We start from the raw sequence: 54816 nt of genomic DNA, 5'->3' as shown, positions 1-54816 counted from the left end.
AGACGCACATGGGCTGGGCCGCGCGCGGTCTGGGCATCCAGATCGACGAGGCGCTGCAGGACTACCGTCGCTCGGGCGACCTGACCCCGGTCAAGGAAGCCATGCGGCTCGCCTATGGCGACGAGACCTATGAAGGGGCCTTCGCCGACCGCGATGACGAGGATCTGGTGGAGATGGCCAGCCGCGTCACCAAGGGCGTGCCGATCGCGACCCCGGTCTTCGACGGTGCGAAGGAGCCGGACGTCAACGACGCCCTGCGCCGCGCGGGCTTCGACCAGAGCGGGCAGTCCATCGTCTTTGACGGCCGGACGGGCGAGCAGTTCGCGCGTCCCGTCACCGTGGGCGTCAAGTACATGCTGAAGCTGCACCACCTGGTCGATGACAAGCTGCACGCGCGCTCGACGGGTCCGTACTCGCTCGTCACCCAGCAGCCGCTGGGCGGCAAGGCGCAGTTCGGTGGCCAGCGTCTGGGCGAGATGGAGGTCTGGGCGCTCGAAGCCTACGGCGCCGCCTACACCCTGCAGGAGATGCTGACGGTGAAGTCGGACGACGTGGCGGGCCGCACCAAGATGTACGAGTCGATCGTCAAGGGCGAGGACAACTTCGAGGCGGGCGTCCCGGAGTCGTTCAACGTGCTCGTCAAGGAAGTGCGGGGCCTCGGCCTCAACATGGAACTCCTGGATGCGGACGAGGAATAAGCCGCGCGGGCGGCCCGGGGCTCAGGCCCCGGGGACCGCCGCGATGGCCCTCGACCGCAACCTCATCTTTGGGATCAGGACATGAACCAGGAACTCTCGACCAACCCGTTCAACCCGGTTGCGCCGGTCAAGACCTTCGACGAGATCAAGATCTCGCTCGCCTCGCCGGAACGGATCCTCTCGTGGTCCTACGGCGAGATCAAGAAGCCCGAGACCATCAACTACCGGACCTTCAAGCCGGAGCGGGACGGCCTGTTCTGCGCGCGGATCTTCGGGCCGATCAAGGACTACGAGTGCCTCTGCGGCAAGTACAAGCGCATGAAGTATCGCGGCGTCGTCTGCGAGAAATGCGGCGTGGAAGTGACGCTCCAGAAGGTGCGGCGCGAGCGGATGGGCCATATCGAGCTCGCCGCCCCGGTCGCGCATATCTGGTTCCTGAAATCGCTGCCGTCGCGCATCGGTCTCATGCTGGACATGACGCTGCGTGACCTCGAGCGGATCCTGTATTTCGAGAACTACGTCGTCATCGAACCGGGCCTGACCGACCTCACTTACGGCCAGCTGATGACCGAGGAAGAGTTCCTCGACGCGCAGGACCAGTACGGCGCCGACGCCTTCACCGCCAACATCGGCGCCGAGGCGATCCGCGAGATGCTGTCGGCCATCGACCTCGAGCAGACCGCCGAGACGCTCCGCGAGGAGTTGAAGGAGGCGACGGGGGAACTCAAGCCGAAGAAGATCATCAAGCGGCTGAAGATCGTTGAATCCTTCCTCGAGTCGGGCAACCGGCCGGAGTGGATGATCCTGACCGTGCTGCCGGTGATCCCGCCGGAACTGCGCCCGCTGGTCCCGCTGGACGGCGGCCGGTTTGCCACGTCCGACCTCAACGACCTCTACCGCCGCGTGATCAACCGGAACAACCGCCTCAAGCGGCTGATCGAGCTGCGCGCGCCGGACATCATCGTGCGCAACGAAAAGCGGATGCTGCAAGAGGCGGTTGACGCGCTGTTCGACAACGGTCGCCGCGGCCGCGTCATCACGGGCACCAACAAGCGCCCGCTGAAGTCGCTGTCGGACATGCTGAAGGGCAAGCAGGGCCGATTCCGCCAGAACCTGCTCGGCAAGCGCGTGGACTTCTCGGGCCGTTCGGTCATCGTGACCGGCCCGGAACTCAAGCTGCACCAGTGCGGCCTGCCGAAGAAGATGGCGCTCGAACTGTTCAAGCCGTTCATCTACTCGCGGCTGGAGGCCAAGGGCCTCAGCAGCACGGTGAAGCAGGCGAAGAAGCTGGTCGAGAAGGAGCGGCCGGAGGTCTGGGACATCCTCGACGAGGTGATCCGCGAACACCCGGTGCTGCTGAACCGCGCGCCGACGCTGCACCGTCTGGGCATTCAGGCGTTCGAGCCGATCCTGATCGAGGGCAAGGCGATCCAGCTTCACCCGCTGGTCTGCTCGGCCTTCAACGCCGACTTCGACGGTGACCAGATGGCCGTCCACGTTCCGCTTTCGCTGGAAGCCCAGCTGGAAGCGCGCGTGCTGATGATGTCCACGAACAACGTGCTGTCGCCCGCCAACGGCGCGCCGATCATCGTGCCGTCGCAGGACATGGTGCTCGGGCTCTATTACACCACGATGGAGCGCCGCGGCATGAAGGGCGAGGGCATGGCCTTCTCGTCCGTCGAAGAGGTCGAGCATGCCCTTGCCGCCGGCGAGGTGCACCTGCACGCGACCATCACCGCCCGGATCAAGCAGATCGACGACGAGGGCAACGAGGTCGTCAAGCGCTACCAGACCACTCCCGGCCGCCTGCGGCTGGGCAACCTGCTGCCGCTCAACGCCAAGGCCCCGTTCGAGCTGGTGAACCGGCTCCTGCGGAAGAAGGACGTGCAGAACGTCATCGACACCGTCTACCGCTACTGCGGCCAGAAGGAGTCGGTGATCTTCTGCGACCAGATCATGGGCATGGGCTTCCGCGAGGCGTTCAAGGCCGGCATCTCGTTCGGCAAGGACGACATGCTGATCCCGGACACCAAGTGGCCGATCGTGAACGAGGTTCGCGATCAGGTGAAGGAGTTCGAGCAACAGTACATGGACGGCCTGATCACCCAGGGCGAGAAGTACAACAAGGTGGTCGATGCCTGGTCCAAATGCTCGGACAAGGTGGCGGGCGAGATGATGGCCGAAATCTCGGCGGTGCGCTACGACGACGCCGGTGCCGAGAAGGAGCCGAACTCGGTCTACATGATGTCCCACTCCGGCGCGCGGGGTTCGCCGGCGCAGATGAAGCAGCTCGGCGGGATGCGCGGCCTGATGGCCAAGCCGAACGGCGAAATCATCGAGACGCCGATCATCTCGAACTTCAAGGAAGGCCTGACCGTTCTTGAATACTTCAACTCGACCCACGGCGCCCGGAAGGGTTTGGCCGACACCGCGCTCAAGACGGCGAACTCGGGCTACCTGACCCGCCGTCTGGTGGACGTGGCGCAGGACTGCATCGTGCGCAGCCACGACTGCGGCACCGAGAACGCGATCACCGCCTCGGCCGCGGTGAATGATGGCGAAGTGGTCAGCCCGCTCTCCGAGCGCGTGCTGGGCCGTGTCGCGGCCGAGGACATCCTGGTCCCCGGCACTGACGAGGTCGTGGTCGCCCGCGGCGAGCTGATCGACGAGCGTCGCGCCGACCTGATCGATCAGGCGAACGTGGCGCTGGTGCGCATCCGCAGCCCGCTGACCTGCGAGGCCGAGGAAGGCGTCTGCGCCATGTGCTACGGGCGCGACCTTGCCCGCGGCACGCTGGTCAACATCGGCGAGGCGGTGGGCATCATCGCCGCGCAGTCGATCGGTGAACCGGGCACGCAGCTGACGATGCGGACCTTCCACATCGGCGGCATCGCGCAGGGTGGCCAGCAGTCGTTCCTCGAAGCGAGCCAGGAGGGCCGGATCGAGTTCCGCAACCCGAACCTGCTCGAGAACGCCAACGGCGAACAGATCGTCATGGGCCGCAACATGCAGCTCGCGATCATCGACGAGGCGGGGCAGGAGCGGGCGACGCACAAGCTGACCTACGGCGCCAAGGTCCATGTGAAGGACGGCCAGTCGGTGAAGCGCGGCACGCGGCTCTTCGAATGGGACCCCTACACCCTGCCGATCATCGCCGAAAAGGGCGGTGTGGCGCGGTTCGTGGATCTCGTCTCGGGGATCTCGGTGCGCGAGGATACCGACGAAGCCACCGGCATGACCCAGAAGATCGTCTCGGACTGGCGCTCGACCCCGAAGGGCGGCGACCTGAAGCCCGAGATCATCATCATGGACCCCGATACGGGCAATCCGATGCGGAACGAGGCGGGCAACCCGATCTCGTACCCGATGTCGGTGGAGGCCATCCTCTCGGTTGAGGACGGCCAGACCGTGCGGGCCGGCGACGTGGTGGCGCGTATCCCGCGCGAAGGTGCCCGGACCAAGGACATCACCGGGGGTCTTCCCCGCGTGGCGGAACTGTTCGAGGCCCGTCGCCCGAAGGATCACGCGATCATCGCCGAGAACGACGGCTATGTGCGCTTCGGCAAGGACTACAAGAACAAGCGCCGCATCACGATCGAGCCGGTGGACGAGACGCTGAACTCGGTCGAGTACATGGTGCCCAAGGGCAAGCACATCCCGGTGCAGGAAGGCGACTTCGTGCAGAAGGGTGACTACATCATGGACGGCAACCCGGCTCCGCACGACATCCTGCGGATCATGGGGGTCGAGGCGCTGGCGAACTACATGATCGACGAGGTGCAGGAGGTCTACCGACTGCAGGGCGTGAAGATCAACGACAAGCACATCGAGGTGATCGTGCGGCAGATGCTGCAGAAATACGAGATCCTTGATTCGGGCGAGACCACGCTGCTCAAGGGCGAGCATGTGGACAAGGCCGAGCTTGACGAGACCAACGAGAAGGCGATCCAGCACGGCATGCGTCCGGCTCATGCCGAACCGATCCTGCTCGGGATCACCAAGGCGTCGCTGCAGACCCGCAGCTTCATCTCGGCGGCCTCGTTCCAGGAGACGACGCGCGTGCTCACCGAAGCCTCGGTGCAGGGCAAGCGCGACAAGCTTGTCGGTCTGAAGGAGAACGTGATCGTCGGCCGGCTGATCCCGGCCGGGACGGGCGGGGCGACCTCGCGCGTCAAGAAGATCGCGCACGATCGCGACCAGACCGTGATCGACGCTCGCCGCGCCGAAGCCGAGTCCGCTGCGGCGCTCGCCGCGCCGACAGACGAGGTGATCGACCTCGGCCCCGAGGATTCGGGTCTGGTGGAAACGGTGGAGAGCCGCAAGGAGTGATCCCGGCGCCCTACGCCTGAGATGAAGCCCGCGCCGTCTGGCGCGGGCTTTTTCATTGGCAGGACCGGGCCCTCTCCCGGGAGTTGCCCGGTCGGCACCGCGCCCCGAATTTCCGCAGGCCGGCTTCCCCCGGCCAGGGTCGCGGGCTACTGTCCCTCGTGGGACGGAGGTCGCGTTGCAACTCTCGGAAAATCTGCGTGGCGCCTTGGCCATGTCGGTCGCCATGGCCGCCTTCACCGTCAATGACGCGCTGATGAAGGCCGTCACCCAGACCATGCCGCTCTTTCAGGCCATCGCCCTGCGAGGGCTGGTGACCCTGCCGATGCTGCTGGCCTGCGGATGGGCCTCGGGCGGGCTGCGCTGGCGCATCCCCCGGCCCGACAGATTTCTGCTTGCCCTTCGGGCGGGCGCGGATGTGCTGGCAACGGTCATGTACCTCACGGCCCTGATGATGCTGCCGCTCGCGAACCTCGTCGCGATCCTCCAGTCGGTTCCGCTGGCGGTCACGCTTGCGGCGGCCCTGTGGCTGAAGGAGCCCCTGGGCTGGCGGCGGCTCACCGCGATCCTGATCGGCTTCGGGGGCGTGCTCCTCATCGTGCGTCCGGGTGCCGAGGGCTTCAACCTGTGGTCGCTCCTCGGTCTGGCCTCGGTCGGCTGCGTCGTGGCGCGCGATCTGTCAACCCGCAGGCTCGGGGGGAGGCTTCCGGCCACCACCGTCGCCTTCTGGACGTCGGCGGCCGTGACCGCCATGGGGCTCGTGGGCTTGACCCGGTCCGGGGTTGCCCCGGTCGCGATGGCCGAGATGATGCAGATCCTGGGCGCCGCAGTCGCGCTGATCGTGGGCTATCTCGCGATCGTTCTTGCCATGAGGGGAGGGGACATTGGCGTGGTCTCTCCCTTCCGCTATACGGCGCTGGTCTGGGCGATCGGCCTCGGCTGGCTGCTCTTTGGAAACCTGCCGGACGGGCTCACGCTGGCCGGCTCGGCGATCGTGACCGCCACCGGGATCTTCACGCTCTGGCGCGAGTCGCGGCTTCGCCGGCGCCTGCGGGAAGCATCTGTTGACATCACTCGCGACTCCCCCTATACGCCGCCTACCTGAGCTGCGGGCTCCTCGGCCTGCGGCCAGCCTCAGTTAACTGTAGTGGTCATGATCCGGGCCAAAAACCCCGATCCTCTGGAATTCCACCGCGTCGTCCCCGCCAAAGGGACGTCCGCGGTTTTGGTGTTTGTGCAAGCAGGCACCACGAACGGCGCCCCCCGACCGGATCCGGGCAGGCGTGAATGAAACGGGTTGCAACACGGGGAACGTGAATGCCAACGATCCAACAGCTCATCCGCAAGCCGCGGGAGCCGAAACGAGTACGCTCCAAGTCGCAGCACCTGGAGTCCTGCCCGCAGAAGCGTGGCGTCTGCACGCGCGTCTACACCACGACGCCGAAGAAGCCGAACTCCGCTATGCGTAAGGTCGCCAAGGTCCGCCTGACCAACGGCTTCGAGGTGATCTCCTACATCCCCGGCGAAAAGCACAACCTGCAAGAGCACTCCGTCGTGCTCATCCGCGGTGGCCGCGTGAAGGACCTTCCCGGCGTGCGTTACCACATCCTGCGCGGTGTCCTCGATACCCAGGGTGTCAAAGATCGTCGTCAACGCCGTTCGAAATACGGCGCGAAGCGTCCGAAATAAGGAGATCCGGGTATGTCCCGTCGTCACGCAGCCGAGAAGCGCGAAATCCTGCCCGACGCCAAGTTCGGCGATACGGTGCTGACCAAGTTCATGAACAACCTGATGATCGACGGCAAGAAGTCGGTCGCGGAATCCATCGTCTACAACGCGCTCGACCGGGTTCAGACCCGTCTGAAGCGCGAGCCGCTGGAAGCCTTCCACGAGGCGCTCGACAACGTGAAGCCCTCGGTCGAAGTGCGCTCGCGCCGCGTCGGCGGTGCCACCTACCAGGTGCCGGTCGAAGTCCGCACCGAGCGTCGTGAGGCGCTGGCGATCCGCTGGCTGATCACCGCCGCGCGCAAGCGCAACGAGAACACCATGGAAGAGCGCCTTGCCGCCGAGCTGGCCGATGCCTGCAACAACCGCGGCACCGCGGTGAAGAAGCGGGAAGACACTCACAAGATGGCCGACGCGAACAAGGCGTTCAGCCATTACCGCTGGTAACCTTTCAGCCTGAGGACCACCCCAGATGGCACGCGAATACCCCCTCGAGCTGTACCGTAACTTCGGGATCATGGCTCACATCGACGCCGGCAAGACGACGACGACCGAGCGGATTCTTTTCTACACCGGCAAGTCCCACAAACTCGGCGAGGTGCATGATGGCGCCGCGACGATGGACTGGATGGAGCAGGAGCAGGAGCGGGGTATCACCATCACCTCGGCCGCGACCACGACCTTCTGGGAGCGCACCGAGGACGGCAAGACTCCGCAGACCCCGAAGCACCGCTTCAACATCATCGACACCCCCGGACACGTGGACTTCACCATCGAGGTCGAGCGTTCGCTGGCGGTGCTCGACGGGGCCGTGTGCCTTCTGGACGCCAACGCCGGCGTCGAACCGCAGACCGAGACCGTCTGGCGTCAGGCTGACCGCTACAAGGTTCCGCGGATCGTGTTCGTCAACAAGATGGACAAGATCGGCGCGGACTTCTTCAACTGCGTGAAGATGATCAAGGACCGCACCGGCGCGACCCCCGCCCCGATCGCCCTGCCGATCGGTGCCGAGGACAAGCTGGAAGGCATCATCGACCTGGTGACCATGAAAGAGTGGGTCTATCAGGGCGAAGATCTGGGCGCGTCCTGGATCATCAAGGACATCCGCGACGAACTCCAGGCGGAAGCCGAAGAGTGGCGCGGCAAGCTGATCGAACTCGCCGTCGAGCAGGACGACGAGGCGATGGAAGCCTATCTCGAGGGCAACGAGCCCGACGTTCCGACCCTGCGGGCCCTGATCCGCAAGGGCTGCCTCTCCATGTCCTTCGTTCCGGTGACCGCGGGTTCCGCGTTCAAGAACAAGGGCGTGCAAATGGTCCTGAACTCGGTGATCGACTACCTGCCGTCGCCGCTCGACGTGCCGGCCTACATGGGCTTCGCCCCGGGCGACGAGACCGAAACGCGGAACATCCCGCGCTCGGCCGATGACGCGCAGCCTTTCGCCGCGCTGGCGTTCAAGATCATGAACGACCCCTTCGTGGGCTCGCTCACCTTCACCCGGCTCTACTCGGGCGTGCTCAAGAAGGGTGACCAGATGGTCAACTCGACGAAGGGCAAGCGCGAGCGCGTGGGCCGGATGATGATGATGCACGCCATCAACCGGGAAGAGATCGACGAAGCCTTTGCGGGCGACATCATCGCGCTGGCCGGTCTGAAAGAGACCACCACCGGCGACACGCTCTGCGACCCGGCGAACCAGGTCGTCCTGGAAACCATGACCTTCCCCGAGCCGGTGATCGAGATCGCCGTCGAGCCGAAGACCAAGGCCGACCAGGAGAAGATGGGTCTGGCGCTCGCGCGTCTGGCTGCCGAGGATCCGTCCTTCCGCGTCGAGACCGACTTCGAGTCGGGGCAGACGATCATGAAGGGCATGGGCGAACTTCACCTCGACATCCTCGTGGACCGCATGAAGCGCGAGTTCAAGGTCGAGGCGAACATCGGTGCGCCGCAGGTGGCCTACCGCGAGACCATCTCGCGCGCGGCCGAGATCGACTACACCCACAAGAAGCAGACCGGCGGCACGGGCCAGTTCGCCCGCGTCAAGCTGCAGATCGACCCGACGGAACCCGGCCAGGGCTACTCGTTCGAGTCGAAGATCGTGGGCGGTGCGGTGCCGAAGGAGTACATTCCTGGCGTCGAGAAGGGCATCAAGTCGGTCATGGACTCGGGTCCGCTCGCGGGCTTCCCGGTGATCGACTTCAAGGTCGCGCTGATCGACGGTGCGTTCCACGATGTCGACTCGTCGGTTCTGGCGTTCGAGATCGCGGCCCGCGCCGCGATGCGCGAGGGCCTGAAGAAGGCCGGCGCGAAGCTGCTCGAGCCGATCATGAAGGTCGAGGTGGTGACCCCGGAGGAATATACCGGCGGCATCATCGGCGACCTGACCTCGCGGCGGGGCATGGTGCAGGGGCAGGACACGCGCGGCAACGCGAACGTGATCAACGCCTTCGTGCCGCTCGCCAACATGTTCGGCTACATCAACACGCTGCGCTCGATGTCCTCGGGCCGGGCGGTGTTCTCGATGCACTTCGATCACTACGACGCAGTGCCGCAGAACATCTCCGACGAGATCCAGAAGAAATACGCCTAAGCGCGGTGGGCGTTCAGCCCACCCTACCCACCCCGTAGGGTGCACCCCACCCGCGAAAGTCTCAGGAGGCCATCATGGCAAAGGCAAAGTTTGAACGTAACAAACCGCACGTCAACATCGGCACGATCGGCCACGTTGACCACGGCAAGACGACGCTGACGGCCGCGATCACGAAGTATTTCGGCGAGTTCCGGGCCTATGACCAGATCGACGGCGCGCCGGAAGAGCGGGCCCGCGGCATCACGATCTCGACCGCGCACGTGGAATACGAGTCGGAGTCGCGTCACTATGCGCACGTCGACTGCCCCGGCCACGCCGACTATGTGAAGAACATGATCACCGGCGCCGCGCAGATGGACGGCGCGATCCTCGTGGTGAACGCGGCCGACGGCCCGATGCCGCAGACGCGCGAGCACATCCTGCTCGGCCGTCAGGTGGGCATCCCCTACATGGTCGTCTACATGAACAAGGTCGACCAGGTGGACGATCCGGAACTTCTCGAACTGGTCGAGATGGAGATCCGTGAACTTCTGTCGTCCTACGACTACCCCGGCGACGACATTCCGATCATCAAGGGCTCGGCTCTGGCCGCGATGAACGGCACCGACAAGGAAATCGGCGAGGATTCGATCCGCGCGCTGATCGCGGCGGTGGACGAATACATCCCGACCCCGGCGCGCGCCGTGGACCAGCCGTTCCTGATGCCGGTCGAGGACGTGTTCTCGATCTCGGGCCGCGGCACCGTGGCCACCGGCCGGATCGAGCGTGGCGTGGTGAAGGTGGGTGAGGAACTCGAGATCGTCGGCATCCGCCCGTCGAAGAAGACGGTCTGCACCGGCGTCGAGATGTTCCGCAAGCTTCTGGACCAGGGCGAGGCGGGCGACAACGTGGGCCTTCTGCTGCGTGGCGTGGACCGCGACGGGATCGAGCGCGGCCAGGTGCTGTGCAAGCCCGGCTCGGTGAAGCCGCACACGAAGTTCGAGGCCGAGGCCTACATCCTGACGAAAGAGGAAGGCGGCCGTCACACGCCGTTCTTCGCGAACTACCGTCCGCAGTTCTACTTCCGCACGACCGACGTGACGGGCACGGTGGAACTGCCGGAAGGCACCGAGATGGTGATGCCGGGCGACAACCTGAAGTTCAACGTCGAACTGATCGCGCCGATCGCCATGGAAGAGAAGCTCCGCTTCGCCATCCGTGAAGGCGGCCGCACCGTCGGCGCCGGCGTCGTCTCGAAAATCATCGCGTAAACCGCAATTGGCAGAGGGGCGGGGGGACGACACCACGCCCCCCCGTTTCCCGCCAAGCCCGAGGGCATTGAAATGCAAGGTCAGACTATCCGCATCAGGCTGAAAGCCTTCGATTACCGGGTGCTGGACGCCAGCACCCAGGAAATCGTGAACACCGCCAAGCGGACCGGCGCGCAGGTGCGCGGCCCGATCCCGCTGCCGAACAAGATCGAGAAGTTCACCGTTCTCCGCGGTCCGCACATCGACAAGAAGTCGCGCGACCAGTGGGAGATCCGGACGCACAAGCGTCTTCTCGACATCGTCGATCCGACCCCGCAGACCGTGGACGCGCTGATGAAGCTCGACCTCGCGGCCGGCGTGGACATTCAGATCAAGGTTTGAGGGGTCCACGAAGATGCGCTCTGGTGTTATCGCCAAGAAGCTGGGCATGACCCGGCTGTTCCTCGAGGACGGGAAGCAGGTTCCCGTGACCGTCCTCCAACTCGATTCGCTTCAGGTCGTGGCGCAGCGCACGGCCGAGAAGGATGGCTACACCGCCGTCCAGCTCGGCGCGGGTGCGGCCAAGGCCAAGCGGACCTCGGCCGGCATGCGCGGCCACTTCGCGAAAGCGAACGTGGAGCCCAAGCGCAAGATCGCCGAATTCCGCGTCACGCCGGACTGCCTGATCGACGTGGGTGCCGAGATCACCGCTGACCACTACTTTGCGGGTCAGTTCGTGGACATCGCCGGCACCTCGATCGGTAAAGGTTTTGCCGGTGCGATGAAGCGGCACAACTTCGGCGGTCTGCGCGCCTCGCACGGCGTGTCGATCAGCCACCGTTCGCACGGGTCGACCGGCCAGTGCCAGGACCCCGGCAAGGTGTTCAAGGGCAAGAAGATGGCCGGCCACATGGGCGCTGCCCGTGTGACCACGCAGAACCTGCAGGTGGTGCGCACCGACAGCGACCGCGGCCTGATCATGGTGAAGGGCGCCGTTCCCGGTTCCAAGGGCGGCTGGGTCACCATCAAGGACGCCGTGAAGAAGCCGGTCCCGGAACAGGCGGTGCGCCCGGCGGCGATCCGCACGGCGGCCGTTGAGGAAACCTCCGTTGGAGGCGAAAGCAATGAAGGCTGAAGTCATCAAGCTGGACGCGAGCTCCGCGGGCTCGATTGAACTGGACGACGCGATCTTTGGCCTCGAGCCGCGCGCCGACATCCTGCACCGCGTGGTGCGCTGGCAGCGGGCGAAGGCCCAGGCCGGCACGCACTCGGTGCTCGGCAAGTCGGACGTGAGCTACTCGACCAAGAAGATCTATCGCCAGAAGGGCACCGGCGGCGCTCGCCACGGCTCCAAGAAGGCGCCGATCTTCCGTCACGGTGGCGTCTACAAGGGCCCGACCCCGCGCAGCCACGCCCACGACCTGAACAAGAAGTTCCGGGCGCTGGGTCTGAAGCACGCGCTCTCGTCGAAGGCCACGACCGGCAACCTGATCGTGATCGAGGACATCGCCATGTCCGAGGCCAAGACCGCCCTGCTCGCCAAGGCGGTGAAGGAACTCGGCTGGAAGCGCGTGCTCGTCATCGACGGCGCCGACATCAACGAGAACTTCGCCAAGGCCGCGCGCAACCTCGAGGGTATCGATGTGCTGCCGTCGATCGGGGCGAACGTCTATGACATCCTGAAGCGTGACACGCTCGTGATCACGAAGGCGGGTGTCGAAGCTCTGGAGGCTCGTCTGAAATGACCGCCAAACCCGAACACTACGATGTGATCCGCAAGCCCGTGATCACCGAGAAGGCGACCATGACCTCCGAGGCCAATGGCGTCGTCTTCGCGGTGGCGATGGACGCGACCAAGCCGCAGATCAAGGAAGCGGTCGAGTCGATCTTCAACGTCAAGGTGAAGGCGGTGAACACCACCATCACCAAGGGCAAGACGAAGAAGTTCAAGGGCCGCCCCGGCGTGCGCTCGGACCGCAAGAAGGCCTATGTGACGCTCGAGGAAGGAAACACCATCGACGTCTCGACCGGCCTCTGATAGAAGGCCTGCGAATCTCGCGGCCCCGGGTTTCCGGGGCCGTGATTTTTATCATCTGGGGATCTTCGGAGCCCTGTACCGGCCCCCGCAAGGGGGTCTCTAGCTGACGGAAGACAGGAAGCATGGCACTCAAGTCGTACAAACCGACGACGCCTGGCCAGCGTGGGCTGGTTCTGATCGACCGTTCGGAGCTGTGGAAAGGCCGTCCGGTCAAGACCCTCGTCGAGGGCCTGATCAAGACCGGTGGCCGGAACAACACCGGACGCGTCACGATGTGGCACAAGGGCGGCGGGGCGAAGCGTCTCTACCGCATCGTCGATTTCAAGCGTCGCAAGTTCGATGTTCCGGCCGTGGTCGAGCGCATCGAATATGACCCGAACCGGACCGCCTTCATTGCGCTGGTGCGCTACGAGGATGGCGAGCTTGCCTATATCCTCGCGCCGCAGCGACTCGCCGTGGGTGACAGCGTCATTGCCGGCGCCAAGACCGACGTGAAGCCGGGCAACGCGATGCCCTTCTCGGGCATGCCGATCGGCACGATCGTGCACAACGTCGAGCTGAAGCCGGGCAAGGGCGGGCAGCTGGCGCGCGCCGCCGGCACCTACGCGCAATTCGTGGGCCGCGATGGCGGCTATGCCCAGATCCGCCTCTCGTCGGGCGAACTGCGCATGGTGCGCCAGGAGTGCATGGCTACGGTTGGCGCGGTCTCGAACCCCGACAACTCGAACCAGAACTTCGGCAAGGCCGGCCGCATGCGGCACAAGGGCGTGCGCCCGACCGTCCGCGGCGTTGCGATGAACCCGATCGACCACCCGCACGGCGGCGGCGAAGGCCGGACCTCGGGCGGCCGTCACCCGGTCACCCCGTGGGGCAAGGGCACCAAGGGCAACCGCACGCGCAAGAGCAAGGCGTCGGACAAGCTGATTGTCCGCTCGCGGCACGCGAAGAAGAAAGGGCGCTAAGCCATGGCACGTTCTACCTGGAAAGGCCCCTTCGTCGACGGGTACCTGCTGAAGAAGGCAGAGAAGTCGCGCGAGTCGGGCAAGAACGAAGTGATCAAGATCTGGTCGCGTCGCTCCACCATCCTGCCGCAGTTCGTGGGCCTGACCTTCGGCGTCTACAACGGCAAGAAGCATGTCCCGGTCAATGTCACCGAGGAAATGATCGGCCAGAAGTTCGGTGAATATTCGCCGACCCGGACCTATTACGGTCACGCGGCCGACAAGAAAGCGAAGAGGAAGTAATCCATGGGCAAGGACAAGAACCCGCGCCGCGTGGGCGAAAACGAGGCTTTTGCCAAGGCGAAGATGCTGCGCACCTCGCCGCAGAAGCTGAACCTCGTCGCGGCCCTCATCCGTGGCAAGAAGGTCGAGAAGGCGATCGCCGACCTCACCTTCTCGAAGAAGCGCATCAGCCAGGACGTGCTGAAGTGCCTTCAGTCGGCCATCGCCAACGCCGAGAACAACCACGGCCTCGACGTGGACGAGCTCGTGGTCTCGGAAGCCTATTGCGGCAAGAACCTCGTGATGAAGCGCGGCCGTCCGCGTGCCCGCGGCCGGTTCGGCAAGATCATGAAACCGTTCAGCGAGCTCACGATCAAGGTGAAGCAAGTCGGGGAGACTGCGTAATGGGTCAGAAGGTCAATCCGATCGGCATGCGCCTCCAGGTCAACCGCACCTGGGACAGCCGCTGGTTCGCCGAGTCGAAGGACTACGGCAACCTGCTGCTGGAAGACCTCAAGATGCGCGAGTTCATCCACGACTACGCCAAGCAGGCCGGCGTGTCGAAGGTGATCATCGAGCGTCCGCACCGCAAGTGCCGCGTGACGATCCACACCGCGCGTCCCGGCGTGATCATCGGCAAGAAGGGCGCGGACATCGAGACGCTGCGCAAGAAGCTGGCGGCCTTCACCAAGTCCGAGCTTCACCTGAACATCGTCGAGATCCGCAAGCCGGAGCTTGATGCCCAGCTGGTGGCCGAGTCGATCGCCCAGCAGATGGAGCGTCGGGTGTCCTTCCGTCGCGCGATGAAGCGCGGCGTGCAGAACGCCATGCGCATCGGTGCGCTGGGGATCCGGGTCAATGTCGCGGGCCGTCTCGGCGGCGCCGAGATCGCCCGGACCGAATGGTATCGCGAAGGCCGCGTGCCGCTGCACACCCTTCGGGCCGATATCGACTATGCGACGTCGGAAGCCTCGACCCCCTACGGGATCATCGGGGTGAAGGTCTGGATCTTCAAGGGCGAGATCCTCGAGCACGATCCGCAGGCGCACGACCGCCGGCATTCGGAAGCTCAGGAAGGTGCCGCGCCGCGGCCGCCGCGTCGCGATCGCGAACGCGCGTAAGGGAGCAATAAGATGCTGCAACCGAAACGGACGAAGTTCCGCAAACAGCACAAGGGCCGTATCCACGGCGAGGCGAAGGGCGGGTTCCTCCTGAACTTCGGCGGCTTCGGCCTCAAGGCCACCGAGCCCGAGCGTGTGACCGCACGGCAGATCGAGGCGGCCCGCCGCGCGATCACCCGCCACATGAAGCGTCAGGGTCGGGTCTGGATCCGCATCTTCCCGGACACTCCGGTCACGTCGAAACCCACTGAAGTCCGGATGGGTAAGGGCAAGGGCTCGGTCGATTTCTGGGCGGCCAAGGTGAAGCCGGGCCGGATCATGTTCGAGATCGACGGTGTGTCCGAGACGATCGCCCGTGAGGCGCTGCGCCTCGGCGCGATGAAGCTGCCGATCACCACCCGGATCGTGGTGCGCGAGGACTGGTAAGTCCCCGCACCCCGGCAAGGAAGACGGGCCCCCGGATGCACGTGCATCCGGGGGCCTTTTCATGAGGATTGGTCGGCTGCGAATCTTTTGCTTGCCCTTCGGGCCGCGCTCCTGTAGCAGGCTGCATCCTGCGGATTCCGGGCGACCGGATTCGCGGATTTGTCATTGATCCACCAGGCTCAAGGTGACCCTGCACAACGGTCGGGGGCCCTCTGGTGAGTGAAGAAAGGAACCGGCGATGAACGCCCAGGAACTGCGGTCCAAGACCCCGGACCAGCTCCGCGACCAGCTCGTGGCGCTGAAGAAGGAAGCCTTCAACCTCCGCTTCCAGCAGGCCACCGGCCAGCTCGAGAACACCGCCCGCATGCGCGCCGTCCGCCGTGACGTCGCCCGCATCAAGACGGTCCTGAACGAGATGGCCGCTTCGGCCGCTGCGAACTGAGAGGGAGGATTCCATGCCCAAACGCATCCTGCAAGGCACCGTGACCAGCGACAAGAACGAGCAGACCGTGACGGTCCTCGTCGAGCGTCGCTTCAAGCACCCGCTGCTGAAAAAGACGGTCCGCCTGTCGAAGAAATACCGGGCGCATGACCCGGAGAACCAGTTCAAGGTCGGCGACGTCGTCCGCATCGAGGAATGCGCGCCCATCTCGAAGACGAAGCGCTGGAAGGTCGTGACCGAAGCCGTAACGGCCTGAGGTTGACCTGCCTGCCTGAACGAAACCCTGGGGCCGTGGGATCTGACGGTCCCCAAAGGTCGGGAGAAACCAAATGATCCAGATGCAGACCAATCTGGATGTCGCTGACAACTCGGGCGCTCGCCGGGTTCAGTGCATCAAGGTTCTGGGTGGTTCCCACCGCCGCTACGCCAGCGTCGGCGACATCATCGTGGTGTCGGTCAAGGAAGCCATCCCGCGCGGTCGCGTGAAGAAGGGCGATGTCCGCAAGGCCGTCGTCGTGCGCACCGCCAAGGAAGTCCGTCGTGAGGATGGCACCACCATCCGCTTCGACCGCAACGCCGCCGTCATCCTGAACAACCAGGGCGAACCGGTCGGCACCCGTATCTTCGGGCCGGTCGTGCGTGAGCTGCGTGCCAAGAACTTCATGAAAATCATCTCGCTGGCGCCGGAGGTGCTCTGATGGCTGCGAAGCTGAAAAAGGGTGACCGCGTCGTCGTGCTGGCCGGCAAGGACAAGGGCAAGCAGGGCGAGATCACTTCGGTGATGCCGAAGGACAACAAGGCCGTGGTCGAAGGCGTGAACATCGCCATCCGTCACGCCAAGCAGACGCCGACCTCGCAGGGCGGCCGGATCGCCAAGGCGATGCCGATCGACCTCTCGAACCTCGCGCTTCTCGATGCCAACGGCAAGGCGACGCGCGTCGGCTTCCGCTTCGAGGGCGAGAAGAAGGTCCGCTACGCCAAGACCACGGGGGACGTCATCTGATGCTCGACCAGACCAACTACACCCCGCGGCTGAAGTCGCTCTATGCCAGCAACGTTCGCGCGGCGCTGAAAGAGCAGTTCAGCTACAAGAACGACATGCAGATCCCGCGTCTGGACAAGATCGTCCTGAACATGGGCGTCGGCGAGGCGGTCAAGGACACCAAGAAGGTGAAGACCGCCGCGGAAGAGCTGTCGATGATCGCCGGCCAGAAGGCCGTCATCACGCACGCCAAGAAGTCGATCGCCGGCTTCCGCGTGCGCGAGCTGATGCCGCTGGGCTGCAAGGTCACGCTGCGCGGCGACCGCATGTACGAATTCCTCGACCGTCTGATCACGATCGCGCTGCCCCGCGTCCGCGACTTCCGCGGCGTCAAGGGCAACTCGTTCGACGGGCGCGGCAACTACGCGATGGGCCTGAAAGAGCAGTTCGTGTTCCCCGAGATCAACTTCGACAAGGTCGACGAGGTTCTCGGCATGGACATCATCATCTGCACCACCGCGAAGACCGACGCGGAAGCGAAGGCGCTGTTGAAGCAGTTCAACATGCCGTTCGTCAGCTGATCGCGGGAGGGAGAAGAGAATGGCGAAGAAATCCATGATCGAACGCGAGATCAAGCGCGCGAAGATGGTGCAGCAATACGCTGCCAAGCGCGCCTCGCTGAAAGAGATCACCACCAACGCGGACCTGCCGATGGAGCAGCGCTTCAAGGCGCAGCTCAAGCTGGCGGAACTTCCGCGCAACTCGTCGGCCACGCGGATCCACAACCGCTGCCAGCTGACGGGCCGTCCGCATGCGTATTATCGCAAGCTGAAACTCTCGCGGATCATGCTGCGTGAACTGGCCTCGTTCGGCCAGATCCCCGGCATGGTGAAGTCGAGCTGGTAAGGAGATCGGGATATGTCTGTGAACGATCCGCTCGGCGATATGCTGACCCGCATCCGCAACGCGCAGCTGCGCGGCAAGTCGACTGTCTCGTCGCCGGCCTCGAAGCTGCGCGCCTGGGTGCTCGACGTGCTTCAGGCCGAGGGTTACATCCGCGGCTACGAGAAGAAGGAAACCGAGAACGGCCAGGGCGAACTGGTCATCTCGCTGAAGTACTTCGAGGGCACCCCGGTGATCCGCGAACTCAAGCGCGTCTCCAAGCCCGGCCGCCGTGTCTACATGGCGACCAAGGACCTGCCGAGCGTCCGCAACGGCCTCGGTGTGTCGATCATCTCCACGCCGAAAGGCGTCATGTCCGATGCGAGCGCCCGCTCCGCCAATGTTGGCGGCGAAGTGCTCTGCACCGTGTTCTGAGGAGGGTTCAATGTCTCGTATTGGCAAGAAACCCGTCCCGCTGCCGAAGGGCGTGACGGCCTCGATCTCGGGCCAGACCGTCGAGGTGAAGGGGCCGAAGGGCACCCGTACCTTCTCGGCGACCGACGACGTGACGATCGCGCTGGAAGAGGGCACGGTAAAGGTGACGCCGCGCGGCAGCTCCAAGCGCGCCCGCCAGCAGTGGGGCATGGTTCGGTCGCAGGTCGAGAACCTGGTGACCGGCGTGACCGCCGGCTTCAAGAAAGAGCTGGAGATCACCGGCGTGGGCTACCGCGCGCAGATGGCCGGCAACGTCCTGAAACTGTCGCTGGGCTACAGCCACGACGTGAACTTCGAGGTGCCGGCGGGCGTGACCGTCACCACCCCGAAGCAGACCGAGATCACCGTCGAGGGCATCGACCAGCAGCTGGTCGGCCAGGTGGCGGCGAACATCCGCGAGTGGCGGCGTCCCGAGCCCTACAAGGGCAAGGGCATCCGCTACAAGGACGAGTTCATCTTCCGCAAGGAAGGCAAGAAGAAGTAAGGGGCGCGACAATGGCGAACACGAAAAGAGAGCTGTTCCTCAAGCGCCGCCTGCGCGTCCGGAACAAACTGAAGGCCTCGGCGAACGGGCGGCTGCGGCTGTCCGTCCACCGCTCCAGCAAGAACATCAGCGCCCAGCTGATCGACGATGCCAATGGCGTGACGCTGGCCGCCGCCTCGACCCTCGAGAAGGGCCTGGGCTTCTTTGGCAAGAACAACGTCGAGGCGTCGGCGGCCGTGGGCCGCACGATCGCCGAACGGGCGAGGGCGGCCGGGATCGAGGAATGCTACTTCGACCGCGGCGGTTTCCTCTTTCACGGGAAGATCAAGGCCCTGGCCGACGCTGCCCGTGAAGGCGGCCTGAAGTTCTGAGGAGTAAGACGATGGCAGAAAGAGAGAACCGCCGGGACCGTCGCGACGATCGTTCGCGCGAGGAGACCCCGGAATTCGCCGATCGTCTGGTGGCGATCAACCGCGTGTCCAAGACCGTGAAGGGTGGCAAGCGCTTCGGCTTTGCGGCTCTGGTCGTGGTCGGTGACCAGCGCGGCCGCGTCGGCTTCGGCAAGGGCAAGGCCAAGGAAGTGCCCGAGGCGATCCGCAAGGCGACCGAGCAGGCCAAGCGGCAGATGATCCGCGTCGCTCTGCGTGACGGCCGGACCCTGCACCATGACCAGGAAGGCCGCCACGGCGCCGGCAAGGTCGTGATGCGTGCCGCCGTTCCCGGCACCGGCATCATCGCCGGCGGTCCGATGCGCGCCGTGTTCGAGATGCTCGGCATCCAGGACGTGGTCGCGAAGTCGATGGGCTCGCAGAACCCCTACAACATGATCCGTGCCACGATGGACGGGCTCAAGCGGGAATCCAGCCCCCGTCAGGTCGCGCAGCGTCGCGGCAAGAAGGTGGCCGAGATCCTGAAGAAGCCCGAAGCCGAAGTGGCGGAAGCGTAAGGAGTCCGCACCATGGCGAAAACGATCATCGTGAAGCAGGTCCGGTCGGCCGCGCGCCGTCCGGCCGTTCAGACCGCGGTCCTGAAGGGCCTCGGGCTGAACAAGATGCACCGGACCCGGGAACTGGAGGACACGCCGTCGATCCGCGGCATGGTCGCCAAGATCCCGCATCTGGTCGAGATCATCGAAGAGCGCGGCTGAGGCCGGGGCTCGCACGATCCGAGGGCGCGCGGGCTTGCACCGGGCGCCCTTAGCCCATATCAGGCGCGCGGGGAGGCGACTCTCCGTCCAACAACAAGAAACGCCGTGTTCCCTCCATCCGTCGCTGGCGGAGGGGTTCCGGCCAGGAGATAGCGACATGAAACTGAACGAACTCCGCGACAACGAAGGCGCAGCCCGCAAGAAGAAGCGCGTGGCGCGCGGCCCGGGCTCGGGCAAGGGCAAGACCGCCGGCCGCGGGATCAAGGGCCAGAAGTCGCGTTCGGGCGTGGCTCTGAACGGCTACGAAGGCGGCCAGATGCCGCTCTACCGGCGTCTGCCGAAGCGCGGCTTCTCGAAGCCGAACCGCAAGGAATATGCGGTGGTCAACCTCGGCCTGATCCAGAAGTTCGTCGACGCCGGCAAGCTGGACGCCAGCCAGCCGATCGACGAGAATGCGATCGTGGCCGCGGGCGTGACCTCGCACAAGCGTGACGGCATCCGCGTGCTGGCCAAGGGCGAGATCACCGCGAAGCTGACGCTCACCGTCGCCGGCGCCTCGAAGTCGGCGGTGGAAGCGGTGGAGAAGGCCGGCGGCTCGATCACGCTGACCGCTCCGGCTGCGGCGGCCAGCGCAGAATAAGGTTGTGACTGCGCCTCAGGGCGCATACATCACCTGCGAGTTTTCCCGCGCCGCCGACCCGGAGAACGGATCGGCGGCGCCGTCATGAAAGAGACCGGGCATGGCATCTGCTGCAGAGCAAATGGCGGCGAACCTGAGTTGGGGCGCCCTCGGCAAGGCCACCGACCTTCGCCAACGCATCTTCTTCACCATCGGCCTGCTGATGGTGTATCGCCTCGGCACCTACATTCCCGTTCCGGGGATCGACGGCTCGGCCCTGCGCGAGTTCATGGACACCGCGACCGCCGGCATCGGCGGCATGCTGAACATGTTCACCGGCGGCGCGATCAGCCGCATGGGCATCTTCGCGCTCGGCATCATGCCCTATATCTCGGCCTCGATCATCGTGCAGCTCATGGCCTCGATGGTGCCGAAGCTCGAGCAGCTCAAGAAAGAGGGCGAGCAGGGCCGCAAGAAGATCAACCAGTACACGCGCTACGGCACCGTGTTCCTTGCCACCTTCCAGGCCTGGGGCATCGCCATCAGCCTCGAGGCCGGCGATCTGGTCACCGATCCGGGGATGTTCTTCCGCGCCGCCTGCGTCATCACGCTGGTCGGCGGCACCATGTTCCTGATGTGGCTTGGCGAGCAGATCACCGCGCGCGGCATCGGCAACGGGATCTCCCTGATCATCTTCGTGGGGATCGTGGCCGAGATTCCGGCGGCCCTCGCGCAGTTCTTCAGCCAGGGACGCTCGGGCGCCATCAGCCCCGCGGTGATCGTGGGTGTGATCGTCATGGTCGTCGCCGTGATCGCCTTTGTGGTCTTCATGGAGCGGGCGCTCCGCAAGATCCACATCCAGTATCCGCGGCGTCAGGTCGGCATGAAGATCTACGACGGCGGCTCGTCGCACCTGCCGGTCAAGGTCAACCCGGCGGGCGTCATCCCGGCGATCTTCGCCTCGTCGCTCCTGTTGCTGCCGGTGACGATCTCGACCTTCTCCGGCGCCCAGACGGGTCCGGTGATGTCCACGATCCTCGCCTATTTCGGCCCGGGCCAGCCGCTCTACCTGCTGTTCTTCGCCGGCATGATCATCTTCTTCGCCTATTTCTACACGGCGAACGTGGCCTTCAAGGTCGATGATGTGGCCGAGAACCTCAAGAACCAGAACGGTTTCATTCCCGGCATCCGGCCGGGCAAGAAGACCGAGGAATATCTCGAATATGTCGTCAACCGGGTCCTCGTGCTGGGCTCGGCCTATCTTGCCGCGGTCTGTCTGCTGCCTGAGGTGCTGCGGGACCAGTTCGGCATCCCGTTCTATTTCGGGGGCACGTCGGTCCTGATCGTGGTGTCGGTCACGATGGACACGATCAACCAGGTTCAGTCGCATCTGCTCGCCCACCAGTATGAGGGTCTGATCGAGCGGTCGCAGCTGAGGGGGAGAAAACGGAACGGAGCGAAGACTCCGACCCGTCGTTGAGGGAAGAGTGATGGTGAATGTGATACTTCTGGGGCCGCCGGGTGCGGGCAAGGGCACGCAGGCCAAGCGGCTCGAGGAGAGCCGGGGGATGGTGCAGCTCTCGACGGGCGACATGCTGCGGGAGGCCAAGACCTCGGGCTCCGAGATGGGCCGCAGGGCGGCCGAGGTGATGGACCGGGGCGAGCTTGTCACCGATGACATCGTGATCGGCCTGATTCGCGAGAAGCTGCAGTCTCCGGCCGCCGGCGGTTTCATCTTCGACGGGTTTCCGCGGACGCTGAAGCAGGCGGATGCCCTCGGCGAGTTGCTGGCCCAGATGGGGCAGGGGCTCGATGCGGTGATCGAGATGCAGGTGGACGATGCGGCCCTGGTGGCGCGCATCACCGGCCGCTACTCCTGCGGAAACTGCGGGGCGGTCTATCACGACGAGACGAAGCCGACCAAGGTCGAGGGCGTCTGCGATGTCTGCGGCTCGACGGACCTGCGGCGGCGGGCGGATGACACGGCCGAGGCGCTCTCGAAGCGGCTGATGGAATATTACAAGAAGACCTCGCCGCTCATCGGCTATTACTATGCCAAGGGTCAGCTCTCGACCGTGGACGGTCTGGCCGAGATGGACGAGGTGACGGCTGCGATCGCAAAGGTCCTTGACAAGCGCGATTGAAGTGGCTTCAGGTCTTGACGGCCGGAGCAAAACCCCATAGATCACGGCGTCCCGCAAGGGAATCGTCCGAATGCGGGGAGTCTTCCCCGCGACGAACAGTCCGGAGCGACTGCCGGCTCCGGTGGTTGTGAAAAAAGGTCCTGGAATTACGGGACCGCAACAAAAGGAAGACACGTTTGGCACGTATTGCTGGCGTCAACATCCCGACCGCGAAACGGGTTCCGATCGCGCTCACCTACATCCACGGTATCGGCAACCATGTGGCCGAGCAGATCTGCGACGCCGTGGGCATCGACCGCGCCCGTCGCGTGAACCAGCTCTCCGATGCCGAAGTGCTGGCGATCCGCGAATATATCGACGCGAACGTCACCGTCGAGGGCGACCTGCGTCGTGAGACCTCGATGAACATCAAGCGCCTGATGGACCTCGGCTGCTACCGCGGCCTGCGTCACCGTCGCGGCCTGCCCGTGCGCGGCCAGCGCACGCACACCAACGCCCGCACCCGCAAGGGCCCGGCAAAAGCCATCGCCGGCAAGAAGAAATAAGGGGGCGTTGAGACATGGCTCGTGACAAGACCCGCATGAAGCGCAAGGAACGCAAGAACATCGCCGCTGGCGTTGCTCATGTGAACTCCTCGTTCAACAACACCAAGATCCTGATCTCCGACGTGCAGGGCAACGCGATCTCGTGGTCGTCGGCCGGCACCATGGGCTTCAAGGGCTCGCGGAAATCGACCCCCTATGCGGCCCAGATGGCCGCCGAGGATGCCGCCAAGAAGGCGCAGGAGCATGGCATGAAGACCATCGAGGTCGAAGTGCAGGGCCCGGGTTCGGGGCGTGAATCGGCGCTGCGCGCGCTGGCCGCCGCCGGGCTCAACATCACCTCGATCCGCGACGTGACGCCGATGGCGCACAACGGCTGCCGTCCGCCGAAGCGTCGTCGCGTCTGACCGCGGTTCCATCGGGTCGGGCCGTGCCATCTGGCGCGGCCCGATCGACTTGTTCTGATCCTCGGGCGTCGCTGGCTAACGGACATGGGCCGGCGACAGGTATGGAGGCAAACGCATGATCCACAAGAACTGGGCCGAGCTGATCAAGCCGACGCAGCTGGTCGTAAAGCCGGGCGCCGATCCGGCACGGGTCGCCACCGTGATTGCCGAACCGCTCGAGCGCGGGTTCGGTCTGACGCTGGGCAACGCCCTGCGTCGTGTGCTGCTGTCGTCGCTGCAGGGCGCCGCCATCACCTCCGTCCAGATCGACAACGTCCTGCACGAGTTCTCGAGCGTCGCGGGGGTCCGTGAGGACGTGACGGACATCGTCCTGAACCTCAAGGGCGTCTCCATCAAGATGGACGTCGAGGGGCCGAAGCGGCTCTCGATCTCGGCCAAGGGGCCGGGCGTGGTGACCGCCGGCGACATCTCGGAATCGAACGGCATCGAGATCCTCAACAAGGACCACGTGATCTGCCACCTCGACGAGGGCGCGGACGTGTTCATGGAGCTGACCGTGAACACCGGCAAGGGCTATGTCGCGGCCGACAAGAACCGGCCCGAGGACGCGCCGATCGGCCTGATCCCGATCGACGCGATCTACTCGCCGGTCAAGAAGGTGAGCTATGAAGTCACGCCGACCCGTGAGGGCCAGGTGCTGGACTATGACAAGCTGACCATGCGCGTCGAGACCGATGGCGGCCTGACCCCGGAAGATGCGGTGGCCTATGCCGCGCGCATCCTGCAGGACCAGCTGTCGATCTTCGTGAACTTCGAGGAGCCGGAATCGGCCACCCGCCACGACGTCGAGGACGGGCTGGAGTTCAACCCGCTCCTTCTCAAGAAGGTGGACGAGCTGGAACTGTCGGTCCGTTCGGCGAACTGCCTGAAGAACGACAACATCGTCTATATCGGCGACCTGATCCAGAAGACGGAAGCCGAGATGCTGCGCACGCCGAACTTCGGCCGCAAGTCGCTGAACGAGATCAAGGAAGTCCTCTCGGGCATGGGTCTCCACCTCGGCATGGATGTCGAGGACTGGCCGCCGGAGAACATCGAGGACCTCGCCAAGCGTTTCGAAGACCAGTTCTGATCGGGCGCTTCGGCCCCCCTTCGACCCCCGGGCAATCCCGCCCCAACGAAGCCCGTCGCTACGCACGAAGGGCAAGACAAAGCATAGGAGACCATCATGCGTCACGCCCGCGGCTACCGCCGCCTGAACCGCACCCACGAACACCGCAAGGCGCTGTTCGCCAACATGGCCGGCTCGCTGATCGAGCATGAGCAGATCAAGACGACCCTGCCGAAGGCCAAGGAACTGCGCCCGATCATCGAGAAGCTGGTGACGCTCGCCAAGCGCGGCGACCTGCACGCCCGCCGTCAGGCCGCGGCCCAGCTCAAGGAAGACCGGCACGTGGAGCGGCTGTTCGCCATCCTCGGCCCGCGCTACGCCGAGCGCGCCGGCGGCTATGTCCGCGTCCTCAAGGCCGGCTTCCGCTACGGTGACATGGCCCCGATGGCAATCATCGAGTTCGTCGATCGCGATCCGAACGCCAAGGGCGCTGCCGACAAGGCCCGTGTCCTCGCGGAAGAAGCCCTGGAAGACTAAGTCCGTTTAGTTCGGTCGGACAATTCGGGCCCGTCTCTTCGGAGGCGGGCCTGTTGCTTTTTACGCCTTCGGTTTTTGCGCCACCAACGAACGGATGTAGCCTTGGCTAAAGGCAGGGCAGCGGAGCCGGATTTACCATTGCTAAAAAACGTGTTTGCTTCATGAGATGCTTGCAATAAAGCTGAGTGAGAGATTGGCGCCAAGGCCCGATCATTTTGACTCGGCTTTTCCGTCCCAACCCGGTTTTCATTGCGACTGTTTCCACAATGACGATAAATTCGAAGCTCGATCTGGAACTCAGCCAGCTGCGGCGGGTGGCCCCCGCAGGCTACTACATGGGTCTGCACATCCGTTTCGCCTCTCCTCTCGTCACTTTGCAATCATACCGCGAGGATTGGATCGAATATTACACGGAAAAAGGATATCTGTTGTATGATCCCTCGATACGATGGGGGATGGTCGAGAGTGGCACCCGCCGCTGGAGCGACTTTGCCGACAGCGATCCACGCGGCGTTGTAGCCGAGGCGGCGCAATTCGGCCTGAGATTTGGCGTGAGCTGCTCGTGGGGTGCGGTCAGCGGGCGCAGCATCGGCAGTTTCGCGCGGTCCGATCGCGAGTTTACCGATCGCGAGGTGGAACTGGTCTTTGAGCTGTTCCAGCGCGTTCACGAACTTACCCTTCCGCCCGACGAACTGACCCAGCCGCAGATCGATGCGCTGCGGTGCATCGGCAACGGCGACCGGCATGCAGCGGCGGCGCAGAAGCTCGGCATTTCCGAGAGTGCGCTGAAGGCGCGGATCGCGGGGGCACGTCAGCGGCTTGGCGCGCGGACGACGGCGGAGGCGATCCAGCGGGCCAAGGATTACGGCTTGATCTGACGCTTGCGCCGGCGATGGGGCGGCTTACATATCGCCCGTCCCGAGAGGTTCCCATGCGCCAGGCCTTGCTTGCCCTCCTTCTGACCGCCGCCCTGTTTCCCCAGCCGACTCTGGCCGAGACACGGGTCCCGGAAAGCGCGGCCGAGATCTCGCTGACCTTTGCCCCGGTTGTCCGGTCGGCGGCCCCGGCGGTGGTGAACATCTACGCCACGCGCGTTGTTGCCCAGCGGGTGAGCCCCTTTGCGGCCGACCCGTTCTTCGACCAGTTGTTCCGTGACTTCGGACGCCGCCAGCCGCGGGTTCAGAACTCGCTCGGCTCGGGCGTGATTGTAGCCGCGGACGGCATCGTGGTGTCGAACTACCATGTCGTCGGGCAGGCCGATGCGATCCGTGTCGTGCTGAACGACCGCCGCGAGTATGAGGCCGAGGTGATGCTGTCCGATCAGGACAGCGATCTTGCCGTGCTGAAGCTGAGGGATGCGCACGATCTGCCGTATCTGTCGTTGCGCGATTCGGACGGGATCGAGGTGGGCGAACTGGTGCTTGCGATCGGCAACCCGTTCGGCGTGGGCCAGACGGTGTCGCAGGGAATCGTCTCGGGGCTTGCGCGGTCGGGCCTTTCGATCGACGGCGGGCGGGGCTACTTCATCCAGACCGACGCGGCCATCAATCCCGGCAACTCGGGCGGGGCGCTGGTCGATACGGCCGGAAGGCTCGTAGGCATCAACACCGCGATCCTCACCCAGTCGGGCGGGTCGAACGGGATCGGCTTCGCCATCCCCGCCAACCTGGTGCGCAGCTTCCTGGCGCAGGCCGAGGCGGGCGAGAGCCGCTTTCAGCGCCCGTGGGCGGGGGTGAACGGGCAGGTGGTCGATGCGGCGATGGCCGAGGCGATGGGGCTCGAGCGGCCCGAGGGAGTCGTCCTGACCGAACTCGATCCTGAAAGCCCGTTCCGCGCGGCGGGCCTGCGCTCGGGTGATGTGGTGGTGGCGCTTGGCGGCCAGCGGACGGACAGTCCGCAGGAGGTGATGTTCCGCCTGTCCTCCATGGGGATCGGCTCGCGCACCACGGTCACCTATCTGCGCGACGGCCAGACGCGCGAGGCCGAGGTTGCGCTGATGGCGCCGCCCGACAGTCCCCCGCGTGAGACGCTGACGCTGCGCGAGACGGCGCTTGCGGGCCTCACGGTCGAGCGGCTGAACCCCGCCGTCCGGGCCGAGATGAACCTGCCGCTGACGCTGGAAGGTGTCGTGGTGCGGGGCGCCGAGGCGTCGGCGGCGCGGGCCGGGCTCCGGCCGGGCGATCTCCTTCTGGAGATCAACGGCCGCCGCATCGAGCGGTCGCGTGATGTGCTGGTGGCGGCGCGGGCACAGTCGCGCTGGTGGCAGATCGACGTGCTGCGCGACGGCCAGTCGCTGCGTCTCCGCTTCCGTCTGTAGCCCTTTCCCTGCCACCACGGCGCGCGTAGGCTTTGCCCATGTCCGACCTGTTCGACCGACAGCCCGCGCCCGCGCAGCCCGATGCGCCCCGACCGCTTGCCGACCGGCTGCGGCCGAAGGCGCTCGACGAGGTGATCGGGCAGGAGAAGGTGCTGTCTCCCGACGGTCCGCTGGGGGCGATGCTGGCCTCGGGCAGCCTCTCGTCGCTGATCCTCTGGGGCCCGCCCGGCGTGGGCAAGACGACGATCGCGCGGCTGCTGGCCAAGGAGACCGATCTGGCCTTCGTGCAGATTTCGGCGATCTTCACCGGCGTGCCGGACCTGCGCAAGGTGTTCGAGGCGGCAAGGCTGCGCCGGGCGAACGGGCAGGGGACGCTGCTCTTCGTCGATGAGATCCACCGCTTCAACAAGGCCCAGCAGGACGGCTTCCTGCCGCACATGGAGGACGGGACCATCCTCCTCGTGGGCGCCACGACCGAGAACCCCTCGTTCGAGCTGAACGCGGCGCTGATGTCCCGCGCGCAGGTGATCGTGCTCGAACGGCTGAGCCTCGCCGATCTGGAGCGCCTCGCCCAGCGGGCCGAGCACGAACTGGGCCGCGCCCTGCCGCTCGACGGATCGGCGCGTGAGGCGCTGCTCGAGATGGCGGACGGTGACGGGCGGGCGCTTCTGAACCTCGTCGAGCAGGTGATGGCCTGGAAGGTCAAGGGCCATCTCGACCGCGACCAGGTGGCGACGCGGCTGATGCGTCGGGCCGCGAAATACGACAAGTCGGGCGAGGAGCATTACAACCTCATCTCGGCGCTGCACAAGTCGGTGCGCGGCTCGGACCCGGATGCCGCGCTCTACTGGTTCGCGCGGATGCTCGAGGGCGGCGAGGATCCCCGCTTCCTTGCCCGCCGCATCACCCGGATGGCGGTCGAGGACATCGGGCTGGCCGATCCGCAGGCGCAGGGGATCTGCCTTGAGGCCTGGGCCACCTACGAACGCCTCGGCTCGCCCGAGGGCGAACTCGCGCTGGCGGAGGCGCTGGTCTATCTGGCGCTCAGCCCCAAATCGAACGCGGTCTACACCGCCTACAAGGCCGCGCGGGCGGCGGCGAAGCAGACCGGCTCCGAGCCGCCGCCCAGGCACATCCTGAACGCGCCCACGAAGATGATGAAGGAGATCGGTTACGGCTCGGGCTACCAGTATGACCACGACGCCGAGGACGGCTTTTCGGGCCAGAACTACTTCCCCGAGGGCATGAAGCGCCCGGTCTGGTATCTGCCGCAGGAGCGTGGCTTCGAGCGGGAACTGAAGAAGCGCACCGACTATTTCGCCAAGCTGCGTGCCAAGCGGCAGGGCGGTTGACAATGGGCACCATGGAGAACAGAGAAGCGCGATGATCAGCTCTCTTCTTCAGGTGGCGCCCGGTGGCGCCTCGGCGCGCTGCCCGACCGATGGCGCCCTGCGCCCGTCCGGCTCTGCCCCTTCCTCCGGCGGCGTCCGCTCCATGCCCGTCTCGTCCTGTGCCATCGGTGCGAACACCGCGCGTGCACTCCTTCTGCAGTTGAGGTTCCCGGCATGAAGAGCGTGCAGCTTCTGACGGTGACGGCCGATGAGGGCGAGCAGCGGCTCGACCGCTGGTTCAAGCGCCGCTTCCCGCATGTGACGCAAGGCGCGGTCGAGAAGATGTGCCGCACCGGGCAGGTGCGCGTCGATGGCGCGCGCGCCAAAGCCTCGGACCGCGTGGCCGAGGGGATGGAGATCCGCGTCCCCCCGCTGCCCGACCCCGATGCGCCGCGGCCGCAGGCATCGCGGGTCACGAAGTCCGACGAGCAGATGATCCAGGACTGCGTGATCTACAAGGACAATGACATCATCGTGCTGAACAAGCCCGCGGGCCTGCCCTCGCAGGGCGGCTCGGGGCAGGGCGAGCGGCATGTGGACGGGCTGACCGAGGCGCTGAAGTTCGGCTACAAGGAGCGGCCGAAGCTGGTGCACCGGCTCGACAAGGACACGTCGGGGGTGCTGGTTCTGGCGCGCACCGATCGGGTGGCGCGGGCGCTCTCCGAGAGTTTCCGGCACCGCAACACGCGCAAGATCTACTGGGCGCTGGTCGCGGGCGTGCCGAGCCCCAAGCAGGGCTCGATCAAGTACGCGCTGATGAAGGCGCCCGGCCACGGGCGCGGCGGCGAGGGCGAGAAGATGCTCTGCATCCACCCCGCCAAGGGGGGCGATTACCCCGAGGCCAAGCGCGCCCAGACCGATTTTTTCACCCTCTGGTTCCTCGGCACCCGCTGCGCCTGGATGGCGCTGTCCCCGATCACCGGCCGCACGCACCAGTTGCGCGCCCACATGGCCGAACTCGGCCATCCGATCGTGGGCGACGGGAAATACGGCGGCTCGAGCCAGGAGAACGCCGGCGACGGCTGGGGGGCGCAGATCGGTGGCGAGGTCAGCCGCAAGCTGCATCTCCACGCCCGCAGCCTGACCATCGAGCATCCGATCCGCAAGGAACTGGTGACCTTTACCGCGCCGCTCCCTCCGCACATGGCCAAGACCTGGAAACTCCTCGACTGGAAGGAAGGCGACGTGCCGGAAGATCCGTTCGGAGCCTTCTGATGGCGGGCTGGGTTGCGAAACGCTTCTGGAAGGGCGTCTCTGTGGCGGAAGACGCGGGGGGCTTTGCCGTCCTCCTCGACGGGCGGGCCCTGCGCACGCCCGCCAAGCGCCCGCTGATCCTGCCCACCGGTCCGCTGGCCGAGGCGGTGGCGGACGAGTGGCGGGCGCAGGAGGGCGAGGTCCGGCCCGGGACGATGCCCTTCACCCGCTCGGCCAATTCCGCGCTCGACAAGGTCGAACCCCAGTTCGACGAGGTGGCCGGGATGCTGGCGGCCTATGGCGGCACGGACCTCCTGTGCTACCGCGCCCCCGCGCCGGCCGCCCTGACCGCGCGGCAGGCCGAGGCCTGGGATCCGATCCTCGCCTGGGCGGCCGAAGCCCTCGGCGCGCCGCTCGAACCGACGGTGGGCGTCATGCACCGTCCCCAGCCCGAAGAGAGCCTCCGGCGTCTGGCCGAGAGGGTGGGCGCCCTTTCTCCCTTCCAGGTTGCGGCCTTCCACGACCTCGTGGCGATCTCCAACTCGCTCGTCCTCGCCTTCGGCGTGACCGAGGGACGTCTTCTTGCGGAGGAGGCGTGGGAGCTGTCGCGCATCGACGAGACATGGCAGGTCGAGCAGTGGGGCGAGGACGAGGAGGCGGCCGAGATCGAGGCGGCCAGACGCGCCGCCTTCCTTCAGGCCGCGCGATTCTACGCATTGTGCGGGTAACAATCCTTCGGCACTCGCGCGGACACCTTCGCGACTTTGCACAATTGATGCGCAATAGGGTGAATTTGCTGCGAAAAGCGACGCTTCTGCGGTTTGACTTGACGATCGAAACGGCTTCGGTCGACACTGACGGCCACTGTGAGGAAGCTGTCCTCCACAAGAGACGTCCCCGCTCACCGGGGATCAAAGAACCGCCCTGCAACCGGGCGGCAATCAGGAAGAGGTACGCATGAAAAAATCCGTTTTTCTCGGCACGCTGACCGTGGCGGGCCTTGCTGCCGGCCTCGGCTCGGCGGCGACGCTCGATGACGTGAAGGCGCGTGGCGAACTGAATTGCGGTGTCTCGACCGGCCTGACCGGTTTCTCGCTGCCCGATGCCAACGGCAACTGGACCGGCTTCGACGTTGCCCTCTGCCGTGCCGTGGCGGCTGCCGTTCTCGGCGATGGGACCAAGGTCAAGTTCGTGCCGACCACCGGCCAGACCCGCTTCACCGCGCTCGCCTCGGGCGAGGTGGACATGCTGGCCCGCAACTCGACCTGGACCTTCTCGCGCGACACCGATCTGAAACTCGATTTCGTCGGCGTGAACTACTATGACGGCCAGGGCTTCATGGTGCGCAAGGATCTCGGCGTCACCTCGGCCAAGGAACTTGACGGCGCCACCGTCTGCATCCAGACCGGCACCACGACCGAACTGAACCTGGCCGACTGGTTCAAGGTCAACAACCTGAGCTACACGCCGGTTGCGGTCGAGACCAACGCCGAGGGCGAGCAGCAGTATGCCGCCGGCGCCTGCGACGCCTACACCACCGACGCCTCGGGCCTTGCCGCCACCCGCGCGGCCTTCGCCGACCCGGAAAACCATGTCATCCTTCCCGAGATCATCTCGAAAGAGCCCCTCGGGCCGGCCGTGCGCCATGGCGACAACGAATGGGCCGATGTCGTCGGCTGGACGCTGAACGCGCTGATCGCGGCTGAGGAATATGGCGTCACCTCCACCAACATGGAGGAACTGGCCGCCAACTCGCCGAACCCCGAGATCCGCCGCCTGCTGGGCGTCGAGGGGGACCTCGGCCCGATGATCCGTCTGGACAAGGACTGGGCCAAGCGTGCCATCTCCGTGGGCGGCAACTATGGCGAGATCTTCGCCGCCACTATCGGCGAGGCCACCCCGATCGGTCTGGCGCGCGGCCTGAACGCGCAATGGACCCAGGGCGGCCTGCTCTACGCCCCGCCGTTCCGCTGATCTGACGAGGGGCGCCCGACCGGGCGCCCCTTTCCACAACCCGCCGCACAGGACGGGGAAACAACGATCGGACGCGAGGGGCGCAACGACGCCAACCCGCCGGACCTGCCGGCCCCGCAATCCGAGCAATGGGGAATCACCGCATGGCAAACGTCGCGGACGCGCCGAAGGACACCTTTCGGCTCAGCATGCTGCTATACGATACGCGGTATCGTTCGCTGACCATACAGGTCTTCGTCTTCTTCCTGTTCATGGCCGGCGCCGCCTGGCTGGTGGACAACACCATGCGCAACCTCGAGGCGCTGGGAAAGGATTTCAACTTCGGCTTCCTGTGGAACCGCGCGGGCTACGACATCAGCCAGCGGCTCGTGGAATACACCAACGACAGCACGCACGGCCGGGCCATGCTGGTGGGCCTGCTGAACACGCTGCTGGTGGCCCTCCTCGGCTGCATCGCCGCAACCGTGATCGGCGTGATCGTGGGGGTCCTGCGCCTGTCGAAGAACTGGCTCGTCGGGCGGCTGATGACCGTCTATGTCGAGATCTTCCGCAACGTGCCGCTGCTCCTGTGGATCCTGCTGATCTACGCCGTCTTCACCGAGGCGACGCCGGCGCCCAACGCCTTCCGCCCGAACCCCGAGACCGGCCTTGCCGACCGCTCGATGTTCCTCGATGCGATCGCCGTGACCAACCGCTACACCGCGGTGCCGAACTCCGTCTTCAGCCGCGAGCTGGGCTGGCTCGACCTCGGGCTCTTCTACATCAACATCGACGTTCTGGCGGTCCTTGCGGCGGCCGTGCTGGGCTGGTGGCTGAACCGGATGGTGAAGGCGCGCGCTACCCGGATCCAGAACGAGACCGGCGTGCGGCCCGCCACCTGGTGGTCATCGGTTCTGCTGCTTCTGGGGTTGCCGGTCGCGGTGCTGCTGGCGCTCGGCTTCCATCTCGAGTTTCCCGAACTGCGCGGCTTCAACTTCGTGGGCGGCCTGAACGTCTCGAACTCCTTCATGGCGCTCTGGCTGGCGCTCTCGCTCTACACCGGGGCCTTCATCGCCGAGATCGTGCGGGCGGGCATCCTCGCCATCTCGCGCGGCCAGTCCGAGGCGGCCTTTGCGCTCGGCCTGCGACCGGGGCGGACGATGAGCCTGGTGATCCTGCCCCAGGCGCTGCGCGTCATCATCCCGCCGCTGATCTCGCAATATCTGAACCTGACGAAGAACTCCTCGCTCGCCATTGCGGTGGGATACCTCGACCTGCGCGGCACGCTGGGGGGGATCACGCTGAACCAGACCGGGCGCGAACTGGAATGCGTGCTCCTGATGATGCTGATCTACCTTGCGATCAGCCTCGTGATCTCGGCGGTGATGAACGTCTACAACGCCGCCGTGAAGCTGAAGGAGCGCTGAGATGAGCGATACCCACGCCCAGACCGTGCCCTTCGTCCGCGAGACGATGCTGCCCCCGGCTCAGCCCCCCACGAACGAGGCGGGCGCCGTCAGCTGGCTGCGTCAGAACCTGTTTTCGGGCCCTCTCAACATCGCCCTGACGATCCTTGGCCTGCTGACGATCTACTATCTGCTGCAGGAGATCGTGCCCTGGCTCATGCGTTCGGTCTGGGAGGCGGACAACATCGCCCAATGCCGCCAGATCGTCGCCGAACGCTGGGGCGCCGGGGCCACCGGCGCCTGCTGGGCCGTGATCCGCGAGCGCTGGCCGCAGTTTCTCTATGGCTTCTACCCGCAGCATCTCTACTGGCGGCCGACGCTGGCCCTTGCGCTGCTGTTCGTGGCGCTGGCCCCGGTGCTCTTCTCGGCGCTGCCACGCAGGCTCATGTGGTTCAGCCTCGCCTATCCGTTCGTTGCCTTCTGGCTGCTCTGGGGCGGGTCGGTCTTCCTGCCGATCATGGTGGCGGCGGGCTTCGTCATCGGCTGGGCGGCCTATGCGCTGCTCCACCGCTTCGGCACCATCGCGGCCGTCGCGGGCGCCGTGCTGATCCCGATCCTCTGGTGGCTGTTCCTCGCGGGCGATCTCTCGCGCGATCTTGCGGGGCTGCTGGGCCGGTCGGCGCCGCTCTGGCTCGAGCCGGTGCGCTCCGACAAGTTCGGCGGCTTCGTCCTTGCCATCACGATCGGGGTGTCGGGGATTGCCCTGTCGCTGCCTCTTGGCATCATGCTGGCGCTGGGGCGGCGGTCGGACATGTTCCTGATCAAGGCGCTGTCGGTTTCGTTCATCGAGTTCATCCGCGGCGTGCCGTTGATCACGCTGCTCTTCACCGCCTCGCTGCTCTTGAACTATTTCCTGCCGCCGGGGACGACCTTCGACATCATCCTGCGCGTCATCATCATGGTGACGCTGTTTGCCGCGGCCTACATCGCCGAGGTGATCCGGGGCGGGCTCGCCGCGCTGCCTCGCGGACAGTACGAGGCCGCCGATGCGCTGGGGCTGGACTATTGGCGGGCGCAGCGCCTGATCATCCTGCCGCAGGCGCTGAAGATCTCGATCCCCGGGATCGTGTCGACCTTCATCGGCCTGTTCAAGGACACGACGCTGGTGGTCTTCGTGGGGCTTCTGGACCCGCTGAAGGGCATCACCGACGCCGTCCGCGCCTCGACCGACTGGAAGGGCATCTACTGGGAGCCCTACATCTTCGTGGGCCTCATCTTCTTCGCCTTCAACTTCGCCATGTCGCGCTATTCGATGTATCTCGAGCGTCGGCTGAAGACCGACCACCGCTAGGAGCCACCCATGTCCGAAGTCATCGAACGTCAGATCGACCGCAGCCACATGCAGGTGAGCGACGAGGTTGCCATCCAGATCAGCCAGATGAACAAGTGGTATGGCAGCTTCCACGTCCTGCGCGACATCAACATGACCGTCCACAAGGGCGAGCGGATCGTGATCTGCGGCCCCTCCGGCTCGGGCAAGTCCACGCTGATCCGCTGCATCAACCGGCTGGAAGAGCACCAGTCCGGCCAGATCGTCGTGGACGGGATCGAGCTGACCTCAGACCTCAAGAACATCGACAAGGTGCGCTCGGAAGTGGGCATGGTGTTCCAGCACTTCAACCTGTTCCCGCATCTGACGATCCTGGAAAACTGCACCCTCGCGCCGATCTGGGTCCGCAAGACGCCCCGGAAGGAGGCCGAGGAGGTGGCGATGCACTACCTCAAGAAGGTCAAGATCCCCGAGCAGGCGTACAAGTATCCGGGCCAGCTCTCGGGCGGCCAGCAGCAGCGGGTGGCCATCGCGCGCTCGCTCTGCATGAAGCCGCGGATCATGCTCTTTGACGAGCCGACCTCGGCGCTCGACCCCGAGATGATCAAGGAAGTGCTCGATACGATGATCGAGCTGGCCGAAGAGGGGATGACCATGCTCTGCGTCACCCACGAGATGGGCTTCGCGCAGGCGGTGGCGAACCGGGTGATCTTCATGGACCAGGGCCAGATCGTCGAGCAGAACGAGCCGGGCGAGTTCTTCCGCAACCCGAAGTCCGAGCGGACCAAGCTGTTCCTCAGCCAGATCCTCGGGCACTGACGCCGCCGCCGCGCGCGGCGTTTCTTGCCGAAAACATGGGCGCCACCCACCGGGGTGGCGCCTTTTTCGTCCCGTTGCCCGTTCCGCAGGCGGGACTCGCATGGTGCCGGCCGCGCGGATGCGACGGCTGGCAAGGTCTTACCGCTCCGCAACCTTGGCTATGGTTTTCCCACGAGACCAGCCTCGACCGTCGCGTGACGCGGTGGACGGGTGCCCAGCAAGGGACAAGCGACATGGCCAACATCACCTTTACCTCGCCGATCATGCACGGACCCAAGACGGTTTATGCCGTGGCCGGCGACACCAAGACGATTCTCGCGGTCGCCGAGGAGCACAGGATCCCGATCCCCTTCGAGTGCAAGGATGGCAACTGCGCCTCCTGCCTGATCGAGGTGACTTATGACGAGCCCTCGATGCGCAAGGGGATCACGCTGACCGAGAAGGAAAAGGCGAAGCTGCGCGAACTCGGCAAGATCTCTTCGAAGGAGATCGAGGACGCGGAGGTGCTTGACCTGCCGCCGCGCTATCGTCTGGCCTGCCAGTTCATCGCGCGCGACGAGGACGTGACGGTGGCCTTCACCGGCGAACCCGGCGGCGCCTGAGGCGCCCACGCGGAGGCTGGCCTGAGGTCCGCCGCGCACGGCGCCTGATGCGCCCGCGTTAAGGCTGGCCCGCGCCGCTTGACAGGACGACGGCGGCGCGGGATGAAACCACACGGCCCGCAGTCCCGGCAGGGCTTCGGGGCGAGAAAAGGCGCACGTGGCGATGGCGTCGCTGCGGGGAAGGCCAGGGCTTTCCAGCGCTGGCGGGGTTCGCCCCGTGACCGTCCTGTACGCCGGGACTCTTACGGGGTCCCCTGAACGCGGACCCCCTTCGATGAGGTCCGAGATGGAACGTCCCGAAAACTACCGCTTCCACAACGGCGAGAAGGCGTCGCTGCCCTTCGCGCCCGAGGAATACGAGGCCCGGCTCGAAGGTCTGCGCGACCTGATGGAGCTGCATTCGCTCGATGCGGTCGTGCTGACCTCGATGCACAACGTGGCCTACTATTCCGGCTTCCTCTACTGCTCGTTCGGGCGGCCCTATGCCTGCGTCGTCACGCCCACCGATTGCGTGACGATCAGCGCGGGCATCGACGCGGGCCAGCCCTGGCGGCGGAGCTTCGGCGACAACATCACCTACACGGACTGGCAGCGGGACAACTTCTGGCGGACGGTCTCGCAGGTCACCGGCACGGGCCGTGCCATCGGCTGCGAGGCCGACCATCTGACCATGGTGCAGGCCGAGAAACTGAACGCCTTCCTGAAACCCAAGCGGGGGATGGATATCGCCCCCGGCACGATGGCGCAGCGCATGGTGAAATCTCCGGCCGAGATCGCGCTCATCCGTCAGGGCGCGCAGGTGGCGGATGTGGGCGGCTACGCCATCCGCGACGCGATCCGCGTGGGCGCGACCGAGCTGGAGATTGCGATGGCCGGCCGCGACGCGATGGAGCGCGAAATAGCCCTGCGCTTTCCCGGGGCCGAATACCGCGACAGCTGGGTCTGGTTCCAGTCCGGCCTGAACACGGACGGCGCGCACAACCCGGTCACGAACCGGGCGCTTGAGCGCGGCGACATCCTCTCGCTGAACTGCTTTCCGATGATCTCGGGCTATTACACCGCGCTCGAGCGCACGCTCTTTCTGGGCGAGGTGGATGAGGCGAGCCTGCGGATCTGGGAGGCCAACGTCGCCGCCCATGAATATGGCATCTCGCTGCTGAAGCCCGGCGCCTCCTGTGCCGAGGTGACGGCGAAGATCAACGCCTTCCTTGAGGAGCGCGACCTGCTGCGCTACCGCACCTTCGGCTATGGCCATTCCTTCGGCATCCTGTCGCACTACTATGGCCGCGAGGCGGGGCTCGAACTGCGCGAGGATATCGAGACGGTGCTCGAGCCCGGCATGGTGATCTCGATGGAGCCGATGCTGACGCTCGGCGCAGGCCAGCCCGGCGCCGGCGGCTACCGCGAGCACGACATCCTCGTGATCACCGAGGAGGGGAACGAGAACATCACCGGCTATCCCTACGGTCCGGGGTTCAACGTGATCGCCTGACGCAGGCGCCGCGGCCGGAACGGTCGCCGGGCCTGCGATCCGCGGGCCCGGAGGGCGGAAGTGATCCTCTGGCGCCACGCCTGCGCCCTTTCCGTTCCCACACCCTTGACGCGATCCCCTGCGCCATGTCCGATCAACGGCGTTTCCTCCAGCTAGATGGGTTCACCGTGACCGGCCGCATCCTCTCTTTCGCGCTGATGGCGCTTCTGCCGTTTCTCGCTGCCTGCGCCCAGGCGCCCGCTCCGCTGGAGGGGCCGAAGGAGCATCCGCTTTATCCCGGCATCCAGGATGGCGAGTTCTTCATCGAGCCGGTGCCGATGCGCTACCTGACGCCCGACGCCATACGGCAGGAGGTGCCCTATGCCGGGCCCGACCGGCCGGGAACCATCGTCGTCGATACCTTCGCCCGGCGGCTCTATTATGTGCTCGAAGAGGGGCGGGCCATGCGCTACGCCATCGCCGTGGGACGTGCGGGCCTTGCCTTCCGCGGCTCGGCCACCGTTCAGCGCAAGCGCGAGTGGCCCTCGTGGCAGCCGACGGCCAACATGATCCGCACCCAGCCCGAGATGTATGCGCCCTACGCCGCGGGCCTTCCCGGCGGGCTGGAAAATCCGCTGGGCGCGCGCGCGCTCTACCTTTACCGCGGGGGGCGGGACACGATGTTCCGCATCCACGGCACGGTGCAGAACGCCTCGATCGGGCACGCCACATCGGCGGGCTGCATCCGGCTCTTCAATCAGGATGCGATCGACCTCTACAACCGCACGCGCATCGGCACGCCGGTCAAGGTGCGCACGCAGGCCGAGTCGCTCGAGCTGGAGGGGCCGTTCCATGATGACGCGTTCGGCCGGATCGCCGCAGGCCCCGGCGAACCCCTGACCGAGGAGGAGCGCGTCCTTCTCTCGGGCATCCCGGCCACCGCCCGCTGAGGCGCCGCCGACGGCGGTCCCGTGCCGGAAGAAGCCGCGCGTCCTCCGGCACTTGCCTTCTGGCCCTTCCGGTCTTTGGCCTTTATACCCAAGCCGATGGTTCCTCTGGGAGGAGAGCAGAGCGATGAGCGTGAACAGCCCGGTCCGTCCGGTGATGGCGGCCGACATTCTGGCGCGGAAGGGCGGTGAGCCGCTTGTCTGCCTCACCGCCTACACGACGCCGATGGCGCGTCTGGTCGATGCCCATTGCGACATCACGCTGGTGGGCGACAGCCTCGGCATGGTGGTCCACGGCCTGCCCACGACGCTCGGCGTGACGATGGAAATGATGATCCTGCACGGCAAGGCCGTCGCCCGCGGCACCTCGCGCGCGATGCTCGTGATCGACATGCCCTTCGGCAGCTACGAGGAAAGCCCCGCGCAGGCCTTCGCCAACGCCCGCCGCCTGATGGCCGAGACCGGCTGCGCGGCCGTCAAGCTCGAGGGTGGACGGCACATGGCCGGGACGATCCGCTTCCTTGTCGAGCGCGGCATTCCGGTCATGGCGCATGTCGGATTGACGCCGCAGGCGGTCAATGCGCTGGGCGGCTACAAGGTTCAGGGCCGTGGCGCCGACGCGGACCGCGTGATGGAGGATGCCATCGCCGTGGCCGAGGCCGGCGCCTTCTCGGTCGTGCTCGAGAAGGTGCCGGACGGGCTCTCGCAGCGCATCACCCAGCGGGTCGCGATCCCGACCATCGGCATCGGCGCCTCGGCCCATTGCGACGGGCAGGTGCTGGTGCTCGACGACATGCTGGGTCTCTTCACCGACTTCCGCCCCAAGTTCGTCAAGCGGTATGGCGAACTCGGAACGGCGGCCGACGAGGCCATCGCCGCCTATGCGGCCGAGGTCCGGGCGCGCCGCTTTCCGGCGTCCGAACATGTCTTTCCCGACGAGCTGAAGGGGAAGCAGCCGTGACGCCCACCGTTCTGCGGTCGGTGGCAGAGCTGCGCGCCCACGTTGCGGACTGGAAGGCCGCGGGGGCGACGGTGGGCGTGGTGCCGACGATGGGCGCGCTGCATGACGGGCACCTGAGCCTGGCCCGCCGGGCCCGCGCCGCCTGCGAACGGGTGATCGTGACGATCTTCGTCAACCCGCGCCAGTTCAACAATCCGGCCGATCTCGAGAAATATCCGCGGACCGAAGAGCAGGATGCCGCGCTTCTGGCGCAGGTGGGGGTGGATGCGATCTTCGCCCCGCCGCCCGAGGAGGTCTATCCGCGCGGCTTTGCCACCACCGTCTCGGTGACGGGCGTCAGCGAGCCTCTGGAAGGCGCGCACCGGCCGGGCCATTTCGACGGGGTGGCCACGGTGGTGGCCAAGCTCTTCGGCATGACGCGCGCCGACCGTGCCTTCTTCGGCGAGAAGGACTGGCAGCAACTGATGGTCGTGCAGCGGCTGGTGGCCGATCTCAACATTCCGATCGCGATCGAGGGCTGCCCCACGGTGCGCGAGCCCGACGGGCTGGCCATGTCCTCGCGCAACATCCGCCTGTCGGCCGAGGGGCGCGCGCGGGCGCCGGCGCTCTGCCGTGCGATGCAGGCGGCGGCGGCGGCGATGCGGGGCGGCCTGCCGGTGCCCGAGGGGCTGGCGCAGGCGCGCTCCGAGGTGCTGGCGGCGGGTTTCGACACGGTGGACTATCTCGAACTGCGCACGGCGGACCTGCTTCTTCCGATGGAGCGGCTCGAGGGCGAGGGCCGGCTGCTGGCGGCGGCGACGCTGGACGGCGTGCGGCTGATCGACAACATCCCCGTCTGAGGCGGTTGCCGGCTGTCACGGCCTGCCGAGGCCCGGCCGGACCCGTCACGGACGGTCGAGCAGGTCGGCCAGCACCAGCGCCATGACCTTGGCGCTGTCCAGCATGTCCTGGATGCCCACCCACTCGTCGGGCTGGTGCGCCAGATGCAGCAGCCCCGGCCCGTAGGCGATGCAGTTCTTCAGCTTGCCGATCCGGTCGATGTGCTTCTGATCGTAGGTGCCGGGCGAGACCACGTAATCCGCCTGCCGCGCCAGAACCCGCTCGATGGCGGCGGCGGTCGAGCGCACCACTGGGGCTTCGCGGTCGGTCATGGTGGGCTGCACCTCGAAGAGGTCCCGGATCTCGAAGGCGAAGCCGGGGCGGGTCTCGGCCAGCCGGGCGGCGAGGGCGTGCAACTCGGCCTTCACCTCGGCCAGATCCTCCTCGATCAGGAAGCGGCGGTCGATCACGATGCGGCAACGGTCGGCCACGCAGGGGGCGGGCAGGCCGGTGTATCCGGGCTCCGGCTCCGGCTCGCCGCCGTGGATCGAGTTGATGTTGAGCGTCGATTGCCGCGCGCCCTCGGGGGTCACCGGCATGGCGGTGGTGCGGCGGGCGAGCAGCGGATAGAGCCGCTCCTCGATCTCGGAGAGCAGCGCCCCCATGTGCCGGATCGCGCTCTCGCCCAGAAAGGGCATCGAGCCGTGGGCGATCCGGCCCCTGGTCTCGACCTCGGCCCACCAGACGCCGCGATGGCCGAGGCAGATCCGGTCCTTGTGCAGCGGTTCGGGGATCAGCACATGCTGGACATGGGCAAAGCGGCCCTGCCCGGCGAGGTAAGCCACGCCGCCAAAGCCGCCCGACTCCTCGTCGGCGGTGGCCGAAATCTCGATGCGGCCCGCAAAGTCCGGGCAGACGGCGAGGAAGGCCTCGGCCGCGATCACCGAGGCGGCGAGGCCGCCCTTCATGTCGCAGGCGCCACGGCCGTAAAGCCGGTCCCCCTCGACCTCGGCCCCGAACGGTTCGCGCGTCCAGCCGTGGCCCACCTCGACCACGTCATGGTGCGAGTTGAAATGCACGCAGTCGCCCGGCCGCGCCCCCGCCCGCCGCGCGATCAGGTTCCAGCGCGGATGGGCCTCGGAATCGCCCGGCGCGCCCTCGGCGCGGATCAGTTCGACGTCGAAGGCCGGTGCGAGCCGCGCGGCCAGCATCTCGCAGATCTCGCGGTAGTTGCGCCCGGGCGGGTTGAGGGTGGGGATGCGCACCAGTTCCTGCGCCAGAGCGACCAGATCGGCGCGGCGGGATTCGACTTCGGCGATCAGGCGGCTGTCCTTCATGTCCGCAGAGTGCCCCGCCCGAGGCCGAAGGGCAACAGCGCGGCCATCTGCCCGATACCGCGACTTTCCGCCCCGCGCTAGAACGGCGCAGCGGCCCCTCCGGGCCGGGAAGGAGAAAGCGATGATCCTCGGATTCCTCCGCGTCGCGCTGATCGGCGCCGTGGTGCTGACGGTGTTCTACGTCCTTTTGTCCATCTACTCGCGGTCGCTGCGCCGCGAGGCGCTGGAGAAGGAGTATGACGAGGGGTATGGCGACGGACCGCGTGAGGCCTATATCGAGGCCGGTATGAAGAAGTACGAGAAGGGTTTGCGCAAGAAGCTCATCCTGCTCGTCTATATCATTCCGGCCATAATCTTCACGGTCGTGTTCTGGACCCTGAATTACTCGTGAGGTTGTCATGCGTTATCTGAAATGGGCTCTTCTGGCGCTGGGGGCGGTCCTTGTCCTGTCCGCGCTGCACTACAACCTGCCGCGGCATGATGTGGTGCGGATCGTCGGCACCAACATCCAGCGGATCGATCCGAGCGACACGAGGGTGTTCGGCACCCTGAACTCCGGGGCGGACGCCCGTTCCGGTACGACCTTCGGCAACGTGATCTACGCGATCTTCCCGGACGGGAAGCCCATGGTCTATCGCAACGAGGACACGGAATGGGGCTGGCCGCCCTATTTCAAGTTCAACAGTTCCGACATCCAGGCCAAGGCCGAGGACCTGACCTCGACCGCGGACAGTCCGACCTGGGTCGTGGTCACGCGCTACGGCTGGCGCGTGCAGGTGTTGAGCATGTTCCCCAACGCGGTGAAGCTGCGCGAGGTCGATGGGCCGGAGGTCACGGTGATCCCCTGGTTCAACATCTTCTTCTTCATTGTGCTGGCCGGTCTGGCGATCCTCGTGCGGGGCATGTGGATGCAGTTCCGCGAGCGCACGATCGATCCTGCGCTCGAGGACATGGGGGATGCCTGGGACACCCGCTCCGACCTCGCACGGAAACGCGCCCGCACCAATGTCGGCCGGTTCAAGGCCTGGATGCGGTCTCTGAGAAGCTGATCTAGCGGCTGGCCCAAAGGCCGCGGCCAGAGATGACGGAAAAGGCGCCGGGGCAGGGACCCCGGCGCCTTTTCATGTGAGGCCACCCCTCCTCAACCGCGGAGCGTGGCGCCCGTGGCTTTCGAGACCTTCTCGACGATCTTCGCCGAGACCGCCTCGATGTCCTTGTCGTTCAGCGTCCGGTCGGTCGGCAGGAGCCGCACCGTCAGCGCGAGCGACTTCTTGCCGGGTCCCATCTGCGCCTCGGCCTTCTCCCCGGCGAACTGGTCGAACACCCGGACGCTCTCGATCAGCGCCTTGTCGGCGCCCTGCGCCGCATTCACCAGCGCCAGCGCCTCGACCGACGCATCCACCACGAAGGCGAAGTCGCGCTCGACCGCCTGCAGGTCCGAGAGCTTCAGCGCGGGCCGCGTGGGCGTCTTGACCTTCGGCAGCGGCACATTGGCCACGAGCACGGTGAAGGCCACCGCGGGCCCCTTCACGTCCATCTCGCGCAGGATGCGGGGATGGACCTCGCCGAACGTGGCCAGCACATTCGGCCCGAGGCCCACGATCCCCGAACGGCCCAGGTGCCACCAGCCCGGCACCTTGCGGCTGATCTGCATCCGGGCCGGCGCGCCCACGGCGGCCAGCACCGCCTCGGCATCGGCCTTCGCGTCATAGACATCGACAGGGCGGCGTGAGCCGAACGGATCGCGCGGGGCCACGGCCCCCACCAGAAGGCCCGTCGCCTGCAACTGCTGCTCGCCCGGCTCGCCGCCCGCAAAGACCGGCCCGATCTCGCAGAGCGCGATGTCGGCAAAGCCGCGGGCCTGATTGCGCGCCGCCGCCCGCAAGAGGCCCGGCAGTAGGTCCGGGCGCAGGTGGGTCATCTCGGACGAGATCGGGTTCTCGACCCGCACCGCCTCGGATCCGCCGCCGAAGAGCCGGGCGGCCGCCTCGTCGATGAAGCTGTAGGTGACGCATTCGTTGTAGCCGAGCGCGGCCAGCGTCCGCCGCGCCGTCTGCTCGCGCACCTGGAGCGTGGTGAGGATCGGCTTCGGCACGCCGGCCTGCGCGCGCGGCAGGGGCTTGCCTTTCAGCTTGGTCAGCGAGGCCACGCGGGCGATCTCTTCCACCAGATCGGCTTCGCCCTGCACGTCGGGCCGCCAGCTGGGCGGGGCGGCCATCTCGCCGTCGAAGGTGAAGCCGAGCGCCTCGAGCGTGGCGCGCTGCTCGGCCGCGGGGATGTCCATGCCGACGAGGCTCACCACCCGCTTCGGATCGAAGCGATAGGCGCGCGACGTGTCGGGCACCGCGCCGTCCATCACCACCTCCGAAGCCTCGCCGCCGCAGAGGTCGAGGATCATCCGGGTGGCCAACTCAAGCCCCGGCAGGGTGAAGGCCGGATCCACGCCGCGCTCGAACCGGTAGCGCGCGTCCGAGACGATCTTGAGCGCACGGCCGGTGGCCGCGATGGTGATCGGGTCCCAGTAGGCGCTTTCGAGGAAGACCTCGGTGGTCTCTTCGGTGCAGCCCGAGAGTTCGCCGCCCATGATGCCGGCCAGCGACTCCGGCTGCTCCTCGTCCGAGATCAGCATCTGGCCCGCGCGCACGGTGTAGCTCTTGCCGTCCAGCGCCAGCAGTTCCTCGCCGCCCTCTGCGGCATGGATGCGCAGGCCGCCCTTGATCCTGGCCACGTCGAAGACATGCAGCGGGCGGTTCAGCCCGATGGTGAAATAGTTGGTGATGTCCACCAGCGCCGAGATCGGGCGCAGGCCCACGGCGCGCAGCCGTGCCTGCAGCCAGTCGGGGGAGGGGCCGTTCTTCACGCCGCGGATGGTGCGGCCTGCGAAGATCGGACAACCCTTCCCCTTCAGCTCCGGCGCGATGGTCACGCTGACGGACGAGGGGAAGCGGCCGGGCACCGGCTCGATCGGAAGCGGCCGGAAGGTGCCGAGGCCCCGCGCGGCGAGGTCGCGCGCAAGGCCGCGGACGCCCAGCCCGTCGGGCCGGTTCGGGGTGATCTTCACCTCGATCACCGGATCGTTCACGCCCTTGTAGTCGATGAAGCGCACCCCCAGCGGCGCGTCCGGGGGCAGGTCGATGATGCCGTCGTGATCATCCGACAGCATCAGTTCCCGCTCGGAGCAGAGCATGCCGTTCGACTCGACGCCGCGGATCACGCCGGGCTTCAGATCGACGCCGGTGCCGGGCACATGGGTGCCGACGGGGGCGAAGACCCCCACGAGGCCGGTGCGGGCGTTCGGCGCGCCGCAGACGACCTGAACCTCCTCGGAGGGGCCGTCGGGGCCGTCGGGCCAGGTCTCGACCCGGCAGAGGCGGAGCCGGTCGGCGTTCGGATGCGGCTGCGCCTCGATCACGCGGCAGGTGCGGAAGGCGCCGAGCACCTTCGCCGGATCCTCCACCCCTTCGACCTCATGGCCGAGGTCGGTCAGGGCGGTCACGATCTCGTCGAGCGGGGCCTCGGTCTCGAGGTGATCCTTCAGCCAGGACAGGGTGAATTTCATCGGGCGCCCCTCGGAAATGATTGCGGTTCGGGCCTTAGCGCAAACGGGCGGGAAGGGGAAGGCCGGGGTTTCCGGCCGGGAAACGGGCTGTTCGGAAGACCGCGGGCCGGCGCCATTCTTTTGCCCGGAATCACGCGCAGGTTGAAGGGATGGACAAGATGCTTGCTCTTCCCGCGAACCGCCGATTTCTGATCGGGCCCTTTCGTCTCTGTCTCCTGCTCGCGCTGCTGGGGCTGCTGGGGCTGCAGTCCCTGCGGGGGCCGGACATGCAAACCCCGCCAGCACCACAGGCGCCGGCGGGGCGATGACCTTGGCCTGTCAGGCCTGTCCGGTCAGAAGCCGATCTTCGGCAGCGAGAACTCGGGCAGGCTCAGGCTCGGCAGGCTCAGCTCGGGCAGCGAGAAGCTGGGCATCGTCAGTTCGGGCAGATGGGCCCGAACGGCCGCCCAGTCGATGTAGGTCGAGAGATAGCCGACCGTCAGCATAGCCAGAACCAGCAGCATCAGGCGGAACCCCTGCGCCGAGAAGCGGAAGGCCAGCTCCTTGCGGTAGAGATCCTCGATCAGTTGATCCTGCAGGCGGCGCGCGGCTGTCGCATCATCCGTGCTGTTGGTCAGGATGCGGTGCGTCTCGATCTGATCCACCGGAGAGAGGCCGAAGGCCAGCCGCAGCACGAAGGGCAGGCAGCAGACGGCAAGGCCGATCAGCAGGAGCCGCCCCGGCTGCCAGCTCGGGATCGAGAAGGCGAAGGTCAGCTCGGCCCCCAGCAGCACGGCCCAGAGCGCGACCAGCGTGGCGCTGCGGATCTCGACCTTGCGGAGGAAGGACTGCAGCACCTCCTGCGCCTCGGGGCTGCGGTCGGTGACATTGCCCGGCGCGTTGGCCTGAAGCTGACCGTAAAGCTGGAAGCGCCTGCGCCACATCGGATAGCGCCGTGCGGCGGGATATTCGGGGTAGCGGAACTGGCGCCGCAACTCGAGATAGTAGATCGCGGCGAAATACCAGACGACGAGGGTCGCCGCGATGACGTTCTGGATGGTGACGATTTGGTGCACACTAACCATGACCGGACCCTTTACCATGATCCGGTCAGGGTATCAGCGTGAGAGGCCCCCGGCCAGATCAGGCATGTCCAGAGCGGCGAAGCCATAGTGACGCAGCCAGCGCAGGTCGCTCTCGAAGAAGGCGCGCAGGTCCGGGATGCCGTATTTGAGCATCGCGATGCGGTCGATGCCCATGCCGAAGGCGAAACCCTGCCACTCGTCGGGGTTGACGCCGCCCGCCGCCAGCACCTTGGGATGCACCATGCCGGAGCCCAGGATCTCGAGCCAGCCGTCGCCCTCGCCGATCTTCAGCTGTCCGCCCTCCCACGAGCAACGGATGTCCACCTCGGCGGACGGCTCGGTGAAGGGGAAATGCGAGGCGCGGAAGCGCAGCTCGACGCTCGGCACCTCGAAGAAGGCGCGGCAGAATTCCTCCAGCACCCACTTGAGGTTCGCCATCGAGATGTCGCGGTCGATCGCCAGCCCCTCGACCTGGTGGAACATCGGCGTGTGGGTCTGGTCCATGTCCATGCGGTAGACGCGGCCGGGCGCGATCACCCGGATCGGCGCACCCTGCGCCTGCATGGCGCGGATCTGCACCGGCGAGGTATGGGTGCGCAGGACGTGCGGCGGGCGGTCGTCGCCCTCGGCGCGCGCCATGAAGAAGGTGTCATGCTCCTGCCGGGCCGGGTGCTCGGGCGGGATGTTCAGCGCATCGAAGTTGAACCAGTCGCTTTCGACCTGCGGGCCTTCGGCCACGGCAAAGCCCATGTCGGCGAAGATCGCGGTCAGTTCCGCCATCACCTGGCTCACGGGATGGATCGTGCCCATCCGGCGCGGCCGGCCCGGCAGGGTCACGTCGAGCCATTCGGTCTTCAGCCGCGCATCCAGCGCCGCATCGGCCAGCCCCTGCTTGCGGGCGCGCAGGCTCGCGTCGATCTCGTCGCGCAGCCGGTTCAGCGCGGCGCCGGTGGTCTGGCGCTCCTCGGGCGACATCTGGCCCAGTTCGCGCATCTTCAGGCTGATCTCGCCCTTCTTGCCCAAGGCAGCCAGACGGACCTCCTCGAGCGCGGCCTCGTCGGCGGCACTGGCGATGGCCTCGATATATTTGCCTCTGAGCGTGTCGAGCGCGGTCATGTCAGCCTCCGGTGCAGGTGAGCGGGTGCTACCGGGCGAGGGGCGCTTTGTCCAGAGCGGGCAGCCCTCGCCCGCGCGGGCCATGAAAAAGCCCCGCCACCCGGAGGGTGCGGGGCCTTTCCGGCAACTTTCGCGGGCCTCAGGCCAGCGCGGCCTTCGCACGGGCGGCGATGGCGTTGAACGCCTCGGGCTCGTGCACGGCGAGGTCGGCGAGCACCTTGCGGTCCACCTCGATCCCGGCCTTCGCCAGGCCGTTGATGAAGCGCGAGTAGGTCATCTCGAGGTCGAACAGCCGGACGGCGGCGTTGATCCGCTGGATCCACAGCGCGCGGAAGTTGCGCTTGCGGGCCTTGCGGTCGCGGGTCGCGTACTGGTTGGCCTTGTCGACGGCCTGGGTCGCGGTGCGGAAGTTCGTGGAGCGGGCGGCGTAGTAGCCCTTCGCTGCCTTGATGACCTTGCGGTGGCGGGCGTGGGTGACCTTGCCGGACTTGACGCGGGACATGTGAAGCTCTCCTTACCGGTCGTAGGGCATGTATTTCTTGACGATCTTCGCGTCGGCGTCGGACAGGATCATGGTCCCGGTGACGTCGCGGATGAATTTCGTCGAGCGTTTGATCATGCCGTGGCGCTTGCCGGCGGGGCCGGCCTTCACCTTGCCGGTGGCGGTGAAGCTGAACCGCTTCTTCGCCGCGGACTTGGTCTTCATCTTGGGCATTTCCATCTCCTCTTGCGAGTGGTCAAGCACGACTCGGCATGCCTCTCCGGCCGGCCGTGCGGGTTTGAAGGCCGCTCCCTTAGCCGGGAGCGGGCCAGGGTGCAAGCGGAAAGCCTATTCCGGGTCGCCGCTGTAGATCAGACGCTCGTCGCAGGGGGCGACGCGCAGGATGTTTGTGGTGCCGCGCACGTTGAAGGGCACGCCCGCGACCACGGCGATCTGCTCGTGCTCGCGCGCGAAGCCGTCGGCGAGGGCGGTGCGGGCGGCGCAGATTACCGCGCCCTTGAACCGCTCCTGCGGCTCGGTCACGACGCAGTGGGTGCCCCAGGTCAAGGAGAGGCGACGCGCCGTCTCGACCAGCGGGGTCAGGGCGACGATCGGCACCCGCGGCCGCTCGCGCGCCACCAGCGACACGGTCGTGCCGGTCTGGGTGAAGCAGCAGATGGCCTTGATCGGCGTGTTCTCGGCGATCTCGCGGGCGGCGGCCACGATGGCATCGGCGACGCTGGTGCGGCGGGCGGTGCGGCTGGCCTCGATGATGTCGCGATAGACCGGATCGCTCTCGACCGAGATGGCGGTGTTGTTCATCGTCGTGACCGCCTCGATCGGGTAGGAGCCCGCGGCGGATTCGGCCGAGAGCATCACCGCGTCGGCCCCTTCGTAGATGGCCGTCGCCACGTCCGAGACCTCGGCGCGGGTGGGCATGGGCGAGTCGATCATCGACTCGAGCATCTGGGTCGCCACGATCACGGGCTTGGCCGCCGCGCGGGCGCCCCGCACGAGGCGCTTCTGGATCGGCGGCACCGCCTGCACCGGCAGTTCCACCCCCAGATCGCCGCGGGCGACCATGATCCCGTCCGAGACCGCGAGGATTGCGTCGAAGGCTTTCACGGCCGCGGGCTTCTCGATCTTGGACAGGATCGCCGCCCGGCCACGGGCCAAGCTGCGCGCCTCTTCCACGTCCTCGGGACGCTGCACGAAGGACAGCGCCAGCCAGTCCACGCCCAGGTTGCAGACGAACTCGAGATCGCGGCGGTCCTTGTCCGACAGCGCGGCCAGCGGCAGCACCACGTCGGGCACGTTCACGCCCTTGCGGTTCGAGATGGTGCCGCCCACGGTCACGATGCAGTTGGCGAAGTCAGGCCCGCACTCGGCGACCTCGAGCCGGATCTTGCCGTCGTTCACCAGCAGCGACGAGCCGGGCTCCAGCGCCGCGAAGATCTCGGGGTGGGGCAGGTTCACCCGCTCGGCCGTGCCCGGCGCGGGATCCAGGTCCAGCCGGAAGCGGGCGCGCTCGACCAGCTCTTCCGACCCGTTGGCAAAGGTGCCGACGCGGAGCTTCGGCCCCTGCAGGTCGGCGAGGATGCAGACGGGCGTTCCCGTGTCGGCCTCGATCTGGCGCAGCGTCTGGTGCCGTGCGCGGATGTCGTCGTGCGATCCGTGGCTCATGTTCAGCCGGAACACGTCCGCTCCGGCCTCGAACAGCGCGCGGATGGTGGCATAGTCGTTGGAGGCCGGTCCCAGTGTGGCCACGATCTTTACATTGCGAAGGCGTCTCATCCTGCCTCGTTTCCTTGTCGTTCCGTCGATGTCGTGGTGGGCCGGTCCCTCTATGGCCGAAAGCCGGGGGCGCGGCAACTGGCGCTTTCTGCCAATGCGTCCTAAACCGGGACACTGACAGGGATGTGACGGAGTGGCTGATGGACGCCTTCGAGATCGTGGGAGCGGAGCGCCCCTCGCGCTGGCTGGTGACCTGCGACCATGCCTCGAACCGCGTGCCGCCCGAGGTGGCGGGGGGCGATCTGGGCCTGCCGCCGGCCGAGATGGAGCGGCACATCGCCTATGACGTGGGCGCGGCCGGCGTGGCCAGGGCACTGGCCGGGAGGCTGGACGGGCCGTGCGTGCTTTCCACCTTCTCGCGGCTGGTGATCGACCCGAACCGGGGCGAGAAGGACCCGACGCTGGTGATGCGCCTCTATGACGGGACGATCATCCCCGCCAACCGGCATGTGGATGCGGCCGAGGTCGAGCGGCGGCTCGAAACGCTCCACCGGCCCTATCACGCGGCGCTGGCCCGGCTGGCGGCGCGGCGGGCGGATACGGTGATCGTGGCGATCCATTCCTTCACCCCGCGGCTGCAGGGCAGGGGGCCGCGGCCCTGGCATGTGGGCATCCTGCATTCGCCGCTGAACGACCGTTTCAGCCGGGCGCTGATCGAGAGGCTCAGGGGCGAACCCGGTCTCTGCGTGGGGGACAACCAACCCTACCTCGGCCATCTGCCGGGGGATTCCATCGACCGGCACGCCCTGCAACGCGACCGGCTGAACACGCTGATCGAGCTGCGCCACGACCTGATCCGGGACGAGGCCAAGCAGGTGGCCTGGGCCGAAAGGCTGGCGCCGATCCTCGAGGAGGTGCTCGCCGCCTGCCCGGAATGAGAACGGGCGGCCCTGGCCGCCCGTCCGGTTCCGCTGTTTGGTCGCCGCTCAGACGGCGGCTTTCAGGCTTTCCTCGAGGTAGAGTTCGCGCAGGCGGGCGGCCACGGGGCCCGGCGTGCCGGTGCCCACCGCTTTGCCGTCGATCTCGACCACCGGCAGCACGAACGCCGAGGCCGAGGTGAAGAAGGCCTCGTCGGCGCCCTGCGCTTCCTCGATGGTGAAGGGGCGCTCCTCGACCTCCATCTGCGCCTCGCGCGCGAAGCGGACGACGGCGGCGCGGGTGATCCCGTGCAGGATGTCGTTGGACAGGTCGCGGGTGACGATCTTGCCGCCCTTCACGATATAGACGTTGTTCGAGGTGCCTTCGGTCACGAACCCGTCCTCGACGAACCAGGCGTCATCGACATGGGCCTTCTTCGCCGCCATCTTGGCCATCGACGGATAGAGCAGCTGCACCGTCTTGATGTCGCGCCGGCCCCAGCGGATGTCCGGGATCGAGATGACCTTGATGCCGACCTGGGCGACCGGATTGGCGGCCAGGCCCGGCTTCGACTGGGTGAAGAGCACCACGGTCGGCTTCGTGTCGGCCGGCGGGAAGGCGAAGTCGCGGTCGCCGGGATTGCCGCGGGTGATCTGGAGATAGACGAGCCCCTCATCGATCCCGTTGCGCGCCACCAGTTCGCGGTGAACCTCGAGCAACTCCTCCGTGCTCATCGGCACGGCCATCTCGAGCTCGTTCAGCGACCGTTCGAGGCGCGCGGCATGGCCCGGGAAGTCGATCAGCTTGCCGCCGAGGACCGACGTGACCTCATAGACGCCGTCGGCCATCAGGAAGCCCCGGTCGAAGATCGAGACAGTGGCTTCTTCCTCGGGGAGATACTCCCCGTTCACATAGACGGTGCGGCTCATGTTCAACCCCAGAGTTCGGCGGATGGAGGATGGATGCCGGCCTCGTCGAAGACGAGCGGCTGCTCGCGGTCTTCGGCCAGAAGGAGAGGGCCGTCAAGATCGACGTAAGACGCACCCTGCGCAACAAGCGTGGCCGGCGCCATCGCAAGCGAGCTGCCCACCATGCAGCCGACCATCAGATCGAAACCCTCGGCCCGCGCCGCGTCGCGCAGCGCCAGCGCCTCGGTCAGCCCGCCGGTCTTGTCGAGCTTGATGTTGATCACGTCATACTTGCCCTTGAGGCCGGGCAGCGAGTGGCGGTCGTGGCAGGATTCGTCGGCGCAGACCGGCAGCGGGCGGGCGATCTCGGCCAGCAGCTCGTCCTGATCGGCCGGCAGCGGCTGTTCGACCAGCGCGACGCCCAGGCGCAGGAGATGCGGCGCGAGGTCGGAATAGACATCGGCGGTCCAGCCCTCGTTCGCATCCACGATGATCCGCGTCGCGGGCGCGCCTCGGCGCACCGCCTCGAGCCGGGGCATGTCGTCGGGCGTGCCGAGCTTGATCTTCAGGAGCGGCCGGTGCGCGTTTCGCGCCGCCGCGGCCTGCATCTTCTCGGGTGTGTCGAGCGAGAGGGTGAAGGCCGTGACCTGCGGCTGCGGCGCGGGCAGGCCCAGAAGCTGCCAGACGCGCTTGCCGGAATCCTTGGCCTCGAGATCCCAGAGCGCGCAATCGACCGCATTCCGCGCGGCGCCCGCGGGCAGCAGCGACTGGAGATCGGCCCGCGTCAGGTTCTCGGGCAGGGTGGCGATCTGGGCGGCGACGCTGTCCAGCGTCTCGCCGTAGCGGGAGTAGGGGACGCATTCGCCCCGCCCCTTGAGGCCCGCGCGCGTGACCGTGACGGTCAGCACATGCGCCTCGGTGCGCGAGCCGCGCGAGATGGTGAAGGTTTCCGCGAGCCGGAAGCTCTCGGGGGTGACGGTGATCATGGCGGCTCCTCCGGCCGTGCGTGTCCAGGGCTGCGGGCGGACCCGCAGGCGGGGCGGGCCGCGGACCGGCCGGGACGGGCCCGGCCGGCGCAGGCCCTGCGGAAGCGGAGGCTACACGGCCATCAGCGCATCGACCAGACGGCCGGCGCCATGGCGGAACGGATCGACCGTCGGCAGGCCGGTGCGAGCCTCGACCTCGGCGCAATAGGCCCGCGCCTCCTCGTCCGAGAGCGCCTGGGTGTTGATCGCGCAGCCCACCGCCACGCAGGCGGGATTGGCCACCCGCGCCATGGCGAGCGCGGCGTCACGCACCTGCTCGATCGAGGGCAGGGTATAGTCGGGCAGGCCGCGCATGTGGGTCCGCGTCGGCTCGTGGCAGATGATCAGCGCATCGGGCTGCCCGCCGTGGATCAGGGCCAGCGTGACGCCCGAGTAGCTGACATGGAAGAGCGAGCCCTGACCCTCGATCAGGTCCCAGTGGTCGGCGTCGTTGTCGGGCGTGAGATATTCGATCGAGCCCGCCATGAAGTCCGCGATCACCGCGTCGAGCGGCACGCCGTCGCCGGTGATGAGGATGCCGGTCTGGCCCGTCGCGCGGAAGCTGCACTTCAGCCCGCGCTCGCGCATCTCGCGGTCGATGCAGAGCGCCGTGTACATCTTGCCGATCGAGCAGTCGGTGCCCACGGCCAGCATCCGCTTGCCGCTCCGCTTGCGGCCGTTGGCGATCGGATAATCCACCTCCGGCACGCGCACGTCATGCAGCGCGCGGCCGGTGGCGCGGGCGACGGCGGCCAGATCCTCTTCGTCGCGCAGGAGGTTGTGCAGGCCCGAGGCGAGGTCGAACCCTTCCTCGAGGGCGGCGATCAGCACCTTCTTCCAGGCCTGCGAGATCACGCCGCCGCGGTTGGCCACGCCGATCACCAGCGTCTTGCAGCCCGCCGCCTTCGCCTCGGCCAGCGTCATGTCCGGCAGGCCCATGTCGGCCTTGCACCCCTCCATCCGGTACTGGCCCACCGCGAATTCGGGGCGCCAGTCCTTGATGCCCTGCGCCACCTTGGCGGCCAGAGCGTCCGGCGCATCGCCGAGAAAGAGCAGGTAGGGTGTCTGGATCATGTCGGGGTTCCTTGAGAGTGACCCTGGGGATCATGCGCGGCATTCTTGCGAATTGCATCGCGATTCATCCTTCGTAACGCAGCACATGCACAACATTGTTCGGCGGATGGGCGCATCGCTCGAAGATTGCTGCGTTGCGGGTCGGTTTCGCGCAATCTCTGATCCGCGGACCATGGGTTTCTGCAGGCGCGAAACACCCTTGCGCCGCGCAGCGCAATATAATAACCAATTGCGCCAGAGAGATGAAACTTCATTGCCGAGAGATCCGATGAGCTTCCGACTTCAGCCTCCGCCGCCCGCCCGTCCGAACCGCTGCCAGCTGTTCGGTCCCGGCTCGCGGCCCGCCCTGTTCGAGAAGATGGCGGCCTCGGCGGCGGACGTGATCAATCTCGATCTGGAAGATTCGGTTGCGCCCGACGACAAGGCTCAGGCCCGCCTGAACATCATCGAGGCGATCAACACGCTCGACTGGGGAAAGAAGTATCTCTCGGTGCGGATCAACGGGCTCGACACGCCCTTCTGGTATCGCGACGTGGTGGACCTGCTCGAGCAGGCGGGCGATCGGCTGGACCAGATCATGATCCCCAAGGTGGGCTGCGCCGCCGACGTCTATGCGGTCGATGCGCTGGTGACGGCCATCGAGCGCGCCAAGGGCCGCACGAAGCCCGTCAGCTTCGAGGTGATCATCGAATCAGCCGCCGGCATCGCCCATGTCGAGGAGATTGCCGCCGCGTCTCCCCGGTTGCAGGCCATGAGCCTCGGCGCCGCCGATTTCGCCGCGTCGATGGGGATGCAGACCACGGGTATCGGTGGGACGCAGGAAAACTACTACATGTTGCATGAGGGGCAGAAGCACTGGTCCGATCCGTGGCACTGGGCGCAGGCAGCCATCGTTGCGGCCTGCCGCACGCATGGGATCCTGCCGGTGGATGGCCCCTTCGGCGACTTCTCGGACGATGAGGGCTTCCGCGCCCAGGCGCGCCGCTCGGCCACCCTTGGCATGGTGGGCAAGTGGGCCATCCACCCCAAGCAGGTGGCTCTGGCGAACGAGGTATTCACCCCCTCCGACAAGGCGGTAGCCGAGGCGCGCGAGATCCTCGCCGCGATGGAAGCCGCCAAGGCGCGTGGGGAAGGAGCGACGGTTTACAAGGGAAGACTTGTTGACATCGCGTCCATCAAACAGGCAGAAGTGATCGTAAGGCAGGCGGAAATGATCTCAGCC

At 66.5% G+C, this 54816-nt stretch carries 63 protein-coding genes (2 of these 63 running past the window's edge); 52 read left to right on the top strand and 11 right to left on the bottom strand.

Annotation, left to right across the window (positions count from 1 at the left end):
- The 37 genes from rpoB to LV780_RS11475 all read left to right on the top strand — a co-directional run.
- Nucleotides 1-698 carry the 3' end of a DNA-directed RNA polymerase subunit beta gene (rpoB, locus tag LV780_RS11655; protein ID WP_011909492.1) on the top strand. 3436 nt of this gene lie to the left of the window's left edge, so only the last 698 of its 4134 coding nucleotides appear in the window; its start codon lies off the left edge, out of view; the stop codon is at nucleotides 696-698.
- 81 nt (nucleotides 699-779) lie between these two features.
- Nucleotides 780-5027, top strand: a complete 4248-nt coding sequence (gene rpoC, locus LV780_RS11650; RefSeq protein ID WP_011909491.1) for a DNA-directed RNA polymerase subunit beta' — start codon at nucleotides 780-782, stop codon at nucleotides 5025-5027.
- 175 nt (nucleotides 5028-5202) lie between these two features.
- Nucleotides 5203-6129: a DMT family transporter gene (locus LV780_RS11645; protein ID WP_011909490.1), complete on the top strand. Its 927-nt coding sequence runs from the start codon at nucleotides 5203-5205 to the stop codon at nucleotides 6127-6129.
- 212 nt (nucleotides 6130-6341) lie between these two features.
- Complete coding sequence (rpsL, locus tag LV780_RS11640; RefSeq protein ID WP_002722481.1) at nucleotides 6342-6713, top strand: 30S ribosomal protein S12; 372 nt, start codon at nucleotides 6342-6344, stop codon at nucleotides 6711-6713.
- 12 nt (nucleotides 6714-6725) lie between these two features.
- Nucleotides 6726-7196 (top strand): 30S ribosomal protein S7, encoded by a 471-nt coding sequence (gene rpsG / locus LV780_RS11635; protein WP_002722484.1) that lies wholly within the window; start codon nucleotides 6726-6728, stop codon nucleotides 7194-7196.
- 25 nt (nucleotides 7197-7221) lie between these two features.
- Nucleotides 7222-9339: an elongation factor G gene (fusA, locus tag LV780_RS11630; RefSeq protein ID WP_011909489.1), complete on the top strand. Its 2118-nt coding sequence runs from the start codon at nucleotides 7222-7224 to the stop codon at nucleotides 9337-9339.
- Nucleotides 9340-9413: 74 nt separating this feature from the next.
- Complete coding sequence (tuf, locus tag LV780_RS11625; protein WP_011909488.1) at nucleotides 9414-10589, top strand: elongation factor Tu; 1176 nt, start codon at nucleotides 9414-9416, stop codon at nucleotides 10587-10589.
- 72 nt (nucleotides 10590-10661) lie between these two features.
- Nucleotides 10662-10970, top strand: a complete 309-nt coding sequence (gene rpsJ, locus LV780_RS11620; protein ID WP_002722490.1) for a 30S ribosomal protein S10 — start codon at nucleotides 10662-10664, stop codon at nucleotides 10968-10970.
- 13 nt (nucleotides 10971-10983) lie between these two features.
- Nucleotides 10984-11703 carry a 50S ribosomal protein L3 gene (gene rplC / locus LV780_RS11615; protein ID WP_011909487.1) on the top strand — a complete coding sequence of 240 codons (720 nt, stop codon included), beginning with the start codon at nucleotides 10984-10986 and terminating at the stop codon, nucleotides 11701-11703.
- Nucleotides 11693-12313: a 50S ribosomal protein L4 gene (rplD, locus tag LV780_RS11610; RefSeq protein WP_011909486.1), complete on the top strand. Its 621-nt coding sequence runs from the start codon at nucleotides 11693-11695 to the stop codon at nucleotides 12311-12313. Before rplC ends, rplD begins: the two co-directional genes overlap by 11 nt.
- A complete protein-coding gene (locus LV780_RS11605) occupies nucleotides 12310-12606 on the top strand; it encodes a 50S ribosomal protein L23 (RefSeq protein WP_101340203.1) in 297 nt (98 codons plus the stop codon). The genes rplD and LV780_RS11605 overlap by 4 nt, the downstream gene beginning before the upstream one ends.
- A gap of 122 nt (nucleotides 12607-12728) precedes the next feature.
- Nucleotides 12729-13568, top strand: a complete 840-nt coding sequence (gene rplB / locus LV780_RS11600) for a 50S ribosomal protein L2 (protein WP_011909484.1) — start codon at nucleotides 12729-12731, stop codon at nucleotides 13566-13568.
- Nucleotides 13569-13571: 3 nt separating this feature from the next.
- Nucleotides 13572-13850 carry a 30S ribosomal protein S19 gene (rpsS, locus tag LV780_RS11595; protein WP_002722496.1) on the top strand — a complete coding sequence of 93 codons (279 nt, stop codon included), beginning with the start codon at nucleotides 13572-13574 and terminating at the stop codon, nucleotides 13848-13850.
- 3 nt (nucleotides 13851-13853) lie between these two features.
- Nucleotides 13854-14234 carry a 50S ribosomal protein L22 gene (gene rplV, locus LV780_RS11590; RefSeq protein ID WP_011909483.1) on the top strand — a complete coding sequence of 127 codons (381 nt, stop codon included), beginning with the start codon at nucleotides 13854-13856 and terminating at the stop codon, nucleotides 14232-14234.
- Nucleotides 14234-14950 carry a 30S ribosomal protein S3 gene (rpsC, locus tag LV780_RS11585; protein WP_011909482.1) on the top strand — a complete coding sequence of 239 codons (717 nt, stop codon included), beginning with the start codon at nucleotides 14234-14236 and terminating at the stop codon, nucleotides 14948-14950. The genes rplV and rpsC overlap by 1 nt, the downstream gene beginning before the upstream one ends.
- Before the next feature lie 12 nt (nucleotides 14951-14962).
- Entirely contained in the window at nucleotides 14963-15376 is a 414-nt protein-coding gene (rplP, locus tag LV780_RS11580) for a 50S ribosomal protein L16 (RefSeq protein ID WP_011909481.1), read from the top strand.
- 238 nt (nucleotides 15377-15614) lie between these two features.
- Nucleotides 15615-15818, top strand: a complete 204-nt coding sequence (gene rpmC / locus LV780_RS11575) for a 50S ribosomal protein L29 (RefSeq protein ID WP_011909480.1) — start codon at nucleotides 15615-15617, stop codon at nucleotides 15816-15818.
- A gap of 13 nt (nucleotides 15819-15831) precedes the next feature.
- Nucleotides 15832-16074, top strand: a complete 243-nt coding sequence (rpsQ, locus tag LV780_RS11570) for a 30S ribosomal protein S17 (RefSeq protein ID WP_011909479.1) — start codon at nucleotides 15832-15834, stop codon at nucleotides 16072-16074.
- A 73-nt stretch (nucleotides 16075-16147) separates the two neighbouring features.
- Complete coding sequence (gene rplN / locus LV780_RS11565) at nucleotides 16148-16516, top strand: 50S ribosomal protein L14 (protein WP_002722508.1); 369 nt, start codon at nucleotides 16148-16150, stop codon at nucleotides 16514-16516.
- Complete coding sequence (rplX, locus tag LV780_RS11560) at nucleotides 16516-16821, top strand: 50S ribosomal protein L24 (RefSeq protein WP_011909478.1); 306 nt, start codon at nucleotides 16516-16518, stop codon at nucleotides 16819-16821. Before rplN ends, rplX begins: the two co-directional genes overlap by 1 nt.
- On the top strand, nucleotides 16821-17381 hold the full coding sequence (gene rplE, locus LV780_RS11555) for a 50S ribosomal protein L5 (protein ID WP_011909477.1): 561 nt from the start codon (nucleotides 16821-16823) through the stop codon (nucleotides 17379-17381). Before rplX ends, rplE begins: the two co-directional genes overlap by 1 nt.
- Before the next feature lie 19 nt (nucleotides 17382-17400).
- Nucleotides 17401-17706, top strand: coding sequence for a 30S ribosomal protein S14 (rpsN, locus tag LV780_RS11550; protein ID WP_002722514.1), 306 nt, complete (start codon nucleotides 17401-17403; stop codon nucleotides 17704-17706).
- A 12-nt stretch (nucleotides 17707-17718) separates the two neighbouring features.
- Nucleotides 17719-18117, top strand: a complete 399-nt coding sequence (gene rpsH / locus LV780_RS11545; RefSeq protein WP_011909476.1) for a 30S ribosomal protein S8 — start codon at nucleotides 17719-17721, stop codon at nucleotides 18115-18117.
- 10 nt (nucleotides 18118-18127) lie between these two features.
- On the top strand, nucleotides 18128-18661 hold the full coding sequence (rplF, locus tag LV780_RS11540) for a 50S ribosomal protein L6 (protein WP_108220954.1): 534 nt from the start codon (nucleotides 18128-18130) through the stop codon (nucleotides 18659-18661).
- Nucleotides 18662-18672: 11 nt separating this feature from the next.
- Nucleotides 18673-19032 carry a 50S ribosomal protein L18 gene (gene rplR, locus LV780_RS11535; RefSeq protein WP_108220955.1) on the top strand — a complete coding sequence of 120 codons (360 nt, stop codon included), beginning with the start codon at nucleotides 18673-18675 and terminating at the stop codon, nucleotides 19030-19032.
- 11 nt (nucleotides 19033-19043) lie between these two features.
- A complete protein-coding gene (gene rpsE, locus LV780_RS11530) occupies nucleotides 19044-19607 on the top strand; it encodes a 30S ribosomal protein S5 (RefSeq protein ID WP_011909473.1) in 564 nt (187 codons plus the stop codon).
- A gap of 12 nt (nucleotides 19608-19619) precedes the next feature.
- Nucleotides 19620-19808 (top strand): 50S ribosomal protein L30, encoded by a 189-nt coding sequence (gene rpmD / locus LV780_RS11525; RefSeq protein ID WP_002722524.1) that lies wholly within the window; start codon nucleotides 19620-19622, stop codon nucleotides 19806-19808.
- 157 nt (nucleotides 19809-19965) lie between these two features.
- Nucleotides 19966-20448 carry a 50S ribosomal protein L15 gene (rplO, locus tag LV780_RS11520; RefSeq protein WP_011909472.1) on the top strand — a complete coding sequence of 161 codons (483 nt, stop codon included), beginning with the start codon at nucleotides 19966-19968 and terminating at the stop codon, nucleotides 20446-20448.
- Nucleotides 20449-20548: 100 nt separating this feature from the next.
- On the top strand, nucleotides 20549-21907 hold the full coding sequence (gene secY / locus LV780_RS11515) for a preprotein translocase subunit SecY (RefSeq protein WP_108220956.1): 1359 nt from the start codon (nucleotides 20549-20551) through the stop codon (nucleotides 21905-21907).
- Between the two features lie 10 nt (nucleotides 21908-21917).
- On the top strand, nucleotides 21918-22571 hold the full coding sequence (locus LV780_RS11510; protein ID WP_011909470.1) for an adenylate kinase: 654 nt from the start codon (nucleotides 21918-21920) through the stop codon (nucleotides 22569-22571).
- 176 nt (nucleotides 22572-22747) lie between these two features.
- Complete coding sequence (gene rpsM / locus LV780_RS11505; RefSeq protein ID WP_011909469.1) at nucleotides 22748-23116, top strand: 30S ribosomal protein S13; 369 nt, start codon at nucleotides 22748-22750, stop codon at nucleotides 23114-23116.
- A 14-nt stretch (nucleotides 23117-23130) separates the two neighbouring features.
- Complete coding sequence (gene rpsK, locus LV780_RS11500) at nucleotides 23131-23520, top strand: 30S ribosomal protein S11 (protein WP_011909468.1); 390 nt, start codon at nucleotides 23131-23133, stop codon at nucleotides 23518-23520.
- A gap of 115 nt (nucleotides 23521-23635) precedes the next feature.
- The gene (locus LV780_RS11495; protein ID WP_011909467.1) at nucleotides 23636-24652 is read left to right on the top strand and encodes a DNA-directed RNA polymerase subunit alpha; all 1017 of its coding nucleotides are present in this window, start codon (nucleotides 23636-23638) and stop codon (nucleotides 24650-24652) included.
- Nucleotides 24653-24748: 96 nt separating this feature from the next.
- Nucleotides 24749-25168 carry a 50S ribosomal protein L17 gene (gene rplQ / locus LV780_RS11490; RefSeq protein WP_011909466.1) on the top strand — a complete coding sequence of 140 codons (420 nt, stop codon included), beginning with the start codon at nucleotides 24749-24751 and terminating at the stop codon, nucleotides 25166-25168.
- A gap of 266 nt (nucleotides 25169-25434) precedes the next feature.
- Nucleotides 25435-26046 carry an autoinducer binding domain-containing protein gene (locus LV780_RS11485; protein WP_011909465.1) on the top strand — a complete coding sequence of 204 codons (612 nt, stop codon included), beginning with the start codon at nucleotides 25435-25437 and terminating at the stop codon, nucleotides 26044-26046.
- A 53-nt stretch (nucleotides 26047-26099) separates the two neighbouring features.
- A complete protein-coding gene (locus tag LV780_RS11480; protein WP_108220957.1) occupies nucleotides 26100-27485 on the top strand; it encodes a Do family serine endopeptidase in 1386 nt (461 codons plus the stop codon).
- Nucleotides 27486-27523: 38 nt separating this feature from the next.
- Nucleotides 27524-28837, top strand: coding sequence for a replication-associated recombination protein A (locus LV780_RS11475; RefSeq protein WP_108220958.1), 1314 nt, complete (start codon nucleotides 27524-27526; stop codon nucleotides 28835-28837).
- Between the two features lie 48 nt (nucleotides 28838-28885).
- On the opposite strand, the gene LV780_RS21945 is transcribed toward LV780_RS11475, so the two are convergent.
- The gene (locus tag LV780_RS21945; protein WP_267964949.1) at nucleotides 28886-29014 is read right to left on the bottom strand and encodes a hypothetical protein; all 129 of its coding nucleotides are present in this window, start codon (nucleotides 29012-29014) and stop codon (nucleotides 28886-28888) included.
- A 36-nt stretch (nucleotides 29015-29050) separates the two neighbouring features.
- Here LV780_RS21945 and LV780_RS11470 point away from each other — a divergent pair, with 36 nt between their 5' ends.
- From LV780_RS11470 to panC, 11 genes are all read left to right on the top strand, one after another.
- Nucleotides 29051-30091, top strand: coding sequence for an RluA family pseudouridine synthase (locus tag LV780_RS11470; protein WP_101340194.1), 1041 nt, complete (start codon nucleotides 29051-29053; stop codon nucleotides 30089-30091).
- Nucleotides 30091-30798, top strand: a complete 708-nt coding sequence (locus LV780_RS11465) for an ATP12 family chaperone protein (protein WP_101340193.1) — start codon at nucleotides 30091-30093, stop codon at nucleotides 30796-30798. The genes LV780_RS11470 and LV780_RS11465 overlap by 1 nt, the downstream gene beginning before the upstream one ends.
- Before the next feature lie 229 nt (nucleotides 30799-31027).
- Nucleotides 31028-32044: an amino acid ABC transporter substrate-binding protein gene (locus LV780_RS11460; protein ID WP_011909460.1), complete on the top strand. Its 1017-nt coding sequence runs from the start codon at nucleotides 31028-31030 to the stop codon at nucleotides 32042-32044.
- A gap of 143 nt (nucleotides 32045-32187) precedes the next feature.
- A complete protein-coding gene (locus LV780_RS11455) occupies nucleotides 32188-33450 on the top strand; it encodes an amino acid ABC transporter permease (RefSeq protein WP_108221027.1) in 1263 nt (420 codons plus the stop codon).
- A gap of 1 nt (nucleotide 33451) precedes the next feature.
- A complete protein-coding gene (locus tag LV780_RS11450; protein ID WP_108220959.1) occupies nucleotides 33452-34780 on the top strand; it encodes an amino acid ABC transporter permease in 1329 nt (442 codons plus the stop codon).
- 9 nt (nucleotides 34781-34789) lie between these two features.
- On the top strand, nucleotides 34790-35578 hold the full coding sequence (locus LV780_RS11445; RefSeq protein WP_011909457.1) for an amino acid ABC transporter ATP-binding protein: 789 nt from the start codon (nucleotides 34790-34792) through the stop codon (nucleotides 35576-35578).
- 233 nt (nucleotides 35579-35811) lie between these two features.
- A complete protein-coding gene (locus tag LV780_RS11440; RefSeq protein WP_101340191.1) occupies nucleotides 35812-36180 on the top strand; it encodes a 2Fe-2S iron-sulfur cluster-binding protein in 369 nt (122 codons plus the stop codon).
- 286 nt (nucleotides 36181-36466) lie between these two features.
- Nucleotides 36467-37672 carry a M24 family metallopeptidase gene (locus tag LV780_RS11435; RefSeq protein WP_117345024.1) on the top strand — a complete coding sequence of 402 codons (1206 nt, stop codon included), beginning with the start codon at nucleotides 36467-36469 and terminating at the stop codon, nucleotides 37670-37672.
- Between the two features lie 125 nt (nucleotides 37673-37797).
- Complete coding sequence (locus LV780_RS11430) at nucleotides 37798-38601, top strand: L,D-transpeptidase (RefSeq protein WP_180325118.1); 804 nt, start codon at nucleotides 37798-37800, stop codon at nucleotides 38599-38601.
- Between the two features lie 124 nt (nucleotides 38602-38725).
- Nucleotides 38726-39559 (top strand): 3-methyl-2-oxobutanoate hydroxymethyltransferase, encoded by an 834-nt coding sequence (panB, locus tag LV780_RS11425; protein WP_011909453.1) that lies wholly within the window; start codon nucleotides 38726-38728, stop codon nucleotides 39557-39559.
- Nucleotides 39556-40398 (top strand): pantoate--beta-alanine ligase, encoded by an 843-nt coding sequence (gene panC, locus LV780_RS11420; protein ID WP_108220962.1) that lies wholly within the window; start codon nucleotides 39556-39558, stop codon nucleotides 40396-40398. Before panB ends, panC begins: the two co-directional genes overlap by 4 nt.
- 45 nt (nucleotides 40399-40443) lie before the next feature.
- On the opposite strand, the gene LV780_RS11415 is transcribed toward panC, so the two are convergent.
- Complete coding sequence (locus LV780_RS11415) at nucleotides 40444-41715, bottom strand: acetylornithine deacetylase/succinyl-diaminopimelate desuccinylase family protein (protein ID WP_108220963.1); 1272 nt, start codon at nucleotides 41713-41715, stop codon at nucleotides 40444-40446.
- A gap of 121 nt (nucleotides 41716-41836) precedes the next feature.
- On the opposite strand from LV780_RS11415, the gene LV780_RS11410 reads away from it, so the two are divergent.
- The gene (locus LV780_RS11410) at nucleotides 41837-42106 is read left to right on the top strand and encodes a hypothetical protein (protein ID WP_011909450.1); all 270 of its coding nucleotides are present in this window, start codon (nucleotides 41837-41839) and stop codon (nucleotides 42104-42106) included.
- Nucleotides 42107-42113: 7 nt separating this feature from the next.
- Nucleotides 42114-42764, top strand: coding sequence for a DUF1523 family protein (locus tag LV780_RS11405; protein WP_011909449.1), 651 nt, complete (start codon nucleotides 42114-42116; stop codon nucleotides 42762-42764).
- Between the two features lie 92 nt (nucleotides 42765-42856).
- Here the strand turns inward: LV780_RS11405 and pheT are convergent, their stop codons facing one another.
- The 6 genes from pheT to pyk all read right to left on the bottom strand — a co-directional run bounded on the left by pheT (nucleotide 42857) and on the right by pyk (nucleotide 49729).
- The gene (gene pheT / locus LV780_RS11400) at nucleotides 42857-45274 is read right to left on the bottom strand and encodes a phenylalanine--tRNA ligase subunit beta (protein WP_108220964.1); all 2418 of its coding nucleotides are present in this window, start codon (nucleotides 45272-45274) and stop codon (nucleotides 42857-42859) included.
- Nucleotides 45275-45606: 332 nt separating this feature from the next.
- A complete protein-coding gene (locus LV780_RS11395) occupies nucleotides 45607-46338 on the bottom strand; it encodes a hypothetical protein (protein ID WP_108220965.1) in 732 nt (243 codons plus the stop codon).
- A 33-nt stretch (nucleotides 46339-46371) separates the two neighbouring features.
- On the bottom strand, nucleotides 46372-47454 hold the full coding sequence (pheS, locus tag LV780_RS11390) for a phenylalanine--tRNA ligase subunit alpha (protein ID WP_108220966.1): 1083 nt from the start codon (nucleotides 47452-47454) through the stop codon (nucleotides 46372-46374).
- 139 nt (nucleotides 47455-47593) lie between these two features.
- Nucleotides 47594-47956, bottom strand: coding sequence for a 50S ribosomal protein L20 (rplT, locus tag LV780_RS11385; RefSeq protein ID WP_011909445.1), 363 nt, complete (start codon nucleotides 47954-47956; stop codon nucleotides 47594-47596).
- A 12-nt stretch (nucleotides 47957-47968) separates the two neighbouring features.
- Complete coding sequence (rpmI, locus tag LV780_RS11380) at nucleotides 47969-48169, bottom strand: 50S ribosomal protein L35 (protein WP_002722593.1); 201 nt, start codon at nucleotides 48167-48169, stop codon at nucleotides 47969-47971.
- Nucleotides 48170-48283: 114 nt separating this feature from the next.
- A complete protein-coding gene (pyk, locus tag LV780_RS11375) occupies nucleotides 48284-49729 on the bottom strand; it encodes a pyruvate kinase (RefSeq protein WP_101340183.1) in 1446 nt (481 codons plus the stop codon).
- Nucleotides 49730-49869: 140 nt separating this feature from the next.
- On the opposite strand from pyk, the gene LV780_RS11370 reads away from it, so the two are divergent.
- Nucleotides 49870-50607 carry an N-formylglutamate amidohydrolase gene (locus LV780_RS11370; RefSeq protein ID WP_108220967.1) on the top strand — a complete coding sequence of 246 codons (738 nt, stop codon included), beginning with the start codon at nucleotides 49870-49872 and terminating at the stop codon, nucleotides 50605-50607.
- A gap of 48 nt (nucleotides 50608-50655) precedes the next feature.
- Here the strand turns inward: LV780_RS11370 and LV780_RS11365 are convergent, their stop codons facing one another.
- The 3 genes from LV780_RS11365 to dgcN form a co-directional block, all read right to left on the bottom strand.
- Nucleotides 50656-51516, bottom strand: a complete 861-nt coding sequence (locus tag LV780_RS11365; RefSeq protein ID WP_108220968.1) for a D-amino-acid transaminase — start codon at nucleotides 51514-51516, stop codon at nucleotides 50656-50658.
- 2 nt (nucleotides 51517-51518) lie between these two features.
- Nucleotides 51519-52481, bottom strand: coding sequence for an N-acetyl-D-Glu racemase DgcA (gene dgcA / locus LV780_RS11360; protein ID WP_011909441.1), 963 nt, complete (start codon nucleotides 52479-52481; stop codon nucleotides 51519-51521).
- 111 nt (nucleotides 52482-52592) lie between these two features.
- Complete coding sequence (gene dgcN / locus LV780_RS11355; RefSeq protein ID WP_101340179.1) at nucleotides 52593-53594, bottom strand: N-acetyltransferase DgcN; 1002 nt, start codon at nucleotides 53592-53594, stop codon at nucleotides 52593-52595.
- Between the two features lie 268 nt (nucleotides 53595-53862).
- On the opposite strand from dgcN, the gene LV780_RS11350 reads away from it, so the two are divergent.
- On the top strand, nucleotides 53863-54816 hold the 5' portion of the coding sequence (locus tag LV780_RS11350) for an L-malyl-CoA/beta-methylmalyl-CoA lyase (protein ID WP_101340178.1). The gene runs 3 nt beyond the window's last position; only the first 954 of its 957 coding nucleotides appear in the window; the start codon lies at nucleotides 53863-53865; its stop codon lies beyond the right edge, outside the window.

Source organism: Cereibacter azotoformans (genome assembly GCF_021391315.1).
Taxonomy (GTDB): Bacteria; Pseudomonadota; Alphaproteobacteria; order Rhodobacterales; family Rhodobacteraceae; genus Cereibacter_A; species Cereibacter_A azotoformans.
Note: the sequence above shows the minus strand (reverse complement) of the source record. Positions and strands in the feature narration are given on the sequence as shown.

Bases quoted from the DNA above. Each gene is read 5' to 3' on its own strand.
- rpoC (WP_011909491.1), top strand. From the start codon at position 780: ATGAACCAGGAACTCTCGACCAACCCGTTCAACCCGGTTGCGCCGGTC.
- rpsL (WP_002722481.1), top strand. From the start codon at position 6,342: ATGCCAACGATCCAACAGCTCATCCGCAAGCCGCGGGAGCCGAAACGA.
- rpsG (WP_002722484.1), top strand. From the start codon at position 6,726: ATGTCCCGTCGTCACGCAGCCGAGAAGCGCGAAATCCTGCCCGACGCC.
- fusA (WP_011909489.1), top strand. From the start codon at position 7,222: ATGGCACGCGAATACCCCCTCGAGCTGTACCGTAACTTCGGGATCATG.
- tuf (WP_011909488.1), top strand. From the start codon at position 9,414: ATGGCAAAGGCAAAGTTTGAACGTAACAAACCGCACGTCAACATCGGC.
- rpsJ (WP_002722490.1), top strand. From the start codon at position 10,662: ATGCAAGGTCAGACTATCCGCATCAGGCTGAAAGCCTTCGATTACCGG.
- rplC (WP_011909487.1), top strand. From the start codon at position 10,984: ATGCGCTCTGGTGTTATCGCCAAGAAGCTGGGCATGACCCGGCTGTTC.
- rplD (WP_011909486.1), top strand. From the start codon at position 11,693: ATGAAGGCTGAAGTCATCAAGCTGGACGCGAGCTCCGCGGGCTCGATT.
- LV780_RS11605 (WP_101340203.1), top strand. From the start codon at position 12,310: ATGACCGCCAAACCCGAACACTACGATGTGATCCGCAAGCCCGTGATC.
- rplB (WP_011909484.1), top strand. From the start codon at position 12,729: ATGGCACTCAAGTCGTACAAACCGACGACGCCTGGCCAGCGTGGGCTG.
- rpsS (WP_002722496.1), top strand. From the start codon at position 13,572: ATGGCACGTTCTACCTGGAAAGGCCCCTTCGTCGACGGGTACCTGCTG.
- rplV (WP_011909483.1), top strand. From the start codon at position 13,854: ATGGGCAAGGACAAGAACCCGCGCCGCGTGGGCGAAAACGAGGCTTTT.
- rpsC (WP_011909482.1), top strand. From the start codon at position 14,234: ATGGGTCAGAAGGTCAATCCGATCGGCATGCGCCTCCAGGTCAACCGC.
- rplP (WP_011909481.1), top strand. From the start codon at position 14,963: ATGCTGCAACCGAAACGGACGAAGTTCCGCAAACAGCACAAGGGCCGT.
- rpmC (WP_011909480.1), top strand. From the start codon at position 15,615: ATGAACGCCCAGGAACTGCGGTCCAAGACCCCGGACCAGCTCCGCGAC.
- rpsQ (WP_011909479.1), top strand. From the start codon at position 15,832: ATGCCCAAACGCATCCTGCAAGGCACCGTGACCAGCGACAAGAACGAG.
- rplN (WP_002722508.1), top strand. From the start codon at position 16,148: ATGATCCAGATGCAGACCAATCTGGATGTCGCTGACAACTCGGGCGCT.
- rplX (WP_011909478.1), top strand. From the start codon at position 16,516: ATGGCTGCGAAGCTGAAAAAGGGTGACCGCGTCGTCGTGCTGGCCGGC.
- rplE (WP_011909477.1), top strand. From the start codon at position 16,821: ATGCTCGACCAGACCAACTACACCCCGCGGCTGAAGTCGCTCTATGCC.
- rpsN (WP_002722514.1), top strand. From the start codon at position 17,401: ATGGCGAAGAAATCCATGATCGAACGCGAGATCAAGCGCGCGAAGATG.
- rpsH (WP_011909476.1), top strand. From the start codon at position 17,719: ATGTCTGTGAACGATCCGCTCGGCGATATGCTGACCCGCATCCGCAAC.
- rplF (WP_108220954.1), top strand. From the start codon at position 18,128: ATGTCTCGTATTGGCAAGAAACCCGTCCCGCTGCCGAAGGGCGTGACG.
- rplR (WP_108220955.1), top strand. From the start codon at position 18,673: ATGGCGAACACGAAAAGAGAGCTGTTCCTCAAGCGCCGCCTGCGCGTC.
- rpsE (WP_011909473.1), top strand. From the start codon at position 19,044: ATGGCAGAAAGAGAGAACCGCCGGGACCGTCGCGACGATCGTTCGCGC.
- rpmD (WP_002722524.1), top strand. From the start codon at position 19,620: ATGGCGAAAACGATCATCGTGAAGCAGGTCCGGTCGGCCGCGCGCCGT.
- rplO (WP_011909472.1), top strand. From the start codon at position 19,966: ATGAAACTGAACGAACTCCGCGACAACGAAGGCGCAGCCCGCAAGAAG.
- secY (WP_108220956.1), top strand. From the start codon at position 20,549: ATGGCATCTGCTGCAGAGCAAATGGCGGCGAACCTGAGTTGGGGCGCC.
- LV780_RS11510 (WP_011909470.1), top strand. From the start codon at position 21,918: ATGGTGAATGTGATACTTCTGGGGCCGCCGGGTGCGGGCAAGGGCACG.
- rpsK (WP_011909468.1), top strand. From the start codon at position 23,131: ATGGCTCGTGACAAGACCCGCATGAAGCGCAAGGAACGCAAGAACATC.
- LV780_RS11495 (WP_011909467.1), top strand. From the start codon at position 23,636: ATGATCCACAAGAACTGGGCCGAGCTGATCAAGCCGACGCAGCTGGTC.
- rplQ (WP_011909466.1), top strand. From the start codon at position 24,749: ATGCGTCACGCCCGCGGCTACCGCCGCCTGAACCGCACCCACGAACAC.
- LV780_RS11485 (WP_011909465.1), top strand. From the start codon at position 25,435: ATGACGATAAATTCGAAGCTCGATCTGGAACTCAGCCAGCTGCGGCGG.
- LV780_RS11480 (WP_108220957.1), top strand. From the start codon at position 26,100: ATGCGCCAGGCCTTGCTTGCCCTCCTTCTGACCGCCGCCCTGTTTCCC.
- LV780_RS11475 (WP_108220958.1), top strand. From the start codon at position 27,524: ATGTCCGACCTGTTCGACCGACAGCCCGCGCCCGCGCAGCCCGATGCG.
- LV780_RS11470 (WP_101340194.1), top strand. From the start codon at position 29,051: ATGAAGAGCGTGCAGCTTCTGACGGTGACGGCCGATGAGGGCGAGCAG.
- LV780_RS11465 (WP_101340193.1), top strand. From the start codon at position 30,091: ATGGCGGGCTGGGTTGCGAAACGCTTCTGGAAGGGCGTCTCTGTGGCG.
- LV780_RS11460 (WP_011909460.1), top strand. From the start codon at position 31,028: ATGAAAAAATCCGTTTTTCTCGGCACGCTGACCGTGGCGGGCCTTGCT.
- LV780_RS11455 (WP_108221027.1), top strand. From the start codon at position 32,188: ATGGCAAACGTCGCGGACGCGCCGAAGGACACCTTTCGGCTCAGCATG.
- LV780_RS11450 (WP_108220959.1), top strand. From the start codon at position 33,452: ATGAGCGATACCCACGCCCAGACCGTGCCCTTCGTCCGCGAGACGATG.
- LV780_RS11445 (WP_011909457.1), top strand. From the start codon at position 34,790: ATGTCCGAAGTCATCGAACGTCAGATCGACCGCAGCCACATGCAGGTG.
- LV780_RS11440 (WP_101340191.1), top strand. From the start codon at position 35,812: ATGGCCAACATCACCTTTACCTCGCCGATCATGCACGGACCCAAGACG.
- LV780_RS11435 (WP_117345024.1), top strand. From the start codon at position 36,467: ATGGAACGTCCCGAAAACTACCGCTTCCACAACGGCGAGAAGGCGTCG.
- LV780_RS11430 (WP_180325118.1), top strand. From the start codon at position 37,798: ATGTCCGATCAACGGCGTTTCCTCCAGCTAGATGGGTTCACCGTGACC.
- panB (WP_011909453.1), top strand. From the start codon at position 38,726: ATGAGCGTGAACAGCCCGGTCCGTCCGGTGATGGCGGCCGACATTCTG.
- LV780_RS11415 (WP_108220963.1), bottom strand. From the start codon at position 41,715: ATGAAGGACAGCCGCCTGATCGCCGAAGTCGAATCCCGCCGCGCCGAT.
- LV780_RS11410 (WP_011909450.1), top strand. From the start codon at position 41,837: ATGATCCTCGGATTCCTCCGCGTCGCGCTGATCGGCGCCGTGGTGCTG.
- LV780_RS11405 (WP_011909449.1), top strand. From the start codon at position 42,114: ATGCGTTATCTGAAATGGGCTCTTCTGGCGCTGGGGGCGGTCCTTGTC.
- pheT (WP_108220964.1), bottom strand. From the start codon at position 45,274: ATGAAATTCACCCTGTCCTGGCTGAAGGATCACCTCGAGACCGAGGCC.
- LV780_RS11395 (WP_108220965.1), bottom strand. From the start codon at position 46,338: ATGGTTAGTGTGCACCAAATCGTCACCATCCAGAACGTCATCGCGGCG.
- pheS (WP_108220966.1), bottom strand. From the start codon at position 47,454: ATGACCGCGCTCGACACGCTCAGAGGCAAATATATCGAGGCCATCGCC.
- rplT (WP_011909445.1), bottom strand. From the start codon at position 47,956: ATGTCCCGCGTCAAGTCCGGCAAGGTCACCCACGCCCGCCACCGCAAG.
- rpmI (WP_002722593.1), bottom strand. From the start codon at position 48,169: ATGCCCAAGATGAAGACCAAGTCCGCGGCGAAGAAGCGGTTCAGCTTC.
- pyk (WP_101340183.1), bottom strand. From the start codon at position 49,729: ATGAGACGCCTTCGCAATGTAAAGATCGTGGCCACACTGGGACCGGCC.
- LV780_RS11370 (WP_108220967.1), top strand. From the start codon at position 49,870: ATGGACGCCTTCGAGATCGTGGGAGCGGAGCGCCCCTCGCGCTGGCTG.
- LV780_RS11365 (WP_108220968.1), bottom strand. From the start codon at position 51,516: ATGAGCCGCACCGTCTATGTGAACGGGGAGTATCTCCCCGAGGAAGAA.
- dgcA (WP_011909441.1), bottom strand. From the start codon at position 52,481: ATGATCACCGTCACCCCCGAGAGCTTCCGGCTCGCGGAAACCTTCACC.
- dgcN (WP_101340179.1), bottom strand. From the start codon at position 53,594: ATGATCCAGACACCCTACCTGCTCTTTCTCGGCGATGCGCCGGACGCT.